We start from the raw sequence: 53392 nt of genomic DNA, 5'->3' as shown, positions 1-53392 counted from the left end.
CCTTCAGCGGGATCAGCGGCTGCGTCGGCCCGCGCTTGGCGGTCGACTTGTAGCCGGGGTAGAGATAGGAGGGATGGCTGGGCCAGTCGCGCGGCGTCAGGGTGGGCAGCGCGCCGTCTTGCGAGGAAGAGCTCATGAACTTGTCTCCGGTTTCGTGGGGGGATGAGGCGACTGTATTCATGCGCATTGCTGATGTAAATTGACGTTCTTGCTATTTTTTATAAGTATTGGTAATTGAATGACCGCCAAGTCCGAAGCCTTCCTGCGCGGTGTGCAGCTCAGGCACCTGCGCTGCCTGGTGGCGGTGGCGCAGGAGCGCCATCTGGCCCGTGCGGCCGAGCGGCTCGCCTTGAGCCAGCCGGCGGTCTCCAAGACCCTGGCCGAGCTCGAGGCGCTGGCCGGCGCCCGGCTGGTGGAGCGCGGCATGGCGGGGCGGCGCGGCATTCAAGGCTTCACCGTCGCCGGCGAGCAGTTGCTGGCGCATGCGCTGCGCGTGCTGGAGGCCCTCGACGCCAGCGCCCTGGCGCTGATGCCCGTCGCCGGCGCGCGCCTGGAGCGCCTGCGCATCGGCGCGCTGCCCAGCGTGGCACCCTCCCTGTTGCCGGCGGCGCTGGCCGCTCTGCGCGAGCGCTTGCCCCAGGTGCAAGTGCAGGTGCAGACCGGTGCCAACGCACTCCTGCTCGATGCGCTGCGTGCCGGCGAGCTGGACCTGGTGGCCGGCCGCATGAGCGACCCGCAGCTGATGGCCGGCCTCACCTTCGAACTGCTCTACACCGAGCCGTTGGCCCTGGTCGCGCGCGCCGGCCATCCGCTGGCGGGTGCTGCGCCTTCGGTGCAGGAGGTGTTGAACTATCCCCTGGTGATCTACAGCGAGAGCACGATCCCGCGCCACCACACCGAGAGCTTTCTGTCGGGCCTCGGCCTGCGCCTGCCGGCGCATGGGACGCAGACGCTGGACCTGTCGGTGGCGCGGGCGCTGCTGCTGCGCTCCGATGCCGTGTGGTTCACACCCATCGGCGCCGCGCTCGACGACCTCGCCAGCGGACAGCTGGTGCGCCTGGCGGTCGACACCGCGGGCACCGAGGAGCCGGTGGGCCTGCTGCTGCGCAGCGATGCCGAACCCTCGGCCGCGCGCCATGCACTGATCGCCCTGCTGCGCGAGAGCGGCGCGGATCAGTCGCGCGTGGCGCGCCGCTGAACGCAGGCCACGTAGGCCTCGCCGTCGGGCGGGCGGCCGGCGCGCTGGCTCTCCCACATCATTTGCCCCAGGCACTCCATGGCCTCGTGGTGCGCCTCCAGCAGCGAGTCGCGGCGTGCGGCCAGCAACTCGACCGCCTGTCGGATGCCGCGCGGCTGGTCGATGGAGCATTGCTCGCTGATCGACAGGTGCATCGACAGATGCAGGAAGGGGTTCTCGCGTCCGTCCTTGCCGTCGTAGACGCGCGCCACTGCCGCGTCGGCATCGGCCAGGTCGGCGTGGTACTCGGGGTGCTCGTCGATCCATCGGCTGGCGATGATCTCCAGCGCTTCCATCGGCAGGCCCTGCCGGCTCTTGGCGTAGACGTCGCAGAAGAAGCGGCGCACTTCTTCCTGGGTGGGATTGAACATGGGCAAGAGGTTAGCACCGGCCCCAAGAGCAAATGCCCCGTGCCGCCGCTACATTGCGAAGCCATGGACCGACTGGAAAACATCGAGACATTCGTCCGGGTGGCGCAGACGCAGAGCTTCGCCGAGGCGGCCCGGCAGATGCGCGTGGCCAAGTCGGTGGTCACGACCCGGGTCAAGCAACTGGAGGAGCACGTGGGCGCGCCGCTCTTCCACCGCAGCACGCGCGTGGTGCGGCTCAGCGACGTCGGACAGGCCTTCCTGCGCGACTGCATCGAGCTCGTGGGCCGGGCCAACGACGTCATGGACCAGATGCGCGGCGCCCGCGCCGGGCCCACGGGCACGCTGCGCATCCATGCGCTGACCGGCTTCGTGCTGGGCCATCTGGCGTCGGTGCTGCGCGCTTTCCAGGCCAGCTATCCCGACATCCACCTGGAGCTGATCGTGAGCGACACGGTGGTCGATCCGGTCAAGGCAGGGGTGGATTGCGCGCTGCAGATCTTTCCGGCCGCCTCCACCGAGCTGGTCTCGCGCCCGCTGTTTCCCGTGCGCCGCGTGTTCTGCGCCACGCCCGAGTACCTGCGCGCGAACGGCACGCCGCAGACGCCGCGCGAGCTGCACAAGCACCGGCTGGGGCTGTACTCCGGCTACCCGAGCCGCGACCGGTGGACCTTTCATCACGAGAGCGAGCAGGTGACGATCTACATGACCGCCGCGCTGCTCACCAACAGCGTCCACCTGCTGCGCGAGTACGCGCTGGAGCATGCCGGCATCGTGTGCCTGCCGACGCTGGTGGCGGGCGACCCCATCCTGCGCGGGCAGCTGAAGGTGGTGCTGCCTGAGCACCAGCTGTCGTCGTTCTCGCTCAACGCGGTCTATGCGGGCACCTCGCGCAATGCCTTCAAGCTCAAGCTCTTCATCGAGCACATCACGGCGGCTTTCACGCGGGTGGCGCCCTGGGATGCCGAGATGATCGAGCGCGGGTTGTTGCCGGCCGAATTGGTGGCCGAGGTCTAGGGTCTACCGGGAAAACCCTGCCGATTGACCGCGTTCTGCGAACAATGCGGCCCGCTTTTGATCCCTACCGAAGGCGCTCCCGGCTTCCTACAGTTCGTTCCATCGCAGCACCCGCTGCAAGGCCGACCCAGGAGACAAGCCCATGACCGCCACCGCTTACCAGACCCGCTTCGGATCGCTCAAGAGTTACGAGAAGGGGCACGTCGAGCCCATCGCCGACGATGTCAAGCACTACGCGATGTCCAACTGCTTCGACATCGCCAGCAAGAGCAAGCCCTATGAAAAGGTCGTGTTCGGCCAGAACCAGATCTACGTGCTCGAGACCCTGCGTGCCGAGGGCAGCTCGCCTTGGTACACCTGCGCGCATGACGAGTTCGCGCTGGTGATGGACGGCGAGGTCGAGGTGCACCTCGTCAAGCTCGATGATTCCCAGACGGTCGGCGACGCAGAGAAAAACGGCGCCGTCTTCGTGAAGGGCGAACCCAAGGGCCGGAAGATGGGCTGGATGAAGCTCACGCGCGGCCACCAGGGCCTGCTGCCGAAGAACACCGCTTACCAGTTCCGCGCGCCCGGCGAGCCCGGCGTGATCGTGCTGCAAACGTGCAAGGGCGAACTCTCCGTCGAGAAGTGGGCCGACATCTGCCAGACCCACTGAGCCCCAACCATACCCAGAGGAGACAAGCCATGAACGCACCCGCAGAACTCGCCAAGGTCATCGCGTCCCGGCCGGACGCCACGCTCGGCTACAAGGACTTCGAGCTCGGCAGCTTCGGCTTCCACCGCGACGAGTACTTCGCCCACATCACCTGGAAGACCCGCGACGGGCGCCCGATGAGCCACACGCTGGACGTCGGCAACTACCTGCGCGCCCTGATGCGCGACGTCGCCTGGGGCTTCTTCTACGGCTGGGTCAACTTCGACGACGTGGTCGGCACCGTCAACCACTACCAGTCGGTCGACCTCTACGCCGGCAGCTACAACGGCACCATGAAGGAAGCGGGCATCGACCTGCTGGAGAACTTTCCCACCGCCCAGATCCGCGCCACCTTCGAGGCCATGCTCGACGACTGGACGAACGAGAGCTTCGACCCCTTCAGCGCGCCGCAGGAAACCGGCTCGCCCTATGGCCGCAAGAAGGGCAACAACACCGCCAAGATCACGCGGGCCCGCGAGCTCGCCAAGCGCTGCGTCGGCCTGAAGGACGACCTCCGGCTGCGCAGCGACGACACCGGCGCCCCGGTCAACCGCGCCTTCGCCGACGTGCCGCAGGGCCAGCCCGAGCTGCATCCCGAGCCCGGCTTCGAGAACGAGGTCCATGCCTTCAACCTCTTCGGCTTCCTGAGCCGCTCGCAGGTGACGTGGAACCCGAGCTTCACCTCGGTCGTCAAGCACAGCTTCATGTGCCCGACCACCGAAGAGCACATCCTGCCGATCATCCACGGCAACGACCGCGTCGAGTGGTTCTTCCAGATGACCGACGAGATCCATTGGGACTGCGGCGACAAGAACACCGGCCGGCCGATGGCCCGCGTGATCATGAAGGCCGGCGACATGGCCGCCATGCCTGCCTACTGCCGCCACCAGGGCTTCAGCCCCAAGCGCTCGATGCTGCTGGTGTGGGAGAACGGCTCGCCGAGCCTGGTCTACGAGATCCAGAAGGGCGAGAGCCCCGAGATCCCGGTGAGCTTCTAAACAGGCGATAACGCGCCGCACTTGCGGCGCGTCCTTCCGAGCTTCGCTTCTTTCCAGAGGAGACAACAAATGGCAGACCGCATCCGGTCCGATGCCGGCGCAGCTTCGCGCCGGCGATTCATGCAGCAAGCCGGCGCCGGCTCGGCAGCCGTCGCGGCGGCAACCCTGGGGCTCGCGACGCAAGAGGCCGACGCGGCACCGGCACCGGCATTCGACGCCACCTACGACATCGTGGTCGCCGGCAGCGGCTGCGGCGGCCTGGCCTCGGCGCTGTTCGCGCGCTGGCAGGGCAACAGCGCCGTCATCCTGGAGAAGGCCGGCAGCATCGGCGGCACCACCGCCAAGGCCGCCTTCTGGTACTGGGTGCCGAACAACGAGGCCATGAAGAAGGCCGGTATCGCCGACCCCAAGCCCGACTTCCTGAAGTACGTCGCGCGGCTGTCGAACCCGCAGGGTTACGACCCCAGCCACCCGCGCTACGGCTTCAGCCAGTGGGAGTACGACATGTGCTCCGCCTTCTACGACAGCGCCTCGCCCGCAGCCGAGCTGCTGGCGGCCAAGGGCGCACTGCCTTACCGCCACGTGGCCGACGTCCCCGACTACTTCGCCGAGCTGCCCGAGGACAAGGCGCCCAAGGGCCGCGTGCTGGTGCCCAAGGAGGCGATCCCCAGCATGTCCGACGGTGGCCTGGTGGCGGTGCGCACCCTGTCCACCAAGGCAAGGCAGGAGGGCATCCCGATACGTACCGGCATGCGCGTCACCAAGCTCCTCCAGGACAAGAGCGGCCGCGTGATCGGCGTCGAGGCCAGGGACGAACTCGACGCCACCGTGCGCCTGCGCGCCCGCAAGGCCGTGATCTTCGCCACCGGCGGCTTCACCCACAACGTGGAGTTGCGCAAGAACTTCCTCAACGGCCCCATCTTCGGCGGCTGCGCGGCCCCGAGCAACGAAGGCGACTTCGTGCCGATCGCCGGCGCGCTGGGTGCGCAGCTGCGCAACATGAACTACGCCTGGACCTGCCCGATCCCGCTGGAAAAGGCGATCGCGAAGGACGGCTCCATCTCCGGCATGTTCTCGGTGGCCGGCGACTCGATGCTCTTCGTCAACAAGTACGGACATCGCAACGTCAACGAGAAGCTGCAGTACAACGAGCTGGCCCAGACCTTCTTCGAGTGGGACGGCGCCAAGGCCGAGTACCCGAACCTCGTGCGCATCGCGATCTGGGACCAGCGCTCGCAGCAGCATTCGGCCAGCGCCGAGTATGGGCGGCTGATCGTGCCGCCCGGCACCGACGACCGCCATGTGATCAAGGGCGCCACGCTGGCCGAGCTGGCGCGCGCCATCGACGAACGCTTCGTCAAGCACGCGAGCGCCATCGGCGGCGCCCGGCTGGCGCCCGAGTTCCTGCCCAATCTGCAGGCCGCCATCGCGCGCTTCAACCAATTCGCCAAGACCGGCAAGGACCTGGACTTCCACCGCGGCGAGCGGGTGGTGGAACAGCTCTTCAACGGCGACGTGAAGGCCGAACCCGGCCGCAGCAATCCCACGATGTGGCCGCTGGCCGAAACCGGCCCCTACTACGCGGCGCTGGTGGTCGCCGGCACGCTCGACACCAAGGGCGGCCCGAAGACCGATCCCAGCGGCCGGGTGCTCGACGCTCGCGACCAGCCCATCCCCGGCCTTTACGGCGTCGGCAACTGCGTGGCGTCTGCCTCGGGGCGCGCCTACTGGGCGGGTGGCGCGACGCTGGGGCCGATCATCGCCTTCGCCTACCGGGCGGCGAATGCGGCCCATGCCGAAGGCAGGAGTGCCGCATGAAATCGGCGCTGCTGCTCCCGATCGCCGCACTCCTCGCGGCCGCCGCGAACCCGGCTCACGCGCAATCGCCGGGCCAGCGCCTGGCCCAGAACGCCTGCACCCAGTGCCACAGCTTCGGCAAGGGCGAGCCGAACGGCGTGGGCCCCAATCTCCACGGCCTGCTCGGCAAGCCCGCCGCGGGCAGCCCCGGCTTCAGCTACTCGAAGCAGTACCTCGACGCGATGAAAGGCAAGACCTGGGACCGCGCGCTGCTCGACAAGTGGCTTGCCGACACCCAGGCCGTCGCGCCCGGCAGCACGATGGCCTATTTCCAGGACGACCCGAAGAAGCGCGCCGCGCTCATCGAGTACATGCAGTCACTCAAGTGAAAGAAGGAGACCCACCATGGCCATCACCCGTCAATCCATGACCGACGAGCAACGCAAGTCGGTGGCCCTCGAATACCTCAAGGCCTACGACAACGGCGGCATCACCTCCACCGGCGGCTCCATCCTCGACCTGTTCGACGGCGATGCGCAGGTCTACTTCCCCAAGTGGGGGCTGGCCAACGGCAAGGACGAGATCGGCAAGCTCTTCGGCGAGGTGGGCAGCCGCGGCAAGTCCATTCGCCACGACTACGCCGGCTTCAACTGGATCTTCACCGGCACCGACCTGTTCGCCTGCGAAGGCACGAGCCACGGCGAGCATGCCGACGGCCCCTGGCGCGCCGGCGTGCCGGAGTGGGGTGCCGGCCGCTGGTGCGATGTGTTCGAGGTGCGCGACTTCCTGATCCAGCGCTGCTTCATCTACCTCGACCCCGACTACGCCGGCAAGGACACGGCACGCTATCCCTGGCTGGCCGGGCGAGGCACCGACAACTGAACCATCATGAACCTCGCAGCCATCCAGCAGGCCGCCGGCCTCAAGACGCCGATCCGCCACCAGCTCTTCATCGACGGCCGCTTCGTCGATGCCGAGTCCGGCGAGACGCTCGCCACGCTCAACCCGCACGACAACTCGACCATTGCCGAGGTGGCGCTGGCGGGCAAGGCCGATGTCGACAAGGCGGTGGCCGCCGCCAGGCGCGCCTTTCCGGCCTGGAGCCGCATGGCCGCGGCGGACCGCGGCCGCATCCTGCTGAAGCTCGCCGACCTGATCGAGGCCAACGCCGAGGAGCTCGCGCGCCTCGAGTCGCTGGACACCGGCCATCCGCTGCGCGACTCGCGCCGCCTCGACGTGCCGCGCACGGCGGCATGCTTTCGCTATTTCGGCGGCATGGCCGACAAGTTCCAGGGCGAGACCATTCCGGTCGAGGCCGGCTTCCTCAACTACACGCTGCGCGAGCCGGTCGGCATCGTGGGCCAGGTGGTGCCGTGGAACTTCCCGCTGATGTTCACCAGCTGGAAGATGGCGCCCGCGCTCGCGGCCGGCAACTGCATCGTGATGAAGCCGGCCGAGATCACGCCGCTCAGCTCGCTCAAGATCGTCGAGCTGATGGCCGAGGCCGGCATGCCCGCGGGCGTGGTCAACATGGTGCCGGGGCTGGGCAGCGTCGCGGGGCAGTACATCGCCGAGCATCCGGAGATCGCCAAGATCGCCTTCACCGGCAGCACCGCGACCGGCAGGCGCATCGTCGCGGCCAGCGCCGGCAACCTCAAGAAGGTGCAGCTGGAGCTTGGCGGCAAGGGCCCCAACATCGTGTTCGAGGACGCCAACCTGCAGGCCGCCATCAACGGCAGCGCCTGGGCGATCTTCCACAACCAGGGGCAGGCCTGCATCGCGGGCTCGCGGCTGATGCTGCACGAGAGGATCGCCGATGCCTTCCTCGATCGGTTCATCCCTCTGGCGCAGTCGATCAGGCTCGGCGATCCCCTCGACGAGGCCACCGAGATGGGCCCGCTCACCAGCGCCCAGCATCGCGAGCGCGTGCTGAGCTACGTCGAGGTCGCGAAGGGGGAGGGCGGGGAGGTGCTCGCGGGCGGCAAGTCGCCCGCAGGCGAGCTGGCGCGGGGCTGCTATGTCGAGCCGACGGTCGTGCGCGCGAGCTCCTTCCGAGACCGCGTGGCGCAGGAGGAAGTCTTCGGCCCCTTCGTCACGGTGCTCACCTTCAGGGACGACGAGGAGGCCCTGCGCATCGCCAACGGCACCGACTACGGCCTCGGCAGCGGCCTGTGGACGACCAACCTCCAACGCGCCCATCGTGTCGCACGCGATCTGCATGCCGGCATGGTCTGGATCAACAGCTACAAGCGCGTGAATCCGGGCTCGCCCTTCGGCGGCGTGGGCCAGAGCGGCTACGGCCGCGAGATGGGCTTCGACGCGATGCGCGAGTACACCCAGGTCAAGAGCGTGTGGGTCAATGTCGACGCGCAGATCCCGCCGCACTTCGTGCGCTGATCGATCCCCATGCGCGACTTCATCTACATCAGCCAGCCGCAGCGCGTGGTCTTCGGCGCCGGCAGCCTGGCCCGCCTGGGCCGCGAGATCGAGGCGCTGGGCGCGCGGCGCGCCCTGGTGCTCTCGACGCCCGAGCAGCGCGGCCAGGCCGAGCGCGTGGCCGCGCTGCTCGGCCCGCAGGCCGCCGGCATCTTCGACCGGGCCGTCATGCATGTGCCCATCGAGACCGCCCGCGCGGCCCGTGAAGCCGCACGCAAGCTCGACGCCGACTGCGCCGTGGCCATCGGCGGCGGCTCCACCACCGGCCTGGGCAAGGCCATCGCGCTGGAGGCGGGCCTGCCCATCGTGGCCATTCCCACCACCTACGCCGGCAGCGAGATGACGCCCATCTACGGCCTGACCGAAGCCGGCCTCAAGAAGACCGGCAAGGACTTCCGGGTGGTGCCGCGCACCGTGATCTACGACCCCGAGCTCTCGCGCAGCCTGCCGGTGGGCCTGAGCGTGACCAGCGGCATCAACGCCATCGCCCATGCGGCCGAGGGCCTGTATGCGCAGGACAGCAATCCGGTGATGGACCTGATGGCCGAGGAAGGCATCGCCGCCATCGCGCGGGCGCTGCCGGCGATCCGGCGCAGCCCCGAGGACATCGAGGCGAGGTCCGATGCCCTCTACGGCGCCTGGCTGTGCGGCAGCGTGCTGGGCAATGTGGGCATGGCGCTGCACCACAAGCTGTGCCACACGCTGGGCGGCAGCTTCAACCTGCCGCATGCGGAGGTGCACACGGTGGTGCTGCCGCATGCGATCGCCTTCAATGCCGAGGCGGCGCCGGGTGCGATGCAGCGCATCGCGAGAGCGCTGGGCACGTCCGACGCCGCGCAAGGCCTGCAGGCGCTGGCGCGCGACAACGGCGCGCCGACCGCGCTGAAGGACATCGGCATGCAGGAGGCCGACCTGGACCGCGCCGCCGATCTGGCGGTGAGCAACCCCTACTGGAATCCGCGGCCTTTCGGCCCGGCGGAGCGCGGCGCCATCCGCGCGCTGCTGCAGCGCGCCTACGAGGGCGCGCCGCCCGCCTGACGCCATCACTGGTTTGTGCAAGAAGAGAACGACGAAGGAGACCACCATGACCCTCAATCGCAGACAGTTCACCCAGGCCGCGGCCGCCCTGGCCGCCGGCGGGGCAGCGCCGCTGGTGTTCGCCGCCGACACGCTCAAGATCGGCTATGTCTCGCCGCAGACCGGCCCGCTGGCGCCCTTCGGCGAGGCCGACAAGTGGGTCATCGACCAGATGAAGACCGCCTTCAAGGACGGGATCGCCGTCGGCGGGAAGAAGTACGCGGTGCAGATCGTGCTCAAGGACAGCCAGTCCAATCCCAACCGCGCGGGCGAGGTCGCCAACGACCTGATCCTCAAGGACAAGGTCGCGCTGGTGCTCACCGCCGGCACGCCCGAGACCGCCAACCCGGTGAGCGACGCCTGCGAGCTGAACGAGGTGCCCTGCGTCTCCAGCGTGGTGCCCTGGCAGCCCTGGTTCTTCGGCCGCAAGGGCGATCCGGCCAAGGGCTTCGCCTGGACCTACCACCTGTTCTGGGGGCTCGAGGACGTCATCGCCAATTTCACCAATGGTTGGAAGACCGTCAGCACCAACAAGAAGGTGGGCGGGCTCTTCCCCAATGACGGCGACGGCAACGCCTGGGGCGACAAGGAGCTCGGCTTTCCGAAGCCGCTGTCGCAGATGGGCTTCACGCTCACCGACCCCGGCCGGTTCCAGAACGGCACGCAGGATTTCAGCGCGCAGATCGCCGCCTTCAAGCGCGACAACGTCGAGATCGTGACCGGCGTGGTGATCCCGCCCGATGCCAAGACTTTTCTCACGCAGGCGCGGCAGCAGGGCTTCAAGCCCAAGGTCGTCACGCTGGGGAAGGCGCTGCTGTTCCCGGGTGCGATCGAGGCGCTGGGCGAGCTGGGCCATGGCTTGTCGACGGAGGTGTGGTGGAGCCCTTCTCATCCCTTCACGTCGAGCCTGACGAAGCAGAGCGCGAAGTCGCTGGCCGAGGCCTACGAGGCCGGCGCGAAGAAGCAGTGGACGCAGCCGATCGGCTTTGCGCATGCCTTGTTCGAGGTCGCCTCGAACGCGCTCTCGCGCGCCAAGTCGACCAAGGCCGGCGACGTGCGCGACGCCGTCGCGGCGACTTCGCTCGATACGGTGGTCGGCCCGGTGAAGTGGGGCGGGCAGGGGCCATTCAAGAACGTGAGCAAGACGCCCCTGGTGCTGGGCCAGTGGAACAAGGGCCAGAAGTACAAGGTCGAGCTGAGCATCGTCAACAACGAGGCCGCAAGGAACATCCCGGCCACGGGCACGCTGCAGCTGCTGTCATGACGCTCCTTGCGCTGCATGGCGTTCGCAAGTCCTACGGCGCGCTCAAGGTCACCGACGACATCACGCTCGCGGTGGCCGAGGGCGAAACCCTGGGCATCCTCGGGCCCAATGGCGCGGGCAAGACCACGTTGTTCAACCTGATCTCGGGCGACGTGCGCGTCGATGCCGGCCGCGTCGAGTACGAGGGGCGCGACGTGACCGCCCTCAAGCCGCACCAGCGCTGCCATGCCGGCATCGGCCGCAGCTACCAGGTGCCGCAGCCCTTCGGCAACATGAGCGTGTTCGAGAACCTGGTCACGGCCGCCTGCTTCGGCGGCGGCCAGCCCGAGCGCGAGGCCTGGAAGACAGCGCACGAGGTCCTGGCCGAGACCGGGCTGATGGCGCACGCCAACAGGCCGGCCGGCGGGCTCACGCTGCTGGACCGCAAGCGGCTGGAGCTGGCACGCGCGCTGGCGACGCGCCCCAGGCTGCTGCTGCTCGACGAGATCGCGGGCGGGCTGACCGAGCCCGAGGCCCGCCTGCTGGTGGAGGAGTTGAAGCGCATCAAGGCGCGCGGGGTGACCATGATCTGGATCGAGCATGTGGTGCATGCGCTGCTGTCGCTGGCCGATCGGCTGTTCGTCATCAACTTCGGGCAGAAGCTGGCGGAGGGGGAGCCGCGTGCAGTGATGGGCGACTCCGAGGTGCGCCGTGTGTACATGGGGATGGAAGCATGATGAGCGCGCTGCTCGAAGCCCATGGCCTCCAGGCCTTCTACGGCGATGCCCAGGCCCTCTTCGGCATCGACCTTTCCCTCGCCCAGGGCGAGCTGGTCGCGATCATCGGCGCCAATGGTGCGGGCAAGTCCACGCTGCTCAAGTGCCTCACGGGCCTGGTGCGCACCCCGCGCGAGGCGGTGCGCTTCAAGGGCGAGGCCATCGGCGGCCTGCCACCCGGCGAGATCGTCAAGCGCGGCCTCGCGATGGTGCCCGAGGGCCGCCGTCTCTTCCCCAGCCTGAGCGTCGAGGAGAACCTGCTGATCGGCGGCCTGGCCGGCCGCAAGGGTCCATGGAACCTGCAGCGCCTCTACGGCCTCTTTCCCATCCTGGCCGAGAAGCGCCACAACCCCGGCACCGAGCTGTCGGGCGGCCAGCAGCAGATGGTGGCGCTGGGCCGCGCGCTGATGAGCAACCCCGAGCTGCTCCTGTGCGACGAGCTCTCGCTCGGCCTGGCGCCGATCGTGATCCGCGAGATCTACGCTGCGATGCCCGCCATCACCGGCGAGGGCATGACGGTGGTGATCGTCGAGCAGGACCTGACCATGGCCCAGCGCGTGTCGCAGCGCATCTGCTGCCTGCAGGAGGGCCGCGTCTCGCTCGCCGGCCGCTCCGACGCGCTCTCGCGCGAGCAGATCTCGCAGGCCTACTTCGGCATCTAGGAACGAAGACGGAGCCCCGCCACACCATGATCGAAATCTTCCTCCAAGGCATCCTCCTCGGCGGCCTCTACACGCTCTTCGCGCTGGGCCAGTCGCTGATGTTCGGCGTCATGCGCCTCACCAACACCGCGCAGGGCGACTTCATCATCCTCGGCGCCTTCGCGGTGGTCGCCGGCACCGCGCTGGCGGGCGGCGCGCCCTTCGCCGTCGCACTGGCCGTGCTGCCCCTGGCCTTCGGCTTCGGCTACGCGCTGCAGCGCTACGTGCTCAACGGCACGCTGGGCAAGGACCCGCTGCCCTCGCTGGTCGTGACCTTCGGGCTTTCGATCGTCATCCAGAACCTGCTGCTGGAGCTGTTCTCGGCCGACCCGCGATCGATCGAGACCGGCGGCCTCAACACGCAGGGCCTCGCGCTCGGCGAATCGATCTCGCTGGGCGTGCTGCCGCTGGTGATTCTCGCCATCGCGGTCGCCGCCACCGCCGGGCTGCAATGGCTGTTCGCACGCACCGCGCTGGGCCGCTCCTTCCGCGCCGTGTCGGACGATCGTGAAATCGCCGAGCTCATGGGACTGGATGCGAAGAAGGTCTACGCCTTCGCCACCGCCATCGCCTTCGTGCTGATCGCCGTGGCCGGCGCGCTGCAGGGCATGCGCACGACGGTCTCGCCCTCGGACGGGCCGCTGCTGCTGCTGTTCGCCTTCGAGGCCGTGATCATCGGCGGCATGGGCTCCTTCTGGGGCACGCTGGCGGGCGCAATGATCCTCGGCATCACGCAGCAGATCGGCTTCCGGCTCGATCCGGGCTGGGGCATCTGGGTCGGCCACATCGTGTTCCTGATTGTGCTGGTGCTCCGGCCGCAGGGGCTGTTCCCCAAGACGCGAGGCTGAGGCGATGAGCCGCCCGCCCGTTCCCAAGTCAAATCCGCAGCCGAAGGCGAAGGTACTCCGATGACCCGCAACCCACCCCTCGCCGCGAGCACCACGCCTGCGGCCTTCGACGTGGTGCGCAGCACCGTTGCCAGCCGGGCCGCGCTCGGCGTGGCCGTCGCGCTGGCCGTGCTCGCCGCCACGCTGCCCTTCTGGGGCGAGTCGAGCTGGATGCGGGAGTTCGTCGAGATCGCCTGCTACCTCATCTTCGCGATCATGTGGAACCTGCTCGCCGGCTACGGCGGCATGGTCAGCATCGGGCAGCAGGCCTTCTTCGGCTTCGGCGGCTACGTGATGCTCATGCTGGGCAACTTCGCGGGCGTGAATCCCTTCATCGCGATTCCGCTGGGCGCGCTGGCGGCCGCAGCGATCGCGGTGCCGGTGTCCTTCGTCGCCTTCCGGCTCTCGGGCGGCTACTTTGCCATCGGCACTTGGGTCATCGCGGAGGTGTTCCGCCTCAGCTTCGCGAACGTCTCCGCGGTGGGCGGCGGCTCCGGCACCACGCTGACCGCGCTGCGCGGCATCGAGCGTGCGACGCGCGAGAGCGTGACCTACTGGATGGCGCTGGCTTGCGTGGTGGCTGCCATCGCGCTGGTCTATTTGTTCCTGCGCAGCAAGCGCGGCCTGGCTTTGCTCGCGATTCGCGACAACGAGGTCGCGGCCGAGTCGCAGGGCATCCCGGTGGTGCGCATGAAGCTCGCCGTGTATGTGGTGGCGGCCTTCGGCGCAGGCCTGGCGGGGGCCCTCTATTTCGTCGGCAACCTGCGCATCAGCCCGGACGCCGCCTTCAGCGTGAACTGGACGGCCTTCGCAATCTTCATGGTGGTGATCGGCGGCATCGGGCGCATCGAGGGGCCGCTGGTGGGGGCACTGATCTTCTGGGCGCTCAACAAGTTCTTGAGCGACTATGGGACCTGGTACCTGCTGGGACTGGGACTGCTGGCGATCGTGGTGACGATCTTCTTCAAGCAGGGCCTGTGGGGGTATGCGCAGCAGCGCTGGGGGTGGTCGCTGTTTCCGACGCAGCGGGTGCTGGCGGATGGCGAGCGCGTGCCACGGCGTTGAGCCAAGCGAATGGCTGCCGGCAGCGATGCCGAGCCGGCCGAGGCCCGATGCATGGTGCGCTGCCCGGCTCTTCCGCGGGCGGCGAGCAGCCCAAGTTCTGCACCATCCGCGACGACGGCCACCCCGTGATCGTCAAGTTTTCGCCTGCCGGCGGCTCCGCGCCCGAACGCCGGTGGGCGGGACCTGGCAGCGCCCGCGCCAGGTGCCGCTACCCGGCCGCCGCGAGCGCGCCCGCGGTGTCGTAGAACTCCATGAAGTCCACGACCTTGCCATCGCGAAGGCGATGCACGTCGGCCTTGGGCGACTTCACGATCTTGCCGGTGCCGCGGTGCTTCCATTCGCAGCTGCCCAGCATCACGACGCGATCGCCCTGGGCGATGAACTCGTCCGCGTCGTAGCTGAGCAGTTCCCAGTCCTTGCCCAGCTCCTGAAAATAGTTTTGCACTTCGTCCTTCGAGCGGCAGGCCCGGGTGAATTCCATGCCGGCAGCGCCTGCGGCCAGCGAGCGCCACTGCACGTCGTCCGAGAGCAGCGCCATCCAGCAGGAGACGCCCTCGCAGTCGGCCTTGGACTGGTTCCACAGCGCATAGCCCTTCTTGAGCAGCGCCACGTTGTTGCTCTCCTCTTCGGTCATGAGTGCCTCCGGTTCTACGGTTCTTCTTTCACGGAAAAGCGGACGCATCGCCCTGCGACCGCCAGCGACTGACGACCCGCGCATCTTGCGCCCCATCCGGCGGAATGCGCAATCGGCCGTTGGACAGATGCCCCCGCGCTGCCTACGAATCACGGCGCGCTCGCGGGCGGTGGATATGTCGCAGGCAGGCCACTGGAGGCCGTGCGCTTTTGCACGTTCTGCGCGCTTGCCTGCATTCCGGGCGCGTGGCGTGACTTTCGCCACTTCCGCCCGCCGCGGTGCGGACGTTCAATGACCCGACCCGCCTTCATCCGAGCCTGCTCATGTTCACGACCCTGTTGAGCTCCTGCATCCGCATCTGGCGCCGGTCCCAGGGACGGCGCCAGCGCCTGTCCGTCTTCGCACAGGCGCACGGCCAGACCATGCTGCTGGACTGCCAGCGGCACCCGCGCGGCTGGTCGGGCGTGGTGAAGATCCGAGAGGCATCGGAAGAGCGCGTCGTCCATGTGTGCACCGAACTGCGCGCGACGCCCGACGACGCGCTGGGCGACGCCGAGCACGATGCGCAGCGGCTGGCGCTGATGTTCGTACAGTGAGGACGGCGCTGGCGGTGCAGGTTTCGGGCATCGACCCGGAGCGATCGAGGATCGCCAAGAGTTCTTCGTTTGCAGGTCGATGGACCTTTGGCAACTCGTGTAATGTCGTGCTCTTGCGGGAACTCAGCTTCAGGCCATGAGCAAGGCATTCACCAAAGAGAGCGACTCGGACGACGACGACGACGGCACCGCCGGCATTCCGCCGCTGCCCGCCGGGAGCAAGAACTACATCACGCCGCAGGGCTATGCGCGCCTTCGCGACGAGCTGCTCGAATTGATGGACGTCGAGCGGCCCAAGGTCGTCGAGGCGGTTCACTGGGCGGCCAAGAATGGCGACCGGTCCGAGAACGGCGACTACCTTTACGGCAAGAAGCGCTTGCGCGAGATCGACCGGCGAATCCGCTTCCTGACCAAACGGCTCGAGGTGGCCGAGGTGACGGACCCTTCGGTCCACCATGGCCGCGACCAGATCTTCTTCGGTGCCACCGTCCGCTACGCAGACGAGACCGGCAACGAGCGTGAGCTGACCATCCTGGGCATCGACGAGGCCGAGAGCGCACAAGGCCAGGTGAGCTGGATCTCCCCGATCGCCCGGGCCCTGCTCAAGGCGCGCGAAGGCGAGGTGGTCAAGCTGGCGACGCCCGGGGGCGTGCACGAGATCGAGGTGTTGTCGGTGAGCTATCCGCCGCCGGCGCCCGCGGCGAGCTGAAGCTCAGGGCGCGGGAACCGTTCGCGCGGCGGCGAGTACCGATGGGGTGCGCCGCGCCGCCCGCAGGACGGCCTCGAGGTGGGTGCGGTCGCGCACCGCGATCACGAAGCGCAGGTCGGTGGAGTCCTGCGGCGTCTCATCGGCCATCTCGACGTGGGTGATGTCGGCTTCGGCATCCGCCAGCGTGGCGGCGACGCGTGCCAGCACGCCCTTGTCGTTGCGCACGGTGATCACGACGCCGGTCTCGAAGGGGCGCACCGGCTCGTCCGCCCATTCGACGGCGAAGAAGCGTTCGCTGTCCTTGTGCCGCAGGCGCTGGCCGACGCCGCAGGCCTCGGTGTGCACCACCAGGCCTTCGCCGTGTCCGAGATAGCCCACGATCGGGTCGTCGGGAATGGGCCGGCAGCACAGCGCGAAGCGAACCGAGGAGTTCTCGCTGCCGTCCAGCGTGACGGCACCTTGCGAGACGGCCTCGTGCGCGGTGAAGCGCTCGCGGCTCAGCATCAGCGCATCGGGCTTCTCGCCGCGTTCCGCCAGCAGCGCCATCAGCCGCTTGGCAACGATGGTCGCGATGCGCTTGCCCAGGCCGATGTCGGTCAGCAGTTCGGAGCGGCTGCGATTGCCGGTGAAGCGCAGCAGCTTTTCCCAGATCTGCTGGTGCTCCTCGTTGTCTTCCGGCAGGTTGCCGAGGCCCTCGGCGCGCAGCGCCTGCGCCAGCAGCTTTTCGCCCAGGCCTTCCGACTCGGCATGCGCGAGGGTCTTGAGATAGTGGCGGATCTTCGAGCGCGCACGGCCGGTGCGCACGAAGCCCAGCCAGGCCGGATTGGGCGTCGACACCGGCGCCGTGATGACCTCCACCACATCGCCGTTCTTGAGTTCGGTGCGCAAGGGGACCTGGTCGCCGTTGATGCGCGCAGCCGAGGTGTGATCGCCGATGTTGCTGTGGATGGCATAGGCGAAATCGACCACCGTCGCGCCGCGCGGCAGTGCCAGGATCTGGCTCTTGGGCGTGAACACGTAGACCGCATCCGGGAAGAGGTCGACCTTGACGTGGTCCCAGAACTCGGCCGCGTCGCGCGTCTCGTCCTGGATGTCGAGCAGGGACTGCAGCCACTTGGTGCCCAGCCGGTCGCCGGTTGCCGCGCTGGGTTCGGCCGCCTTGTAGAGCCAGTGGGCGGCCACGCCGGACTCGGCGACCACGTGCATGGCCTCGGTGCGCAGCTGAAACTCGACGCTCACGCCGGCCGGCCCCACCAGCGTGGTGTGCAGCGACTGGTAGCCGTTGAGCTTGGCGATCGCGATGTGGTCCTTGAACTTGCCCGGCAGGGGCTTGTACATCTGGTGCAGGATGCCCAGGCCGGTGTAGCAGGCGATCACCGTCGGCACGATGAGGCGGAAGCCGTAGATGTCGGTCACCTGGGCGAAGCTCAGGTGCTTTTCTTCCATCTTGCGGTAGATGGAATAGAGCGTTTTCTCGCGGCCCGCGATGCGCACGCTCATGTTGGCCCCGGCGAATGCGGTCTCCAGTTCCTGTTGCACCTTCTGGATCAGGTCGCGGCGCCGGCCGCGGGCCTTGGCAACGGCCTTGGCGAGGATCGCGTAACGCCAGGGCCGCAGGTGGCGGAAGGACAGGTCCTGCAGCTCGCGGTAGGTCTGGTTGAGCCCCAGCCGATGCGCGATCGGTGCGTAGATTTCGAGGGTTTCGCGCGAGATGCGGGCCCACTTCTCGCGCGGCGCATCTTCGAGCGTGCGCATGTTGTGGGTGCGGTCCGCCAGCTTGACCAAGATGACCCGCACGTCGCGCGCCATCGCCAGCAGCATCTTGCGAAAGGACTCGGCCTGGTTCTCCTCGCGCGTGTTGAAGCGCAGCTTGTCCAGCTTGGTGAGGCCGTCGACCAGTTCCGCCACCGGTGCGCCGAAGCGCTCGATCAGCTCCGATTTGGTGACGCCGCAATCCTCGATCGCATCGTGCAGCAGGGCTGCCATGAGCGCCTGCGCGTCGAGCTTCCACTCCGCGCACTGCGCGGCCACGGCGATGGGGTGGGTGATGTAGGGCTCGCCGCTGTTGCGCAGCTGGCCCAGGTGAGCCTCGTCGGCGAAGCGGTAGGCGCGGCGCACCTGCTCCACATCCTCGGCGCTCAGATAGTCGAGGCGGTCCGTCAGCGCGGCAAAGCTGGCGGCTGCTGCGTTCAGCGCCGCCGGACTGGGCCGGGGCGTGCCCTTGGGGGCACCGGACTGGGACTTGACAACCGCGCTCATGCTTGTCACTTTAGCTTGGCGGCCGGCTCGATGTGTTTGTGCAACAAAAAAGCACCGCGTCGCGGTGCTTCTTTGTTGCAGGTGTGCGTCAGCTCAACCGGGGACCTTCTTGAGCATTTCAAGGCCGATCTTGCCTTCCGCGATCTCCCGCAGGGCCGTGACGCCCGGCTTGTTCTTGCTCTCGATCTTCGGCGCGTGGCCCTGGCTCAGCATGCGCGCACGGTAGGTGGCGGCCAGCACGAGCTCGAAGCGGTTCGGGATCTTCTGCAGGCAATCTTCGACGGTGATACGGGCCATGGTGGTCTTTCGGCTTACGGCGGGAGGGGTCGATCAGGGAATGTTCAGTGCGGCGAAGGTGTCGGCACGCGCCCGGCGCTGTGCGGAGTACCGGAGCCGCTGAGCGTGGACGATCGCCTTCAGGTCGAAAAGTGCGCGCTCAAATAACTCGTTGATTATAACGAAGTCGAATTCGTTGGCGCGTGCCATCTCTTGCGCGGCGTTCTGCAGCCGCAGCTCGATGACCTCCGCACTGTCCTCGCCGCGCCGCTCGAGCCGGGATCGCAGCTCTTCCCAGCTCGGCGGCAGGATGAAGATCGTCACCGCGTTGGCGAAGGTCTTGCGGATCTGGGTCGCGCCCTGGAAATCGATCTCCAGGATGACGTCCGCGCCTTTGGCGATGCGGTCCTCGATGGCCTTTTTCGAGGTGCCGTAGCGCTGCCCGTGCACGTGCGCCCACTCGACGAAGGCACCGGCGGCGACCATTGCATCGAATTCCGAATGCGGGACGAAGAAGTATTCGCGGCCGTGCTTCTCCTGGCCGCGCGGTGGGCGCGTGGTATGCGACACGGAGGGCTGGACCGCGGTGTCGAGCTCCATCAAGGCCTTGACCAGGCTCGACTTGCCGGCGCCGCTCGGCGCAGCGACCACGAAGATATTGCCGGGGTATTCCATTCGCGCGTTCCCTGTTTTCCTGTTATTCGATGTTCTGCACTTGCTCGCGCATCTGTTCGATGAGCACCTTCATGTCCACGCCGATGCGGGTGAGCTCGAGCGTCGCCGACTTGGAGCCGAGGGTGTTGGCTTCGCGATGCAGTTCCTGGATCAGGAAGTCGAGCCGCTTGCCGATCTCGCCGCCCTTCTTGACCAGGCGCTCGATCTCGTCCAGGTGCGAACCCAGGCGCGTGAGCTCTTCCGCGACGTCGATGCGGATCGCGAAGGCGGTGGCCTCGGCCAGCGCGCGGTCTTGTGCGGCCTCCGGCGGAGTGCCACCGCTCGCGCCCAGTGCTTCCTGCCAGCGCTCGAGGAAGCGGTTGCGCTGCTGCTCGACCAGCTGGGGGACCAGCGGCAGCGCTTGCGCCACCAGGGCGCGCAGCTGGGCCAGGTGGTCCTGCAGCATCTTGGCCAGGCGTGCGCCTTCGCGTTCGCGCGAGGTCATCAGGCCCTTGAGCGTCTTCGCCGCCAGCTCGGAAAGTTCAGGGCCCCAGTCGCTCCTGGCGCTGGTGTCGCCGGCCGCCAGGCGCAGCACGTCGGCCACGCTGAGCTCGCGGGCGGCGGGCAGCCAGGCGCGGATGCTGTCCTGAAGCCCGTTGAGCCGTTGCAGCAGCTTGGTCGAGGGCTCGCCGATGCCCCCCGCAGCGCCGCTCTCGATCGCAGCGCGCAGCTCGACCTTGCCGCGCTTGAGCTGCCCGGTCAGCATCTCGCGCAGCATGGGCTCGTGCTGACGCAGCTCTTCGGGGAGCTTGAATGTGAGGTCGAGAAAGCGGCTGTTGACCGAGCGGATCTCGACTCCGAGCCGGCCCGCGCCGGCGGTTCGCGGCTCGGCATCCGGGTGACCGCGGCCCGCGGCGCTCTGGCCGCTGGCATAGCCGGTCATGCTGTAAACTGGCATCGCGCCTCGCTCTTGAATTGGTGTGCACGCTCCGAGACAACGGCACCGCCTTCGCTTGCCGCACCTCCGCCTTCGGGCGAAACTCCCGGATTATGTCAAAGGTCAAACCTTCGCCCTTGCTGCCCGACACGGTCATAGGCGGCTATCGCGTCGTGCGTCGCATCTCCGCAGGCGGATTCGGTGTGGTTTATCTTGCCGTCGACCACAGCGGGCAGCAGGTTGCGATCAAGGAATACCTGCCCTCCTCGCTGGCCACGCGCGGCACCGGCGAACTCTGCCCCCAGGTGCCACCCGAGAAGCTGTCGCTCTATCGCCTGGGGCTCAAGAGCTTCTTCGAAGAAGGGCGTTCGCTCGCGCAGATCTCGCATGCATCGGTGGTCAGCGTGCTCAACTTCTTCCGCGAGAACGAAACCGTCTACATGGTCATGAATTACCTGGAGGGCGCCACCCTGCAGGACTTCATCGTGACCGCACGCGATCTCAAGAAACAGAAGGTCTTCCGCGAATCCACCATCCGCTCGTTGTTCGACGAGATCCTGCGCGGCCTGCGCATCGTGCACCAGCACAAGATGCTGCACCTGGACATCAAGCCGGCCAACATCTTCGTGACCGATGACGACCGCGCGGTGATGATCGACTTCGGCGCCGCGCGCGAGGTGCTCTCCAAGGAAGGCAACTTCATCCGCCCGATGTATACGCCCGGCTTCGCGGCTCCGGAGATGTACCGCCGCGACTCGTCGATGGGCCCGTGGACCGACATCTATGCCATCGGCGCCTGCATCTACGCCTGCATGCAGGGCTATCCCCCCAACGACGCACCTCAGCGCATCGAGAAAGACCGGCTCGGCCTGTCGCTGTCGCGCCTGCGCGGCATCTATTCGGACAACCTGATCGAGGTGGTCGAATGGTGCATGTCGCTCGACCCGCTGTCACGCCCGCAATCGGTCTTCGCGCTGCAGAAGGAGCTCAGCCGCGAGGGCGAGCGCCGTTACACCAAGCTCACCGTCAGCGAGAAAGTGCGGCTGTCGATCGACAACATGCGCTCCTTCGAAAAGAAAGGCCTGCCCAAGGCGGCCGCCCCCACTACACGCCCCGCATGAAATTCTCCGTCTTCCAGGTCAGCCGCAAGGGCGGCCGTCTCAAGAACGAAGACCGCATGGGCTACTGCTACACGCGCGAGTCGGGCCTCTTCGTGCTGGCCGACGGCATGGGCGGGCATCCCGAAGGCGAAGTGGCCGCCCAGATGGCGCTGCAGACCATCGCGGCGCTCTACCAGCGCGAGGCGCGGCCGGTGTTGAAGGATGTGAAGGCCTTCCTCACGGCGTCGGTGATGGCCGCGCACCAGCAGATCATGCGCTACGCGGGCAACAAGGGCATGCTCGACACGCCCCGCACGACCGTGGTGGCGGCGGTCCTGCAAGGCACCACCGCGACCTGGATCCACTGCGGAGACTCCCGGCTCTACGTGATTCGCGACGGCGAGATGCTGATGCGCACGCGCGACCATTCGCATGCCGAGCGGCCGCGGCCCGGCGGCGCGATGAGCGGCGACGTCGTCAATCGCAACCTGCTGCTGACCTGCCTCGGCTCGCCCACCACGCCCCTGTTCGACATCTCGCCCCCGCTGCAGCTGCAGCGGGGCGATCGCATCATGCTGTGCTCCGACGGCCTGTGGAGCGTGCTGGACGAAGGCTTGATCGTGCGTACGCTGTCCTCCGGCAAGCCGGTGTCGGACGCCGCGCCGGATCTCGCCGAGATGGCACTGCGCAACGGCGGCACCCACAGCGACAACGTGACGCTGATCGCGCTCGAATGGGAAACGCCGGACGCGCCGGGCCAGACGCGCGGCGTGTCCACCGACAGCATCAGCGACGGCGTCTTCGCCTCCACCATCCAGGCGGGCATGCCGTCCGACAGCGAGCTCGACGACCTCGACGAGGACGCCATCGAGCGCTCCATCGCAGAGATCAACGAAGCCATCAAGCGCTCCTCTGCCGCGCGCAAGTCCTGATTCTTCTTCTTTTTCTTGGGTTGACATGACAGTTTTCGTACGAAGCGGCGACCGTGCCGCCGACCAGCTGCGCCCCGTCCGCATCACGCGCGGCTTCACCATCCATGCCGAGGGCTCGGTGCTGATCGAGTTCGGCCAGACGCGCGTGCTCTGCACCGCCTCGGTCGAGGAAAAGGTGCCGCCGCACAAGCGCGGCAGCGGCGAGGGCTGGGTCACGGCCGAGTACGGCATGCTCCCGCGCGCCACCCACACGCGCAGCGACCGCGAGGCCGCGCGCGGCAAGCAAAGCGGCCGCACGCAGGAGATCCAGCGTCTCATCGGCCGCTCGATGCGCGCCGTCTTCGATCTGGCCGCCCTCGGCGAGCGCACCATCCATCTCGACTGCGACGTGCTCCAGGCCGATGGCGGCACCCGCACCGCGGCCATCACCGGCGCCTTCGTCGCGGCGCAGGATGCGGTCAACAAGCTGCTGGCGGCCGGCACCCTCGCGGCCTCGCCGATCCGGGGCCATGTGGCCGCCGTTTCCGTCGGTATCGTGCAAGGCACGCCGCTGCTCGACCTCGAGTACGTCGAAGACTTCGCCTGCGACACCGACATGAACGTGGTGATGACCGGCGCCGGGCATTTCGTCGAAGTGCAGGGCACGGCCGAAGGGGCCGCCTTCTCGCGCGAAGAGATGAATGCGCTGCTGCTGCTGGCCGAGAAGGGCATCGCCGAGCTGACGGCGATGCAGGCGCAGGCGCTGGCCGGTTGATGGAGCGGGGACGCCGATGAAGCTGGTCCTGGCCTCCAACAACGCCGGCAAGCTCGCCGAGCTGCAGCAGTTGTTTGCGCCGCTCGGCGTTGCGCTGGTGCGCCAGGCGGAGCTCGGCGTCGGCGAGGCAGACGAGCCCTTCTTCACCTTCGTCGAGAACGCGCTGGCCAAGGCGCGGCACGCCGCGGCGGCCACCGGCCTGCCGGCGATCGCCGACGATGCGGGCCTTTGCGTCGAGGCCTTCGGCGGCCTGCCCGGCGTGGCCACCGCCTACTACGCCACGCGCTTCGGCTACGAAAAGGGCGACGCCAACAACGTGCGTGCGCTGCTCGAACAGATGGCCGGAGTCGACGATCGCCGTGCCGCGCTCGTCAGCACGCTGGTGGCGCTGCGCAGCCCCGAGGACCCGGAACCGCTGATCGCCGTCGGCCGTGCCGCGGGCCAGATCACCCGCGAGCCGATCGGCGAGAACGGCTTCGGCTTCGACCCGGTGATGTGGCTGCCGCAGTTCGGCAAGACCTTCGCCCAGCTGCCGCCCGAGCTGAAGAACGCCCACAGCCATCGGGGCCAGGCAGCGCGCGCGATGCTGGCCCTGATGCGGGAGCGCTGGCTGTGAGCCTTGCCATCCCGATCGCCGACGAGCGTGCACAGGCGCGCGGCGACGGCGCGGAGCGGGCGAACGACGTACTGCACTGGATGCGCCCCGGCCCGCTGCAACTGAGCGCCTTGCCGCCGCTCTCGCTCTACGTGCATCTGCCCTGGTGTCTGCGCAAGTGCCCCTATTGCGACTTCAATTCGCACGAATGGCGCGGCGATGGCGGCGAGGCGCCGCTGCCCGAGCAGCGCTACCTGGATGCGCTGATCGCCGACCTCGACGCGGCGCTGCCGCTCGTCTGGGGCCGCAGCGTGCACAGCATCTTCATCGGCGGGGGCACGCCCAGCCTGTTCTCGCCGGCCTCCATCGACCGCCTGCTGGGCGACCTGCGTGCCCGGCTCAAGCTGGCACCCGACTGCGAGATCACGCTGGAGGCCAATCCGGGCACCTTCGAGCGCGACCGCTTTCGCGGCTACCGCGCCGCCGGCGTCACCCGGCTGTCGGTCGGCGTGCAGAGCTTCAACGACGCGCATTTGAAGGCGCTCGGCCGGGTGCACGACCGTGCCCAGGCCATCGCGGCGGTCGAGGAGGCGGCGCAGGCCTTCGACACCTTCAACCTCGACCTGATGTACGCGCTGCCGGGCCAGACGCCCGACGAGCTCGACGCCGACCTGACGCAGGCGCTGGCGCTCGCGCCGCCGCATCTGTCGGTCTACCACCTGACCATCGAGCCCAACACCTACTTCGCCAAGTTCCCGCCGGTGGTGCCGGAGGACGACGTGGCCTACGCCATGCTCGACCGCATCACCGAGCGCACGGCGCAACGCGGCCTGGAGCGCTACGAGGTCTCCGCCTATGCGCGGCCCGGCCACCGCTGCGTCCACAACACCAACTACTGGCAGTTCGGCGACTATCTCGGCATCGGGGCCGGCGCGCACAGCAAGCTGAGCTTTGCGCATCGCATCGTGCGGCAGGTGCGCTTTCGCGAGCCGCGCCTGTACATGGACCAAGCGCTCGCCGCTCGCGCGGTCGCGCAGAGCGACGAGGTCGGCATTGCCGAGCTGCCTTTCGAATTCATGCTCAATGCGCTGCGCCTCAAGGAAGGCTTCACGCTGGCTCAGTTCGGCGAGCGCACCGGCCTGGCCATCACCGCCATCCAGCGCGGGCTCGAGGAAGCCGAGCGCAAGGGCCTGATCGAGCGCGATCTGGCACGCGTCTGGCCCACCGCCCGCGGCTTCGACTTCCTGAGCGACCTGCAGGGCATTTTTCTATCCGACAGCTGAGACAATCAGCGCTGCCATGTCGACCCGAACCTTGCCGGAAGAAGAAGTCACCAAGCGCCGCTCGCGCGGACGGCCCAGTCCCGAACAGGCGGTGGCGCTGCGCGAGGCTTTCCTCGGCGCGGCACTGAAATCCTTCCTCGAGCATGGCTATGCGGCCACCAGCATCGAAGCCATCGCGCGCGATGCGGGCGTGGCCAAGATCACGATCTACCGCCAGTTCGAGAACAAGGAAGCCCTGTTCCGCGAGGTCGTGCATCGCGCCGTCAGCAGTGCCCGGGAGACGATGCAGGCCACGCTGGTGCGCTCAGGCGCCGACGAGAGGCAGGTGCTGCTGGACCTGGTCGAGCGCATGTACCTGAGCGCCACCGAAGCGCAGACCCTGGCGCTGCTGCGCCTGGTGATCGCCGAGGCCGTGCGCTTTCCGGAGCTCGCGAAGTCGCTCTACGCCGAGAACAGCTATGTGCTCGCGCCGGTGGTCGAATACCTCGGCGAGGCGCACCGCAGCGGCACGCTGCACGTGCCCGATCCCGAACTGGCGGCGGTCCAACTCTCGACCCTGGCCTTCGGCGGGGTGCGCTTCTTTATCTCGAAGCCGCTGGCCGGCCCCGAGGAGCGCCGCGCCTGGGCCGAGGGCGTGGTCGATCTGGTGCTGCGGGGCTGGATGCCGGCGCCCGCGGACACGGCAGGCGACGGCCAGGCACCGGACGCCAGCGACTAAAATCCCTCGGCGCTCGTGCAATGCGAGCGCCTTCCGGAGAGTTGGGTGAGTGGTTTAAACCAGCAGTCTTGAAAACTGCCGACGGGCAACCGTCCGTGAGTTCGAATCTCACACTCTCCGCCAGTTGGGCATCCAGGATCGGAAAAGGCGGGAGCGGCTTCAGTGAGGTGAGCATGGCATTCCTGGATTCGCGTTGGTTCCGAGCATTTTTCGCTGCGGCATTCGGCATCGCCGTGTTCGCGGTGGTCGTCACGGCTTGGTGGGCCTCCACCTACATGATTCCGGTTGGACAGGTGAGAGACGCGGTGCAAGAGAAGCTGGGAGGCGGGGAGCCGGCGACCTTCGAACAGGTGATCTTCAACAAGGCGACGCGTGTCGGGTGCGGCTATGCCCTCGTGAAGAATCGCGCGGGCGGGGGCACGGAGAGAACGAGAACGCACTTCATCCTGTTTCCCAATGGAGAACTTGCGCTCGCCCCGTCGGACACGACGGAAGGCAATGCGGCGCAGCAGATTGCCGCGCTTGAAAAGCAGGCTCGCTACGCGGCCCTGATCGTGTCGAACTGCACGAGTTGAGCCGAACCCTCATCGGCGTCCCATGCATTCGGGAGCGCCAAGCCGGCCGCTGACCGGCTCCCCTCAAAGGAACTACCGCACCAGGGCCTATTGACTGGCGCGGCCGCAGCAGCGGACTCATAATGCCTTCCCGCGGCCGTGCCGGGGCTGCCTTTTCCAGCGATGAAGTGCTGCGTCGCACCGACGCACAGCCAAGGGTCTTCGTTTCCCGGCGCTCTCAAGAGGACGACCAAAAATGAGTTCATTGCAGAAGTTGCTGCCGGCCTGCGAGCCGGCGCGGAGCGAAGCCCTGGCACTCCTGGCCAAGGCCCATCACGTCCCGCGGCACCTGGTCAAAGGCATTGCGAAGCGCGGCCTGGCCGCGGTCGGCATGCCGCAGCAGCAACAACAGCAGGAGCCCGCGCAGGGACGACCTCAATCCCCGGAAGCTCCGCTCCAGCCCAGCTGATCTCATCCCTCGTTCGACTTCGCCCGCGCAGCGCGTCCTGGTCTCAGATCAGCGGCACGCTGGCTTCCTTGAGCACGCGCAGCACGAAGTGCGATTGGCTGTGGCGAATGCCGGGAATCTTGTAGAGCTTCTCGCGCAGGAGCCGCTCGTAGTCGCGCGTGTCGCGCACCGCGATGCGGATGTAGTAGTCGTAATCGCCTGAAACCAGATACGCCTCCTGGATCTCCGGGATGCTGGCCAGCGCGCGACCGAACTCGTACAGCGTCTCGTCGCTGTGGCTCTCCAGCGTGAGCTGCACGATCACCGAATCGTGGTAGCCCAGCCGCGCCGCGTCCACGTCCACCGTGTAACGCTTGATGACGCCGCTGGCCTCCAGCTTCTTGATGCGGCTCCAGCAGGTGGTGGCCGCCAGGCCGACCTCGGCACCGATCTCCTGCAGCGTCTTGCGCGAGTCGTGCAGCAGCACGCGCAGGATCGCCATGTCGATCTTGTCAAAAAATTCTTCGGTTCCTGATTGGTTTTTGCGATGGGTCTTCAAGGAAGGTGCCTGATTCGTCCAAAAAACGAAGCACATTCTGCATCAACGCCGGAAGAATCGACGTATGCAAACTCTCGCCCCCACGCCCGCGCTGCTCGGCTTGCGCAACGGTGCCCAGGCTCTGCTCCAGACGCTCGTCGAATGCGGCATCGACACGATCTTCGGCTACCCGGGCGGCGCCGCGCTGCCGCTCTACGACGCGCTGTTCGGCGAGCCGCGCCTGCGCCATGTGCTGGTGCGGCACGAGCAGGCGGCCGTCCATGCGGCCGAGGGCTATGCGCGCAGCACGGGCCGGGTCGGCGTGGTGCTGGTGACCTCGGGGCCCGGCGTGGGCAACACGATCACGGGGCTGCTCGATGCGATCAGCGATTCGGTTCCGCTGCTGTGCATCAGCGGCCAGGTCGCGACTGCGGTGATCGGCACCGATGCCTTCCAGGAGAGCGATGCGTTGGGCATGTCGCGGCCCGTGACCAAGTGGAACCACCAGCTGCGCACGGCCGAGGAGATCCCGTCCCGGGTCCGCCAGGCGCTGGAGATCGCCGCCGGCGGCCGGCCCGGGCCGGTGCTGCTCGACGTGCCCAAGGATGTGCAGCAGGCGCTGCCCGGGAACCACGCTGCCGGGGCCGCGACGGCGCGCCGCCACCGCAGCGGCGCCGATGCCCGGCTGCCGCAGGCCAGCCTGGAGCGCGCGGCCGACCTGCTGTCCACCGCGCGCCGGCCGGTGCTCTACGGCGGCGGCGGCCTGATCAACGCCGGGCCGGTCGCCTGCGAAGCTTTCGCGCGGCTGGCGCGTCTGCTGGACGCACCGTGCACCCTGACGCTGATGGGCCTGGGCGCCTTCCCGGCCTCCGACCCCCGCTTTCTCGGCATGCTGGGGATGCACGGCACGCTGCAGGCCAACCTGGCCATGCACGAGGCCGACCTGGTGCTCTGCGTCGGCGCCCGCTTCGACGACCGCGTGACCGGCAAGCTGGCCGAGTTCTGCCCGCAGGCGCGCAAGATCCACATCGACATCGACCCGGCGAACATCGACAAGGTGGTGAAGGTCGACGTGCCGATGGTCGGCGATTGCGGCGCGGTACTGGAGGCGCTGCTGCGCATGCCGGCGCTCGACGGCCTGGCGCGGGAGCGCCTGGCGCCTTGGTGGAAGCGCATCGAGGGCTGGCGCGCGCGGCGCTGCCTGGACTTCGCCCCGCACGCCGATGCGATCCTGCCGCAACAGCTGATGGCCTCGCTGCAGGAGGCCCTGGCGGGTCGCGACGCGATCGTCTCCACCGACGTGGGCCAGCACCAGATGTGGGCTGCGCAGTACCTGCGCTTCGAGCGCCCGCGCCGCTGGCTGACGTCGGGCGGCGCCGGCACCATGGGCTATGGCCTGCCGGCCGCGATCGGGGCGCAGATCGCGCACCCCGGGGCGCTCACCGTGTGCGTGAGCGGCGATGCCTCGGTGCTGATGAACATCCAGGAGCTCTCCACCGCCATGCAGCACCGCGCGCCGGTGAAGCTGGTGCTCTGCAACAACGGCTACATGGGCATGGTGCGCCAATGGCAGGAGCTCAACCACGGCAACCGGCTGAGCCACAGCTGGAACGAGGCGCTGCCCGACTTCGTCTCGCTGGCGAGGGCCTTCGGCTGGGGCGCGCGACGCGTTGCCGATCCGGCGGAGCTGCCCGATGCGCTGGCCGAATGCCTGGCCGGCAGCGGCCCCTTCTTCCTCGACGTGCAGGTGGCGGCGCAGGAAAACTGCTTTCCCATGATCCCCGCGGGCCAGGGCCACCACCGCGTGATGCTGGCCAAGGACTGCTGGTACGAGGAGGTCTGAGACAGGCTCAGAGCGTTTGCGTGATCGCGAGAAGTCGCCCTCGGCGCCGCTGCGCGCCCCGGCGAGCCGGACGAGGCGCCCGGGCTGAGAATCGCGTCGGCCGTGCGCCGAGCCTTCTTGGCTGCATCGATGCCGACGATCACGCCCGGGCTAGTAGCCGCTCTGCTGGAAGTCCGTGCTTCGCAGGCAGATTTCCGCCCGCGGGTTCTCGCGGTAGCGCGCAGTGGCCAGGGCGTCGATGGAATCGGCGTTACGGTCGTAGGTGCGCACCAGCTCCGATTCGCCGTCGGGCGCGTGGAACCGGGCGTGCAGCGCCTCTTCGTCGATCCTGGCAACGATGCGAGCCCCGTCGTACCCGTCGGGATAGATGGCGAACTGGACGCTGCCGGCTGCGGGAAGAAAGATTGCTTCGGAGGCCATAGGAACTTTGGTATTCGTTATGGCAGTATCGGATTTCTGGGTGCAGCAAAAAATAGGCCTGAAGGCGTATATGCCTTACAGAGCGTGACGTATTTCACATTCGCAGGGCTTGGAGGACGAGCGGGGGCAAAGCCCCTTCGACGCGCCGCCCGAACCAGCGAACTCTCGAGAAGCCGAGGCGCTCGCCCGGTCTCAGTGCTCCGCCAGCATGCCGCGCTCCTCGATGAAGGAGACGACATCGGCCAGTCCATCCTTCGTCTTGAGGTTGGTCATCACGAAGGGCCGCTGCTTGCGCATGCGCTTCGTGTCGGCCTCCATCACGCCCAGGTCGGCACCCACGTAGGGCGCGAGGTCGGTCTTGTTGATCACGAACAGGTCGCTTTTGGTGATGCCGGGGCCGCCCTTGCGCGGGATCTTCTCGCCGGCCGCGACGTCGATCACGTAGATCGTGAGGTCGCTGAGCTCGGGGCTGAAAGTCGCGGCCAGATTGTCTCCGCCGCTCTCGACGAAGACCACGTCCGCATCGGGAAACTCGGCCAGCATGCGGTCGATGGCCTCGAGGTTGATCGAGGCGTCCTCGCGGATCGCGGTGTGCGGGCAGCCGCCGGTCTCCACGCCCATGATGCGCTCGGCCGGCAGCGCGCCGGCCACCGTCAGCAGGCGCTGGTCTTCCTTGGTGTAGATGTCGTTGGTGATGGCGATCAGGTCGTACCTGTCGCGCATGGCCTTGCAGAGCATCTCCAGCAGCGTGGTCTTGCCGGAGCCGACCGGGCCGCCGATGCCCACCCGCAGGGGCGGCAGTCTCTTGGTGCGGTGGGGGATGTGGTGCAGGGCGGAACTCATGATGGTCGTGCCTCGCGACGAGCCGCCTCTGGCGAGGCAAGCGCCCCCTCGGGGCGCAGCGAATGCACGGAGTGATGAGCGTGGAGGTTCATGGGTCTCAGCTTCGGAAAAGGCGCGAGTACTGGGTTTCGTGGCGCGCCGACAGGACGGCGAGCATGGGTGAAAAAGCCTGGCGCTCATCATCCGCCAGCGCGAGGGCCCGGTCCACTGCCGGGGGAATTTCGGCGGCGAGGCGGCCGAGGATGCGCTGCCCGGCGCTCTGGCCGAGCGGCACGGCCTTGACCGCGGCGGCCGCCATGTTCTCCGCCCAGCCGAAGGCGAAGGCCAGGCAGGCGTCGCGCGCGGGCGCCTCGGTGCGGCTGGCGGCGAAGGCGAAGGCGACCGGGTAGCTTGCGGGCAGGGTGTCGAAGATGGCTGCTGCATCGGCGTGCCGCAGCTTGAGCCACTCGACGAAGGAGCGGCCCATCTGCTCGGTCTGCAGTCGGAATTCGGACGATTCGCGGGTCTGGAACACCCAGTCGTTGAGCTCGCGGAGGCGCGCCAGCTCGCCATTGCGCCAGGCGGGGACGGCTTGCGCGACGATGGCCAGGTCGCTGCGTGCGAGGCTCAGGTGCAGTTGGCCGGCCAGCCAGTCGGAGGCGCCTTCCTCGTTGCCGACGCCGGCCCATTCGATGGCCGCCTCCAGGCCTTCCGAGTAGGAGAAGCCGCCCACCGGCAAGGCCGGCGAGGCCAGCCAGATCAGCTGCAGCAGGCTGGCCGCGGGCAGGGCACCCGGCGTGTCAGCCATCAGTGCGAGTGGCCGTGGCCATGCGCATGGTCGTGCGAGTGGCCGTCGTGGCCGTCGCCGTGCGAGTGCGGTGCGGCATAGGCATCCGGATGCAGCACCGGGCCGACCGGCGCGGCGCCGTGCGAATGGCCGCCCTGCATGCCGTAGGCGCCGCCTTCGGGTTCGAAGGCTTCCTCGGCCTCGCGAACGATCAGGTGCATCGAGCGCAGCATGCCGGCCAGCACATGGTCGGGTTCGATCTTCAGGTGGTCGGGCTTGAGTTCGATCGGCACATGCCGGTTGCCCAGGTGGTAGGCCGCACGCATCAGGTCGAAGGGCGTGCCGTGCTCGCTGCAATGCGTGATGACCAGCACCGGCTGCTTCGCCGCGATCACCTTGACGAGCGAGCCGTCTTCCGCCACCAGCACGTCGCCGCCGCGCACCAGCGTGCCGCGCGGCAGGAAGACGCCGAGCTGGCGGCCTTGGGAATCGGTGGCATCGAAGCGGCTTTTCTGGCGCACGTCCCAGTCGAGTTCGACGCTGGCGGCGCGCTTGAGCAGCACCGGCGCGAGGCCGCCGCCCTGGGGCATGAGTTTGTTGGCTGTGAGCATGTCGACTGGTGAAGAATGCGTGCTGAGGCCACCGAGACAATGGTGCTCATCACGAGGGATAAGACGCTGGCTATTTTGCAGTCGACTCAGATCGAGGGCGACGCCGTGGGTTTGACACCTCCTGCAGCGCTGCTTGCGCAGCACAACTGGGCGGTGCTGCGCGCGCTGGCGAAGAGCGACATCAGCGAGTCGCCTAGAACAGAAAGTACCGCTGCGCCATCGGCAACACGACCGCCGGATCGCAAGTGAGCAACTGCCCATCCGCCCGCACCGCATAGGTCTGCGCATCGATCTCCATCTTCGGCGTGCAGGCGTTGTGGACCATGTCCTGCTTGCGTATGCCCCGGATGTTCTTCACCGCGCTCAAGGTCTTGGCCAGTCCGTAGCGCTGTCCGATGTCCGCGGCCAGCCCTGCCTGCGAGACGAAGGTCAGCGAGCTCTTCGCCAGCGAACCGCCGAAGGCCCCGAACATCGGCCGGTAGTGCACCGGCTGCGGCGTCGGGATCGATGCGTTGGGGTCACCCATCGCGGCCATGGCAATCGTGCCCCCCTTGAGGATGGTGAAGGGCTTGACGCCGAAGAAGGCCGGCTTCCACACCACCAGGTCGGCCCACTTGCCGACCTCGATGCTGCCCACCTCGTGCGAGATGCCGTGCGCGATGGCGGGGTTGATCGTGTACTTGGCCACGTAGCGCTTCGCACGCGCGTTGTCGTTGCGGCTGCCGTCCTCGGGAAGCTTGCCGCGCTGGGCCTTCATCTTGTGCGCCGTCTGCCAGCAGCGCAGGATCACCTCGCCCACCCGGCCCATCGCCTGGCTGTCGGAGCTGAACATGCTGATCGCGCCCAGGTCGTGCAGGATGTCCTCGGCCGCGATGGTCTCCTTGCGGATGCGGCTCTCGGCAAAGGCCAGGTCCTCGGGGATGCCGGCGTCCAGGTGGTGGCACACCATCAGCATGTCGACGTGCTCGTCGAGCGTGTTGACGGTGTAGGGCATGGTCGGGTTGGTGGAGGAGGGCAGGAAGTTCGCCTCGCCCACCACGCGCAGGATGTCCGGCGCATGGCCGCCGCCGGCGCCCTCGGTGTGGAAAGCGCAGATGGCGCGGCCCTTCACCGCCGCGATGGTGTTCTCGACGAAGCCCGACTCGTTCAGCGTGTCGCTGTGGATCGCCACCTGCGTGTCGGTCGCGTCCGCCACGTCCAGGCAGTTGCTGATCGCGGCCGGCGTGGTGCCCCAGTCCTCGTGCAGCTTGAGGCCGATCGCGCCGGCCTCGATCTGCTCGCTCAGCGCGGCCGGCAGGCTCGCATTGCCCTTGCCGAGGAAGCCGAGATTCATCGGAAAGGCGTCGGCCGCCTGCAGCATGCGCTCGATGTGCCAGGGGCCCGGCGTCGCGGTGGTTGCGAAAGTGCCGGTGGCCGGGCCGGTGCCGCCGCCCAGCATGGTGGTGACGCCGGAGGCCAGCGCCTCCTCGATCTGCTGCGGGCAGATGAAGTGGATGTGGCTGTCGATGCCGCCCGCGGTGACGATGTTGCCCTCGCAGCTGATGACCTCGGTGCCGGGGCCGATGACGATGTCCAGGCCCGGCTGCACGTCCGGGTTGCCGGCCTTGCCGATCGCCACGATGCGCCCGCCCTTCAGGCCGATGTCGGCCTTGACGATGCCCCAGTGGTCGAGGATCAGCGCGTTGGTCATGACCGTGTCGACCACGCCCTCGGCGCGCGTGCGCTGCGATTGCGCCATGCCGTCGCGGATGGTCTTGCCGCCGCCGAACTTCACCTCCTCGCCGTAGCCGCCGGCGCGCAGGGTGTAGTCCTCCTCGACCTCGATCACCAGGTCGGTGTCGGCCAGCCGCACGCGGTCGCCGACGGTGGGGCCGAAGATTTCGGCGTAGGCACGCCGGCCAATGGTTGCCATGTCCTAGAGCTTTCCTTGAACCAGTCCGCGAAAGCCGTAGACCACCCGGTCGCCGGCGAAATCCACCAGCTCGACCGTGCGCTGCTGCCCCGGCTCGAAGCGCACCGCGGTGCCCGAGGCGATGTTCAGGCGCATGCCGCGTGCCGCCTCGCGGTCGAAGTCCAGCGCGCCGTTGGTCTCGGCGAAGTGGTAGTGGGAGCCGACCTGGATCGGCCGGTCGGCCGCGTTGCGCACGACCAGCGTCAGCGTGCGGCGGCCGGGGTTGAGGGCGTGGTCGCCCTCGTCGGTGATGAGTTCGCCGGGAATGATCATGCGAGGCCGCCGAGCAGGGCGATGCCGAAGATCGCGACGGCCGCGCCGGCGACGCGAGGCATCCAGCGATGTCCATTGCGCAGCGCCCAGCCGATCGCGATGCCCCCTGCATGCAGCAGCACCGTCGCGGCCAGCATGCCGCCCAGCGTCAGCGCGGCGCCCGATTCGCCGGCCAGTTCCTGTCCGTGCGCGACGCCATGGAAGACTGCGAACACGCCGACCAGCGCCGCCGCGGCCACGGCCGGCAGCCGCCGCCGCGTGAAGACCAGCAGCCCCAGCACCAGCAGCGAGGCCGCGATCATGGGCTCCACCGCCGGCAACTGCACGCCCGCCAGGCCCAGCAGGCTGCCGGCCAGCAGCATCAGCGCAAAGCCCAGCGGCGCCCACAGCAGATCGGGCCAGGCGCGGCGCGCGGTGAGCGCGCTCCACAGGCCCACCGCGACCATCGCGGCGAGGTGATCCGGTCCGCTCAGCGGATGCAAGAAGCCGGCGCCCAGGCCGTGGTGCAGGCCGGCATCGGCGCCGGTGTGGGCGGCCGCAGCCAGCGGCAGCGCGGCGATCAGGAGCAGGGGGGCTTGGCGAAGAAGGCGCATGGTCATGGTGTCCTCTTGTTGTTCAAACGATGGGCTGGTGGACCGTGACGAGCTTGGTGCCGTCCGGAAAAGTCGCCTCGACCTGGATGTCCGGAATCATCTCGGCCACACCCTCCATCACGTCGGCGCGCGAGAGGATGCTGCGGCCCTCGCTCATCAGCGCGGCCACGGTCTTGCCGTCGCGCGCGCCTTCCATCACGGCGGCCGAGATCAGCGCCACGGCCTCCGGGTAGTTGAGCTTGAGCCCGCGCGCGCGGCGCCGCTCTGCCAGCAGGGCGGCGGTGAAGATCAGGAGCTTGTCTTTTTCGCGCGGTGTCAGTTCCATGGGCGGTCGGAAGGCTTGATTGGGCGGCCATTATGGGCAGCCCCGATGCATTGCAACAGTCGTGCCGATGGCACGGAACCTGCACCTGGGCGATGTGGACCCGACCGCCGTTCCTCCGCTCGCCAGCGACGAAGCGCCGCAGCGCATCGTCAAGGTCCGGCGCGACTACAACAGCTGGGTGGCGCGCGAGACGCTGGAGGACTACGCGCTGCGCTTCACCCCCCAGCGCTTTCGCCGCATGTCGGAATGGCGCGTGGCCAGCACGGCCTTCGGCGGCGCGGCCTCCTTCCTGATCCTCGAGGCGGTGGGCGCGACGCTGCTGGTGCAGTACGGCTTCGTCAACGCGGCCTGGGCGATCCTGGCCACCGGGCTGATCATCTTCCTGGCCGGCCTGCCCATCAGCGTCTATGCCGCGCGCTACGGCGTGGACATGGACCTGCTCACCCGCGGCGCCGGCTTCGGCTACATCGGCTCCACGCTCACCTCGCTGATCTACGCCTCCTTCACCTTCATCTTCTTCGCGCTCGAGGCCGCGGTGATGGCCTATGCGCTGGAACTGGCGCTCGGCATCCCGCCGGCCTGGGGCTACCTGGTCTGCGCGCTGGTCGTCATTCCGCTGGTCACGCACGGCATCTCGGCCATCAGCCGGCTGCAGGTCTGGACCCAGCCCATCTGGCTGTTGATGCTGGTGGTGCCCTTTGCCTACGTGCTGGTGCGCGATCCTGGTGCGTTCGCAGGCATCGTGCACTACAACGGCCTCAAGCCGGGCCAAATCGGGTTCGACCTGCACCTCTTCGGTGCTGCGCTCACCGTCGGCATCGCGTTGATCACCCAGATGGGTGAGCAGGCCGACTACCTGCGCTTCATGCCGGTCCGCACGGCAGCCAACCGCGGCCGCTGGTGGGCCGGCGTGCTGGCGGGCGGGCCGGGCTGGGTGGTGCTGGGCGTGCTCAAGATGCTGGGCGGGGCGCTGCTCGCCTACCTCGCCATCGGCCACATGGTGCCGCCCGAGCGCGCGGTGGACCCGAACCAGATGTACCTGGCCGCCTACGAGTACGTGTTCCCGCAGTACGGCTGGGCGGTGGCGGCCACGGCGCTGTTCGTGGTGATCTCGCAGCTCAAGATCAACGTCACCAACGCCTATGCCGGCTCGCTGGCCTGGAGCAACTTCTTCTCGCGCGTCACCCACAGCCATCCGGGGCGGGTGGTGTGGGTCGTGTTCAACGCGCTGATCGCCTTCATGCTGATGGAGATGAACGTCTTCGAGGCCCTGGGGGACGTGCTGGGCTTGTACGCCAACATCGCCATCGCCTGGATGATGGCGGTGGTCGCCGACCTCGTGATCAACAAGCCGCTGGGGCTGTCGCCGCCGGGCATCGAGTTCAAGCGCGCGCACCTGTGGGACATCAACCCGGTGGGCGTGGGTGCGATGGCGCTGGCCTCGGTGCTGTCGATCAGCGCGCACCTGGGCGCCTTCGGCCGGACGGCGCAGGCCTTCTCGGCGCTGATCGCGCTCGGCACGGCCTTCGTCGCCGCGCCGCTGATCGCCTGGGCCACGCGGGGCAAGTACTACATCGCGCGGGTCTCCGACCCCGCTCGCCCCGCGCTCGTCGAAGGAGTGGCGCGGGGCTTCGACCTCGGTCCGAACGGTTCAAAGGACCACAGGCGCCAAGTGCGCTGGGCGCGGGTCGAATCGGAAGCCGGCAGCTATCGGCGCCTGAGCACCCAGCGCTGCGTGATCTGCGAGCGCGACTACGAAGGCCCCGACATGGCGCACTGCCCCGCCTACCAGGGCGCGATCTGCTCGCTGTGCTGCACGCTGGACGCGCGCTGCGGCGACTTGTGCAAGCCCGAGGCGAGCCTGTCGGCGCAATGGTCGGGGACCTTGCGCTGGCTGCTGCCGCGCCGCGTCTGGCCTTATCTGGATACCGGGCTCGGCCATTTCCTGCTGATGATGCTGATCGTGGTGCCCCTGCTGGCCGCGGTCTTCGGCGTGCTCTACCAGCAGGAGCTGCGCGGCATCGGCGAGAGCGCGCTGGCCGACATGGCGCAGGCCACCGCCTCGCTGCGCTCCGCCTTCCTCAAGGCCTACATGTCCTTGCTGCTGATCGCCGGCATCGTCGCCTGGTGGCTGGTGCTGGCGCACCAGAGCCGCAAGGTGGCGCAGGAGGAATCGAACCGGCAGACGCGTTTGCTGATGCGCGAGATCGAGCTGCACCGCCAGACCGACCGCGCCCTGCAGGCGGCCAAGCAGACGGCCGATCAGGCCCGCGAGCAGGCGGACCAGGCCAACCAGGCCAAGAGCCGCTACATCAGCGCCATCAGCCACGAGCTGCGCACGCCGCTCAACAGCATCCTCGGCTATGCCCAGCTGATGGGCGAGGACGCGGCCGTGCCGCCGCACCGGCGGCAGGCGGTGGCGGTGATCAAGCGCGGCGGCGAGCACCTGCTGTCGCTGATCGAGGGCACGCTGGACATTGCCCACATCGAGGCCGGCAAGCTCACGCTGCATGCCCGGCCCATGCAGTTCGCCGAGCTCATGACCGAGCTGGCAGACATGTTCGAGCTGCAGGCCGCCGAGAAGGGGCTGGCCTTCCGCTTCGAGCCCGAAGGCGACCTGCCCGAGCTGGTGCGGGCCGACGAGAAGCGCGTGCGGCAGATCCTCATCAACCTGCTGGGCAACGCGATCAAGTTCACCGCCAGCGGGCGCGTCACGCTGCGCCTGCGCTATGCGCGCGAGTTCGCGGCCATCGAGGTCGAGGACACGGGCCCGGGCATGTCGTCCGACGAGCTCGGGCGCATCTTCGAACCCTTCGCGCGCGGCGCGAGCGCGGGCCCGTCGGCGCCGGGCGCGGGCCTGGGCCTGACCATCGCGAAGATGCTGATCGACCTGATGGGCGGCGAGATGAAGGTGCAGAGCGCGCCGGGTGCCGGCTCGCTGTTCCGCGTGCGCCTGTTCCTGCCGCGCGTGCACCAGACTCCCGGCGCGGGCATCCGGCGCGTCGCCGCCGCGCCCACGCCGCGCCTGCGTCGCGGCTACGAGGGCCCGCGCCGGCGCCTGCTGGTGGTCGACAACGAGGAGGCCGACCGCGAGCTGCTCGTCCAGCTGCTGGCACCCCTGGGCTTCGAGCTGCGCACCGCCGCCAGCGGCCACGATGCGCTCGACCTGGTCGCGGCCGGCTGGCATCCGCATGCGATGTTCGTCGACCTCGCGATGCCCGGCATCGACGGCTGGGAGACCATCCGCCGGGCCCGCGCGCTCGGCCTCGCCGAGGCGCAGGTCGCGATCGTCTCGGCCAACGCCTTCGACAAGCGGCTGGACAACGACGTCGGCATCGCGCCCGAGGACTTCTTCGTCAAGCCCGTGCGCCACAGCGAATTGCTCGACTGGCTGGAGCGCCGACTGGCCCTGCGCTGGTCCGACGGCGCCGCCGTCGCGCAGCCGGCCCCGGCCGGGCCCGCCGGCGCGGTGCCCGAGGCCGCGCGCCTGCGCACGCTCGTCGACGCGGTGGGCCTGGGATACTTCCGCGGCATCATGAACGAGCTCGATGCCATCGACGCCGCCCAGCCCGAGTGCGCGGCCTGGACTGCCGCGCAGCGGACGCTGGCGCGCCAGTTCCAGTTCGAGGCCATGAGCCGCGCGTTGGCCGCAGCGGAAAGCGGAGCGCCCGAATGAGCCGGGCGACCCCGCCGCCCCTGGTCCAGAGCCTGCGCGAGCACGCCGGCACCGGCGACCTGGTGCTGATCGTCGACGACGTGCCCGACAACCTCGCCGTGCTGCACGATGCGCTGGACGAATCCGGCTACGCCGTGCTGGTCGCCACCAGCGGCGAGCAGGCGCTGCAGCGCGTGACCCAGGCCCGGCCCGACATCGTGCTGCTCGACGCGATGATGCCGGGCATCGACGGCTTCGAAGTGGCGCGCCGGCTCAAGGCCGATGCCGCGACGGCGCACATCCCGATCGTCTTCATGACCGGGCTCACCGAGACCGAGCACCTGGTGGCGGCACTGGACGCGGGCGGCGTCGACTACGTCACCAAGCCGATCAAGCCCAAAGAAGTGCTGGCGCGCATGAACGTGCACCTGCAGGGCGCGCGCCGCGCGCGGCAGGCGGCGCAGCAGGCCGGCCAGGCGCGCAGTGCGCTCGATGCCTTCGGCTACGCGAGCTTCACCGTGCGCATGCCCGAGGGCCGGCTGATCTGGCAGACCGCGCTGGCGCGCGAGCTGCTGCAGCGCTACTGCGCCAGCAGCGCGCCGGCCACGCCGCCGGCGGTGCTGGAGTGGCTGCATCGGCACCTGCCCGATGCACGGCAGCGCCAGATCGAGCCGCCCGTGCTCGCCATCGCGCACGGCGCCGCGACGCTCAACCTGCGCCTGCACCAGCAGACCGGCCAGGACGAGGGGGGCGACGACTGGCTGATCGTCATGCGCGAAGTCTCCGACTCGGCGGTGATCGAGGCGATGAGCCTGAGCCTGAAGCTCACCGCCCGCGAAGCCGAGGTGCTCTACTGGGTGGTCAAGGGCAAGACCAACCGGGACATCGGCGAGATCCTCGGCAGCAGCCCGGCCACGGCCAAGAAGCACCTGGAGCGTGTGTACGTGAAGCTGGGCGTCGAGACCCGGACCGCAGCCGCCGGCGTGGCGATCAAGCGCATCCGCGAGCTGCAGCCGCAGTTCGAGCTGTGAGGGTCTGTGCGCGGATGAACTGACACGGCCCGCTCCTAGAATCCGCGGCCATGATCCGACGCGCACTGGCAGTCCTGTTGTGGCTGGCCGCGGTTTCCGCCCAGGCGGGCGGCCATTTCGATGTGGACGACGCGGGCACGCTCGATCCGGGCCGGTGCCAGTACGAGCTCTGGGCCACCCGCGTGCGCAGCGAGGACGCCACCTTGTGGCACCTCGGGCCCGCCTGTCGCGTCGGGCCGGTCGAGCTGGGGCTGAACATCGATCGCATCTCGGTGCCCGGCGACACGGTGCACGTGCTCGGGCCGCAGCTCAAGTGGACATTCTTCGGCCAGGAGCCCGAGGCGCGCTGGAGCGCGGCCGTCTCGACGGGCTTCGCTTCCCAGCTGCCACGGCGCGGCGGGCGCACCGGCGGGCAGTTCGTCGTTCCGGTGACCTGGCGCGCGACCGGCAGCCTGAGGGTCCATGCCAACCTGGGCGCCGACTGGGCCATCGGCAGCGGCACGCGCACCGGGCGCGGCGGCCTGGCCGGGGAGTGGGCGCTGAACGACACGGTTTCGCTGATCGCGGAACGCAACCGCGCCTTCGGTTCCTGGACCTCGCGCTTCGGCGCGCGCGTCAGCATCACGCCGCTGATCAGCATCGACCTCAGCGCCGCGCGCACCGGATCGGGCGGCGTGCGCAGCTTCTCGGTCGGGTTGAATCACGAGTTCGGGCGGTGAAGCTGCCGCGACCGCAACCCTGGGGGTTCGATGGCAAGGCGGCAGGCCCCGACCATCTGTCCAGGCTGGCCAGCGCATGCATTTCGTTGGGCTGTCTCACAGTCACAGCACAGCATTTCAAAGTGATCAACAGGCTCGCGGAGCACGGCTTCTTCAACGCCGGCGGCGTGCTGATCGGCACCCACGCCTTCATCGCGATGGGGAACATGCTGGGGGTGCGGGCATCTTTTCGCAGATTCCTCGATCTACGCAGGACCGCACGAAGACGCCGCCAAGTGCTCGCCGCGCCCGCGTCAGCCGCCGACCAGCGCGCGGTAGTCCCGCCGCGTGGCCGGCGCCACCGAATCCACCAGTTGCGCATAGGGGGTCTTGTGCCGTGCCAGCATGCGCGCCGAGGCAACCGCCCTGGAGCGGCAGTACCAATGGCAGGTGTGCTGCATGAGGAAGAGCTCGGCCGACATGATGTAGGCCTTGCGCTTGGGTGCCTGCTGCAGGCTGTTGGCTGCGGCATCGGCGATGCCGCGGGCGTGGATGGCGAGGGCGCGGCGCATGTCGAAGCTGCGCGCCGGGAACAGACGGTCGGCGAAGGGCAGGGCCAGCGGCAGCGTGCTCACGCGTGCCTCGGCGTCCCCGACCCGCGCGAAGTCGGCGACGAAACGCTGGAACTGGCCCACCAGCGTCTGCTCGGTGGTGTCGAGCAGCTTCCAGATCTGCTCGCGCCGTGCCGGGTCGTCCTCGCCGAGGCAGCGCAGGTAGCCCTCGGTCAGGTTCTCCATCAGCGTCTCGATCTGGTAGCGGCCCAGGTGGCCGGCCAGCAGCGCGATGCGCTTCTTCTGTTCGCGGGTCTTCTGCAGGTAGGCGGCGAGCAGGAGCAGGGCCGCCAGGGTGAGGATTTCCATGAAATGTTTCCGGGCCGCGATGCAGCAGCAGGGGAGTGTAGTGAGCGGGTGCAGCCCCTTCACCGCCACAGGTCGTCGAAGCCGCCGGGCGGCTCCAGCCGCTTGCCGCGCAGCACCAGGCGCAGCGGGCCCGGCATCACGCGGACGCGCTCGGGGTGCAGCGCATCGCCGGGGTAGGCGGTGGCGCGTTGGCCATCGATCTCGAAGGTCAGCGGCCGCACGACGCAGGGCGCGCGGCCTTCCGCCTCGGCCATCATCGCGTCGACGCTGGCGTGGCGCGCCAGGTGCGCGAGGCTCATGATCTGCGGTGCCGCCAGCGCGATCTCGCCCTGCCAGTAGCGCTCCAGTGCCGCGCGCGGACGCATCCAGGCGCTCAGCACGGCCTCGTGGTCGTCGTGCCGCGGCTCCTGGCCCTGCGGCGCGCGGGCGATGAAGAAGCGCGTGTCGAAGCGCTTGCCCGGCGAGTGCAGGGCGTTCAGCGGGGTGATCCAGCGCGACCAGGGCCGCATGGCACGGGTGGCCAGGCGCAGGCCGAGGCGGCCCAGCATGTCGTTGAAGGCCAGGTCCTGCGCGCCCAGGGCAGCGGCCTGCAGTGGGCCGGGGCCGTCGGGGCTCTCGGCGAGCAGCAGTCCGCACTCCTCGAAGACCTCGCGCACCGCGGCGACGTGGATCGCGGCTGCGGTGGCGGCGTCGATGTCCGCGTCGCCGAGCAGCGCGTGCAGACGCTCGGGCGACTCATCCAGGTGGGCCTGCGCATCGAGCTGCGCATCCGCCGCATCCACCTTGCCGCCGGGAAACACATAGGAGCCGCCATGCACGTCCGACAACGCATGGCGCTGGATCATCAGCACCTCGGGCCCGGCGGCGCTGTCGCGGCAGATGAGCACGGTGGCGGCGGGGCGGATGGGGATGGGCGGGACATCCGCCGGAACTTGCTGCATGGGAGGGATTTTCTCCCCGAAGGCCTGGGGATGAAACGCAACGCGCCGCACGGGCGGCGCGTTGCGACAACCGGGTGCGCCTCAGGCCCGCTTGAGGTCCGGATAGCGCACGTGCTCCACCAACTCCTGCGTCTCCTTCTTCGGCTCGCCGGTGAGCAGGCTGACGATGATGATCACCGCGACGCCGATCGGCACGCCGAACAGGCCCGCCGAGATCGGCTGGATGCCCCACCACAGCTCGATCGGGCTGGTCACGCCGAAGACGCTGCGCATCCACGGCTGGGTCGTCGCCATGTAGTAGAAGGTCACGCCCAGGCCGGCCATCATCCCCAGCGAGGCCCCCCAGCGATTGGCGCGCTTCCAGAAGATGCCGAGCACCAGTGCCGGGAAGAAGGCGGACGCCGCAAAGGAGAAGGCCGCCGACACCAGGAACAGGATGTCCGCCGGCTTCTGCGCCGCCACCCCCGCCGCACAGAGGGCCACCACCAGCAGCAGCGCCTTGGACAGCGCGACGCGGCGCGAGGTGGGCGCGTTCGGATCGATCATCTTGTAATAGAGGTCGTGCGACAACGCGTTGGCGATCGTGAGCAGCAGGCCGTCCGCGGTGGAAAGCGCCGCTGCCAGGCCGCCGGCGGCCACCATGCCGGAGATCACGTACGGCAGCCCGCCGATCTCGGGCGTGGCCAGCACGATGATGTCGCCGCCGATCTTCATCTCGCTGAGCTGGAAGATGCCGTCCTTGTTGATGTCCGACACGGACAGCAGCCCCGGATCGACCCTCGACCAGTTGGCAATCCAGGCCGGCAGCTCGTTGAAAGGCGTGCCCACGAGCACGTTGAAGACCTCGAACTTCACCAGCACCGCCAGCGCGGGCGCCGTGAAATAGAGCATGAAGATGAAGAACAGCGACCAGGCGACCGACTCCCGCGCTTCACGCACCGAGGGGGTGGTGTAGTAGCGCATCAGGATGTGCGGGAGGGCGGCCGTCCCGACCATCAGGCAGAAGATGAGGGCGAGGAAATTGCGCCTGGAGACATCGAAGGCCTGCCGGGCTGCGGGATCGCCGTTCGGGTCCCCCGCAAAGATCTGGGCGTGGTTCGGCATGCCGCCCAGCGGCCTGGCCCGCGTCTCGTTGGTCGTCTTCGCCGTGGTCCAGGCTTTTCGGGCCGCGGCCTCGTCCTTCGGCACCTCCGCCAGCGCCTTCGCGGCGGCATCGATCTCGTTCGCCGGCGCGTTGGCAGCGCGGAGATCGGCCAGCTTCTTTTCCGCCGCCGCCCGCTCGGTGGCGAGCGAGCCGGGCAGGCCTTTGAGCTTGGCGTCGAACTCTGCGGCCCTGGCCCTGAAGATGGCCGCGACCTCGAGCTCCTTGGGGTCGGCGCGCAGCTCGTCGCCACGCTTGGAAACCTTCTCGAGCTGATAGCCGTACACCGCCTGCGGGATCGGCACGCCCGTCTGCTTCACCGACAGCCAGATCACCGGGATGAGGTAGGCGATGATGAGGATGATGTACTGCGCGACCTGGGTCCAGGTGACCGCCCGCATGCCGCCGAGGAAGGAGCACAACAGGATGCCGGCCAGCCCCACGAAGATCCCGACCTCGAAGGCGAGCCCCGACAGTTGGGTGGTGATCAGGCCGACGCCGTAGATCTGGGCCACCACATAGGTGAAGGAGCACAGAATCGCGGCCACGATGCCGATGAAGCGCGGGAGGTTGCCTTCGTAGCGTGCGCCCAGGAAGTCGGGAATGGTGAACTGCCCGAACTTTCGCAGGTACGGCGCCAGCAGCAGCGCCACCAGGCAGTAGCCACCGGTCCATCCCATGATGAAGGCCAGGCCGCTGTAGCCGGTGAGGTAGAGCGTGCCGGCCATGCCGATGAAGGACGCCGCGCTCATCCAGTCGGCGCCGGTGGCCATGCCGTTGTAGATCGCCGGCACGCGCCGCCCCGCCACGTAGTACTCGGCCGCATCGGTGGTGCGGCTCATGATGCCGATGCCGGCATACAGCGCCACGGTGGCGAACAGGAAGATGAAGCCGATCCAGTTTCTGGGCAGGCCCGCCTGCTCCAGGATCGCCAGCAGGATGATGAAGCCGATGAAGCCGCCGGTGTACCAGCCGTACACCTTGTTCAGCTGCTTCTTGAACGCACGCTTGTCGGCGCGGCTTCCGGAGGCGCCGTGATCGAAGCTGACGTCGGCCATGTCAATCCTCCTCGGCCACGCCGTGTTCCTGGTCCAGGCGGTTCATGTAGCGCGCGTAGAACCAGATGATCAGCACGTAGACGATCAGCGCACCCTGGGCTCCGACCCAGAAGCTGAAGGGCCAGCCGAAGAAGCTGAAGCTCAGGTCGCGCGCGAAGTACCCGATCACGAAGGTCACGAAGAACCAGATCCCCAGCAGGATGGCGGTGATCCGGAGGTTCTTCTGCCAATAGTGGCGCTGTGTTTCCGTCAGTTGCATCGCAGGTTCTCCTTGTTGGCGCTCCGTTCTCGTTTGCTCCGCCGGGTTTTGTGACTCGGCGGTCCCAGCGGCGCTGCCTCGTGGGCAGAAGCCGCATTCACGACGCGAGACCGGTCTCGCGTTCCAGTTGCGCCGCGATCTTGGGCTCGAAGCCCTGGAGATGGCGGATGATCTTGCGGGCCTCTTCGGGCTGTCGGCGGTCCATGTGCACGCGGGCCAGCTGGTACCAGCCGTAGGGGCTCATGGGTTGCAGTTCGGTGTTGCGGCGCAGCGCCTCGGCCGCCTCTTCGTGGCGGCCCTGGCGAATCAGCGCGAGGCCCAGGCCGTACCAGGCCCGGTCGAGCTTGGGGTCCAGCGCCAAGGCTTGGCGGAACGCGGTCTCCGCCTCCTGGACCCGATCGGCCTCCGCGAGCAGGAACGCCAGGTTGAACCATGCGGCGGCGCCGTGTTCCGGATGAGCGTCCACCAGGCGCCGCGCGTCCTCGATGGCCGCATCGCGCCGGCCGGACTGCGCGCGCAGGAAGCTGCGGCTCGAGAGGGCGTAGGCATCGTCGGGCCAGCGCGCCAGCATCGCGTCGAAGACCGCCTCCGCCGATGCGGATCGTCCCAGCAACAGCAGGCCCATGGCATGCAGCTTGAGGCGCCAGTAGCTCATCGGCATGCCTGCACTCCCAGCTGCAGACACAGGTTGATCTTGGCGATGGTGGCCACCAGCCAGACCGACAGCATCGCCAGGAAAGCGGCGAGCGGGATATGCCGATCGAGCACGAAGCGAGGGGTGATGATGCGCACCGCCTTGACGACGGGGCTCGTCAGGATCTGCAGGAGGCGATACAGGAAATTGCCTTCGCGCTTGCTTCCGGCCAGCAGACCGAGCAGCCACTGGCCCACCATCGCCAGCAGGGCGATCTCGGCGATCAGCTTGATGGAAGTCGCGAGCAGCAGCACTTCACCTCCAGGGTTCGGCGCAATGTGCTTGATTCTTCCATGAAAGCTTACGAACTTCTTACAAATTCAGCGCATTGCTGACCCAGCCGCTCGGTGCTTACCCTCGGTTGCGCCGCAGCAGCGCGGGCGGAAGATGGTTCCAACGGGGCCTCAGCGAAGGGGGTGGTTCGATGAATGCCGCACGGACGATCCGTCGCCTGGGCTTTCGCAAGTGGTACGAGCGGGAGCTGCTTCAGAGCCACATGCATCTGGTCTTGCTGCTGCTGAGCACCCTCGGCCTGCTGGGCAGCGCGGAGGCCTACAGCCTGGGCCTGTCCATCGGGTCGCAGCTCGGCGTGCTGACCTGTGCCGTGGCGAGTGCGGCGATCGGCGTCTGGGCGCTGCGGCGCTACCTGTACCTGCTCGCCCATGCCGAATTCGTTGCCGACCAGGCCGTGTGCCGTGGCTGCGATACCTACGCGAAATGGGAGGTCGAGGAAAGCGCGGAGGACCCGGGCGGAGCGCGGCTGCGCGTGCGCTGCCGGCGCTGCGGGCACCGCTGGCTGATCGAGCCCTGAACGCCGCCCGCCCAGCGCAACTCAGAACTCGGCGCCCTCGACCAGGAAGCGCACGCGCCGCACCCCTTGCCATTCGTCCGCATCGAGCCGGAAGGCGATGACCACGCGCGGCGGCAGCGGCTCGGTGTGGCCGAACCAGATGCCGTCCACCGGCTGGCCCTTGTGCCGCAGCTTGAGCGCGAGATGCTTCTCGCCCACCAGCCGCTGCGAAATCACCTCCACTTCCTCGCTGAAGGTGGGCGGCGCGAAGCCCTGGCCCCAGACCTCGCGGTGCAGGGTATCGACCAGGTCGACGCGCAGGTATTCGGGCGCCAACGGGCCGTCGGTGTCCAGGCGGCGCATCAGCGACGCTGCATCGAGCCGCTCGGCCGCGACCTGCGCGAGCGCGCGCTCGAAGGTGTCGAAGTGCTCTTCGGCCACGGTGCAGCCGGCCGCCATGGCATGGCCGCCGAAGCGCAGCAGCACGCCCGGATGGCGCTTGGCCACCAGGTCCAGCGCGTCGCGCAAATGGAAGCCCGGGATCGAGCGGCCCGAGCCCTTGAGCTCGTGCTCCCTGCCCGGCGCGCCACTGGCGGCGAAGACGAAGGTGGGCCGGTGGTAGCGGTCCTTGATGCGCGAGGCCACGATTCCGACCACGCCTTCGTGGAAGTCGGCATCGAAGACGCTGATCGCGGCCGGCGGCGTTTCGCTGCCCTCATCGTCGAACAGCGACTCGGCCAGGAGCAGCGCCTGCTCGCGCATGCCGCCCTCGATGTCGCGCCGTTCGCGGTTGATGCCGTCGAGCATCCGCGCCAGCTCTTCGGCGCGGGCGCCGTCGTCGGTCGTCAGGCATTCGATGCCCAGCGTCATGTCGGCCAGGCGACCCGCGGCGTTGATGCGCGGCCCCAGCGCGAAGCCGAAGTCGAAGGTGGTTGCCACGGCCGCGTTGCGGCCCGCGGCCTTGAAGAGCGCGGCCACGCCGGCCGGCATGGCGCCGGCGCGGATGCGGCGCAGGCCCTGCGCGACCAGCCGGCGGTTGTTGGCATCCAGCCGCACCACGTCGGCCACGGTGCCGAGGGCGACGAGCGGCAGCAGGGTGTCGAGCTTCGGTTGCGTCGCCGGGTCGAACACGCCGCGCCTGCGCAGCTCCGAGCGCAGCGCCAGCAGCACATAGAACATAACGCCGACGCCGGCGATGCTCTTGCTGTCGAAGCCGCAGGCGGGCTGGTTGGGATTGACCAGCACGTCGGCCGCGGGCAGCGACGGGCCGGGCAGGTGGTGGTCGGTCACCAGCACCGCGAGTCCGCGCGCCTTGGCAGCGGCCACGCCCTCGACGCTGGCGATGCCGTTGTCCACGGTGATCAGCACGTCGGCGCCGGTGTCGGCCACCCGCTCGGCGATGGGCGGCGTGAGGCCATAGCCGTCCACCACGCGGTCGGGCACCAGGTAGCTCACATGCTTCGCGCCCAGCAGGCGCAGGCCGCGCAGCGCCACGGCGCAGGCGGTGGCGCCGTCGCAGTCGTAGTCGGCGACGATGCACAGGCGCTTGTCGTCGCGGATCGCATCGGCCAGCAGCAGCGCGGCCTCGCGCGCGCCGTGCAGGCCATCGGGCGCGAGCAGGCGGGCCAGGCCGTCGTCGAGCTCTTCCCGGGTTTGCACGCCGCGCGCGGCATAGAGGCGGGCCAGCAAGGGATGCACCCCGGCCTGCTCCAGCATCCAGGCACTGCGCGGGGGGATGGTGCGGGCGACGATCTTCATCACAGTGTCTCCAGCACGGCCGGCGCGCTCGCGCGCTGGAACAGCGAGCGGGCCCAGCCCGCGAGGCCGCGCTGCTGCACGCCGAAGCGCCGCGCTGCCCGGTCGCCGCACAGCGTGAGCGTCACGTCGGCGCCTGCGTTGTACGCGGCCAGCAGTTCGGCGACGGGCCCCTCGTCCAGCGCCGCCCAGGCCTGCGCCCAGGCCGCGCCGTCGTCGCGCAGGGCGGCCTCGCGCAGGTCATCGGCCACGCGCGGGCCGGCGTCCATCGTTGCGGGATCGGCGGGCAACTGCCCCGTGCCGCTGATCCAGAAGGAATTGATGGGCGGCACGCCGCGCGCGATGCGCTCGTCGTTGACGCGTTCGGTGTAAAGCAGCATCTGCATCTCGTTCTGCAGCCGGCGCAAGGGGCGGGCGCCCTCGGACAGCGGGGACCATTGGGCGATGGGATGGCCGACCGCGCGGTCGATCGATGCGGTGGCCAGCCCGTCGAACATGCGGCCCCGTGCCAGCCAGCGGCCCGGCGTGGCGCAGGCGTGCAGCGCGATGCCGTCCTCCTCGAAGTAAGGCCTGGCGACGGCCAGCAGGGCTTGGGACTCGGCCGCGTCGATGCGGATCGCGCCGGGGTCGCCCAGCACCACGTCGTCGATGCCCACCTGCCAATGGCACAGGGTGGCAACGCCCCAGCTCCCGGCCTCGCCGGCGCCGCCGTCGAGGCCGGCCCGGCGTGCTTCCAGCGCCGCCCAGGGAATCTGCCCATCGGGCGCCGCGATGCCGAGCGCCTCGGCCAGGGCGCGTTCGTGCGGGGGGGAGAGGGTGCTGTCGTCCTGCAGGTCTTCATGCACCGCCGACAGGCGGGAGAGCAGGGCTTCGAGCTTCGGCAGACGCAAGTCGTGCAGCGCCTTGCGGCATTCCGGCGTGCCGCGGCCGGCGAAGGGGATCAGGAGATGGGGGGACTCGGGGGCGGCAGGCATGGGGCCCTATTGTCTGCGCGTCCGGGCTGCGGGATTTCTGCCACCAGCGGCAGCACTCAGTGCCCAAGTGCGATCAACTCGATGAAACCATCTCGCTGCTGCTGCTGGCAGGAAGTGGCCCCGGGGTCAGAATTCATCAGATTTCATCTGCCCCCTTTCTCGCAGAATCGCGCCCGGCCATGTGGTCGAAGCCAGATTCAAGGGATGGAATGCACAAAAGAATTGCAGGGGTTGAGGAGGGGTGCAGCCGCGTTCCGCGCATTGGCGCACCGCCAGGACGTCCAGAGCGCTGACATGAGGGTCGATCCATCAGGGCGGCCTCCAGCCCCCGACCTTTCCTGGCCGACATCGCCGGTCATCGCTGGTGCGCTCCTTGCCAGCTCCGCTGTTCACCTGCTGCTGTTGATCCCGGCGCTCGTCACCCTGCAGATCTACGACCGGGTACTGACCAGCCGAAGCAGCGAAACCCTGCTCATGCTCCTGGCTGCCGCAGTGCTGTCCGTGGCGGCCTGGTGGATCGCCGACACGTCGCGCGTGCGCTGGCATGCGGCACGCGCGGCGAGGATGGATGCGCAGCTCACGCGCGCGCTGGTGCCGCTGATGCTCCACGTTCCCGCTTCGCAGGCAGACGCGACGGCCAGGCAGCTGTGGAGGGACATGGCATCGCTGCAGAAATTCGTCGGCGGCCCGGCGCTGCTGGCGGTCATCGATCTGCCCTGGTGCGTGGTTTACCTGCTCGTCATCGCGGCTTTTCATCCGCTGCTGGGCACCGTGGCGCTTGCCGGCGTGCTCCTGCTCATCGGCCTGGCCTCGCTCACCGAATGGCGATTGCGCGGCGCCGTGGCCTCGGCCGAGCAGGCCCACGTGCAGGCGCTGCGCAGAACCGGCGAAATCGCTGCCTTCGCCGAGGTCCTGCAGGCCCATGGCCAGCAAGACCAGGTGGGCGCCTCGCTGGCCGCCATCAAGGGCGAAGCATCGGGCGCGCAACTGGCCGCCGATCTTCCGGGTCACAGTCTCAAGGCCTCGAGCAAGCTGCTGCGCCAGGTATTGCAACTGGCCATGCTTGCCACCGGTGCGTGGCTGGTCCTCCAGGGCCAGGCCACGGGCGGCGTGATGATCGCGGGCAGCATTCTGCTGGGCAAGGCCCTGATGCCGCTGGAAGTGCTGATCAACGGCTGGAAGCAGCAGCTGGAAGCCCGAAACGCGCTGTTTCGGCTGCGCCATGCGCTGGCGTCCCGGGCTCATGCCGCCGGTCTCGTTCCGGAAACCGTACTGCCGCCCCGCAAGGGCGAGCTGCGTGTGACGCACCTGGGCATCAGGCCCTCGCCGGCCCACGCCGGCATCTTGCGCGACGTGACATTCGCATTGCCTGCAGGCGCGCTGCTTGCGGTACTTGGAGACAGCGGCAGCGGCAAGAGCACCCTGGCGCGCGTGCTCGCCGGCGTGCAGGCACCGAGCCACGGCGAGGTGGCGCTCGATGGCGCCGCCCTGCATCAATACGGTCCGCAGGCACGAGGCCGGGCCACCGGCTACCTGCCGCAGGATGTGCTGCTGCACAGCGGCAGCGTGGCCCACAACATCGCGCGCGTGTGGCAGCCGACCGCGGCGCTGACCGGCGAACAAAGCGATGCGGTGGTCGAGGCCGCGCAACGCGCCGGCGCCCATGAGCTGATCACCGCGCTTCCCAGAGGCTACGACACGCCTCTTGGCAGCGAGCCCGGCGCGCAGATGCTCTCGGGCGGCCAGCGCCAACGCATTGCGCTGGCGCGCGCGATCTATGCCACCCCGGGCGCCGGTGCGCCCAGCCTCGTGATCCTGGACGAACCCAACAGCCAGCTCGACGCCGAAGGCGAAGAGGCCCTGGAGCGCTGCCTGCACGGCTTGCGCCGGCAGGGGGCGACGGTTGTGGTGATCACGCACCGCCCGCACCTGATCGCCATGGCCAGCCATGTGCTGATGCTGGCCGGGGGCACGGTCGAGCAGTTCGGCCTGCGCGAGCACGTGCGGCAATGGATGATCAAGCGCAACCAGGCGATGCTGGCCAAGCAACGGGGCCGGGCATGAAAGCCGACCACGCCCCTTCGCCACCCTGGCAGCAGGAGATGCGCCGCGCTTGGCGTTACGGCCTGTGCGGCACCCTGCTCGGCGTGTTGGCGCTGAGCGCCTGGGCGGCCCTGGCGCCGCTGGCCGCTGCGGTGATCGCCGAGGGCACGGTCAAGTCAGCGGGCAATCGCAAGACGGTGCAGCACGCCGAGGGTGGCATCGTCGCCGCCATCCACGTGAAGGATGGTGATCGGGTCGTGCAGGGCCAGCCGCTCGTCACCCTGGCCGACGAGCGCGTGGCCGCTGGCGCGCAGGCGCTGCGCGAGCAGTGGATGGCGAGCATGCTCAAGCGGCAGCGGCTCGAAGCCGAGATCGCCGGCATTCCGTTCGCGCCGGACCTCGCGCTTCCTGACCCACGCCTCCCCGCCGGTGGCGAGACGAGCGACCTGTCGCAGTGGCGGGCGCTGGCCCAGCGCGAGCGGGGGCTGTTTGCCGCCCGCGCCCACCAGCAGGCCGAACAGACGCGCTGGCTGCGCGAGCAGTGGTCGCAGATCCAGCGCGAGACCGCGACCCAGGACCAACTGATCGCCACGACCGAGTCGGCCTTGAAGCTGGCCCAGCGCGACCTGGCCGCCAACCAACAGCTCAGGCTGGACGGGTTCATCAGCGAAGCCCGGTTGAGCGAGCTGCAGCGCATCGTGGCGGACTACCGCGCTCGGATGCAGACCGGCCAGAGCCAGTTGGCGCAGGCGCGTCAAAGGGAAGCGGAGACCCGTCTCAAGCTTGCGGCCCAGAAGACCGAATTTGCGCGTGCGGCGGCGGACGAACTGAAGGAGGCCTCCGCCCAACTGGCGCAGATCGAGCAGGCGCTGCGTCCAGCGCTCGATGCCCAGAGTCGGCAGCGGCTGGTGGCGCCGGTGGCCGGAGAGGTGGTGGACCTGAAGGCCCACACGGTGGGTGCCGCCATCGGGCCGCGCGAGCCGGTGATGGACATCGTGCCGGCCGGCTCGGCGCTGGTGATCGAGGCGCGCATCGCGCCGACCGACATCCGGGACGTGCAGCGCGTGCAAGCCGGCGCAGGCGTGGCGCACGTGATGCTCACCGCCTACCGCGCCCGCGCCACGCCGCAGGTCGAGGGACGGCTGACTTACGTGGGCGCCGATCGGCTGACCGATCCCCATTCGGCCAACCCGGCTGCGCCGTATTACGTGGCGCATGTGAGCGTGAGTGCCGAAGCGCTGCGGTCAGCCAGCAAGCTGGCCGGCCAGCCGCTGGTGCTGTCGCCCGGCATGCAGGCCGAGGTGTTCATTCCAACTGCGCAGCGCAGTGCGTGGCGCTATTTGTTCGATCCGGTGCTCGATGGGATTCGGCGCAGCATGCGGGAGCGGTGAGATGGACCTGCAGGAGCAGTCACTTCTTGATCAATGACAACCCAAAGGAGAAATGGAATGAAACGATGGCATGTCTGAAGCCGATTCACGAAATGCAGCGAAGAACACACGCGACAGAGGCTGCGGCTCTGCCGAGCAGCGAGTCTTCGGCGACTGCATGCAGGACGCTCCCCAGCAAGGAAGCCGCCGCGCCGCTTGCGAACCTATCGCCTGATGTTTCGGGTTGGCTCCCCATATGTCGACCAGGGAAGCATGAGGTGAGTTGGGCCGGGTGGTTCCGGATTTTGCGTGCGCTGATTGCTGGAGGGGCAGGTGCATTCGCATGCAATGTGTGGGCTCAATCGGTCACGGCGCCCGATTCCGGAACGGCGGCGGTGGAGCCCGCGACCTTCGAGGGCAGGCGCATCGCGACCGAACTTCCTGTCGAGCTCCAGCAATTGATCGATGCTGCGAGGCATCTGCATGAGAAGCCTGGGCTGATCCTGGACAGGGAATCGATCGAGAAGACATTGGGTGCGAGGCTGATCGTGTCGAGCCCGACGTTAAATAGCGAAGGCAATCGAATTCTGATCGAGCCGTTTGTCAAGGAGGGGCCACTGACGGGTACCTTCTGGAAAGGGCGCTTGGCCTATTTCGAATACAAGGCGTCCGATACCTGGAGCCTGACGGTCGAGTTGGGCTACGCGCACAGCCGCAGTGATCCCGGAATCATGTGTTATCCGTCCCGCCTGTTGGAGGCGTACTGGGGCAAGCCGTTTGTTTATCGGCCCATTGATGTGCATGAGCAACTGCGGGAGTGGACATTGCCACCGGGCTTACGGCCCACCGGACCACATGACGGGCGTCCTTATAGAGCGGAGTTTGGTGCCCCGCATCAGAACAGCGCAAACGTCACTTTTCATATCGGACGAGGTGGTTGCCTGTCGAGTATTCGAATGAGCAGGCTTTTCTATTTCAGGGAGTACAGCGATGACCACATCTACCACGAGTGATTCAATTTTCGACCCATAAGGCTTGCTGATGGAGCCAATCAAACTTCGCTACAGAATTTCGTGGAAGCCGCGACCAGCACGACTACGATCAGGACGGCAGCCAGGGCTGGCATGCCGTGGTGTCGCATTTCGATGCCTGGGG

56 protein-coding genes, 1 tRNA gene and 1 pseudogene (1 of these 58 cut by a window edge) are annotated in these 53392 nt (G+C 68.4%); 34 read left to right on the top strand and 24 right to left on the bottom strand.

What is annotated here, in order from left to right; genetic code table 11:
* On the bottom strand, positions 1-136 hold the 5' portion of the coding sequence (pcaH, locus tag AC3A6Y_RS27740; protein WP_487871460.1) for a protocatechuate 3,4-dioxygenase subunit beta. The gene continues 593 nt to the left of window position 1, outside the view; the window shows 136 of its 729 coding nt (coding positions 1-136); it begins with the start codon at positions 134-136; its stop codon lies beyond the left edge, outside the window.
* A gap of 102 nt (positions 137-238) precedes the next feature.
* Between pcaH and AC3A6Y_RS27735 the strand changes: the two genes are divergently transcribed.
* On the top strand, positions 239-1198 hold the full coding sequence (locus AC3A6Y_RS27735; protein ID WP_487871459.1) for a LysR substrate-binding domain-containing protein: 960 nt from the start codon (positions 239-241) through the stop codon (positions 1196-1198).
* On the opposite strand, the gene AC3A6Y_RS27730 is transcribed toward AC3A6Y_RS27735, so the two are convergent.
* A complete protein-coding gene (locus tag AC3A6Y_RS27730; RefSeq protein ID WP_487871458.1) occupies positions 1174-1608 on the bottom strand; it encodes a DUF1841 family protein in 435 nt (144 codons plus the stop codon). The two genes, AC3A6Y_RS27735 and AC3A6Y_RS27730, sit on opposite strands and share 25 nt — an antisense overlap.
* A gap of 63 nt (positions 1609-1671) precedes the next feature.
* Here AC3A6Y_RS27730 and AC3A6Y_RS27725 point away from each other — a divergent pair, with 63 nt between their 5' ends.
* The 13 genes from AC3A6Y_RS27725 (at position 1672) to AC3A6Y_RS27665 (ending at position 14296) form a co-directional block, all read left to right on the top strand.
* Positions 1672-2622, top strand: a complete 951-nt coding sequence (locus AC3A6Y_RS27725) for a LysR family transcriptional regulator (RefSeq protein ID WP_487871457.1) — start codon at positions 1672-1674, stop codon at positions 2620-2622.
* Positions 2623-2764: 142 nt separating this feature from the next.
* On the top strand, positions 2765-3277 hold the full coding sequence (locus AC3A6Y_RS27720) for a cupin domain-containing protein (protein WP_487871456.1): 513 nt from the start codon (positions 2765-2767) through the stop codon (positions 3275-3277).
* Between the two features lie 29 nt (positions 3278-3306).
* Entirely contained in the window at positions 3307-4314 is a 1008-nt protein-coding gene (locus tag AC3A6Y_RS27715) for a hydroxyquinol 1,2-dioxygenase (protein ID WP_487871455.1), read from the top strand.
* Positions 4315-4383: 69 nt separating this feature from the next.
* A complete protein-coding gene (locus AC3A6Y_RS27710; RefSeq protein ID WP_487871454.1) occupies positions 4384-6132 on the top strand; it encodes an FAD-dependent oxidoreductase in 1749 nt (582 codons plus the stop codon).
* Complete coding sequence (locus AC3A6Y_RS27705; RefSeq protein ID WP_487871453.1) at positions 6129-6500, top strand: c-type cytochrome; 372 nt, start codon at positions 6129-6131, stop codon at positions 6498-6500. Before AC3A6Y_RS27710 ends, AC3A6Y_RS27705 begins: the two co-directional genes overlap by 4 nt.
* Before the next feature lie 16 nt (positions 6501-6516).
* Positions 6517-6993 (top strand): nuclear transport factor 2 family protein, encoded by a 477-nt coding sequence (locus AC3A6Y_RS27700; protein WP_487871452.1) that lies wholly within the window; start codon positions 6517-6519, stop codon positions 6991-6993.
* 51 nt (positions 6994-7044) lie between these two features.
* Complete coding sequence (locus AC3A6Y_RS27695) at positions 7045-8508, top strand: aldehyde dehydrogenase family protein (protein ID WP_487871590.1); 1464 nt, start codon at positions 7045-7047, stop codon at positions 8506-8508.
* Between the two features lie 9 nt (positions 8509-8517).
* The gene (locus AC3A6Y_RS27690; protein ID WP_487871451.1) at positions 8518-9585 is read left to right on the top strand and encodes a maleylacetate reductase; all 1068 of its coding nucleotides are present in this window, start codon (positions 8518-8520) and stop codon (positions 9583-9585) included.
* Between the two features lie 46 nt (positions 9586-9631).
* Complete coding sequence (locus tag AC3A6Y_RS27685; RefSeq protein ID WP_487871450.1) at positions 9632-10888, top strand: ABC transporter substrate-binding protein; 1257 nt, start codon at positions 9632-9634, stop codon at positions 10886-10888.
* Positions 10885-11604, top strand: coding sequence for an ABC transporter ATP-binding protein (locus AC3A6Y_RS27680; protein WP_487871449.1), 720 nt, complete (start codon positions 10885-10887; stop codon positions 11602-11604). The genes AC3A6Y_RS27685 and AC3A6Y_RS27680 overlap by 4 nt, the downstream gene beginning before the upstream one ends.
* Positions 11604-12305, top strand: a complete 702-nt coding sequence (locus tag AC3A6Y_RS27675) for an ABC transporter ATP-binding protein (protein WP_487871448.1) — start codon at positions 11604-11606, stop codon at positions 12303-12305. The genes AC3A6Y_RS27680 and AC3A6Y_RS27675 overlap by 1 nt, the downstream gene beginning before the upstream one ends.
* Before the next feature lie 26 nt (positions 12306-12331).
* Positions 12332-13192, top strand: coding sequence for a branched-chain amino acid ABC transporter permease (locus AC3A6Y_RS27670; protein ID WP_487871447.1), 861 nt, complete (start codon positions 12332-12334; stop codon positions 13190-13192).
* Positions 13193-13252: 60 nt separating this feature from the next.
* A complete protein-coding gene (locus AC3A6Y_RS27665) occupies positions 13253-14296 on the top strand; it encodes a branched-chain amino acid ABC transporter permease (protein ID WP_487871446.1) in 1044 nt (347 codons plus the stop codon).
* Positions 14297-14504: 208 nt separating this feature from the next.
* Here AC3A6Y_RS27665 and AC3A6Y_RS27660 read toward each other — a convergent pair whose 3' ends face one another.
* Positions 14505-14930 carry a nuclear transport factor 2 family protein gene (locus AC3A6Y_RS27660; RefSeq protein ID WP_487871445.1) on the bottom strand — a complete coding sequence of 142 codons (426 nt, stop codon included), beginning with the start codon at positions 14928-14930 and terminating at the stop codon, positions 14505-14507.
* Between the two features lie 323 nt (positions 14931-15253).
* Between AC3A6Y_RS27660 and AC3A6Y_RS27655 the strand changes: the two genes are divergently transcribed.
* Together AC3A6Y_RS27655 and greB are read left to right on the top strand one after the other, a co-directional pair.
* Positions 15254-15526 carry a hypothetical protein gene (locus tag AC3A6Y_RS27655; RefSeq protein WP_487871444.1) on the top strand — a complete coding sequence of 91 codons (273 nt, stop codon included), beginning with the start codon at positions 15254-15256 and terminating at the stop codon, positions 15524-15526.
* A gap of 136 nt (positions 15527-15662) precedes the next feature.
* The gene (gene greB / locus AC3A6Y_RS27650; protein WP_487871443.1) at positions 15663-16235 is read left to right on the top strand and encodes a transcription elongation factor GreB; all 573 of its coding nucleotides are present in this window, start codon (positions 15663-15665) and stop codon (positions 16233-16235) included.
* Positions 16236-16238: 3 nt separating this feature from the next.
* Here the strand turns inward: greB and AC3A6Y_RS27645 are convergent, their stop codons facing one another.
* The 4 genes from AC3A6Y_RS27645 to AC3A6Y_RS27630 all read right to left on the bottom strand — a co-directional run bounded on the left by AC3A6Y_RS27645 (position 16239) and on the right by AC3A6Y_RS27630 (position 20382).
* Complete coding sequence (locus AC3A6Y_RS27645; RefSeq protein WP_487844485.1) at positions 16239-18494, bottom strand: RelA/SpoT family protein; 2256 nt, start codon at positions 18492-18494, stop codon at positions 16239-16241.
* A 93-nt stretch (positions 18495-18587) separates the two neighbouring features.
* Positions 18588-18791, bottom strand: a complete 204-nt coding sequence (gene rpoZ / locus AC3A6Y_RS27640) for a DNA-directed RNA polymerase subunit omega (RefSeq protein WP_106555888.1) — start codon at positions 18789-18791, stop codon at positions 18588-18590.
* 33 nt (positions 18792-18824) lie between these two features.
* Positions 18825-19445, bottom strand: coding sequence for a guanylate kinase (gene gmk / locus AC3A6Y_RS27635; RefSeq protein ID WP_487871442.1), 621 nt, complete (start codon positions 19443-19445; stop codon positions 18825-18827).
* A 22-nt stretch (positions 19446-19467) separates the two neighbouring features.
* The gene (locus AC3A6Y_RS27630; protein ID WP_487871441.1) at positions 19468-20382 is read right to left on the bottom strand and encodes a YicC/YloC family endoribonuclease; all 915 of its coding nucleotides are present in this window, start codon (positions 20380-20382) and stop codon (positions 19468-19470) included.
* A gap of 92 nt (positions 20383-20474) precedes the next feature.
* Between AC3A6Y_RS27630 and AC3A6Y_RS27625 the strand changes: the two genes are divergently transcribed.
* From AC3A6Y_RS27625 to AC3A6Y_RS27585, 9 genes are all read left to right on the top strand, one after another.
* Positions 20475-21482, top strand: a complete 1008-nt coding sequence (locus AC3A6Y_RS27625) for a serine/threonine protein kinase (RefSeq protein ID WP_106555885.1) — start codon at positions 20475-20477, stop codon at positions 21480-21482.
* Positions 21479-22393, top strand: coding sequence for a PP2C family protein-serine/threonine phosphatase (locus AC3A6Y_RS27620; protein WP_487871440.1), 915 nt, complete (start codon positions 21479-21481; stop codon positions 22391-22393). The genes AC3A6Y_RS27625 and AC3A6Y_RS27620 overlap by 4 nt, the downstream gene beginning before the upstream one ends.
* A 25-nt stretch (positions 22394-22418) precedes the next feature.
* Positions 22419-23147 carry a ribonuclease PH gene (gene rph / locus AC3A6Y_RS27615; RefSeq protein WP_487871439.1) on the top strand — a complete coding sequence of 243 codons (729 nt, stop codon included), beginning with the start codon at positions 22419-22421 and terminating at the stop codon, positions 23145-23147.
* Between the two features lie 16 nt (positions 23148-23163).
* Positions 23164-23763 carry an RdgB/HAM1 family non-canonical purine NTP pyrophosphatase gene (rdgB, locus tag AC3A6Y_RS27610; RefSeq protein ID WP_487871438.1) on the top strand — a complete coding sequence of 200 codons (600 nt, stop codon included), beginning with the start codon at positions 23164-23166 and terminating at the stop codon, positions 23761-23763.
* 80 nt (positions 23764-23843) lie between these two features.
* Positions 23844-25025 (top strand): radical SAM family heme chaperone HemW, encoded by a 1182-nt coding sequence (gene hemW, locus AC3A6Y_RS27605; RefSeq protein ID WP_487871589.1) that lies wholly within the window; start codon positions 23844-23846, stop codon positions 25023-25025.
* Positions 25026-25041: 16 nt separating this feature from the next.
* A complete protein-coding gene (locus AC3A6Y_RS27600; protein WP_487871437.1) occupies positions 25042-25743 on the top strand; it encodes a TetR/AcrR family transcriptional regulator in 702 nt (233 codons plus the stop codon).
* 35 nt (positions 25744-25778) lie between these two features.
* A tRNA-Ser gene (locus AC3A6Y_RS27595) sits at positions 25779-25866 on the top strand.
* Between the two features lie 50 nt (positions 25867-25916).
* The gene (locus AC3A6Y_RS27590; protein WP_487871436.1) at positions 25917-26318 is read left to right on the top strand and encodes a hypothetical protein; all 402 of its coding nucleotides are present in this window, start codon (positions 25917-25919) and stop codon (positions 26316-26318) included.
* A 235-nt stretch (positions 26319-26553) separates the two neighbouring features.
* Positions 26554-26766, top strand: a complete 213-nt coding sequence (locus AC3A6Y_RS27585; RefSeq protein ID WP_487871435.1) for a hypothetical protein — start codon at positions 26554-26556, stop codon at positions 26764-26766.
* 43 nt (positions 26767-26809) lie between these two features.
* Here the strand turns inward: AC3A6Y_RS27585 and AC3A6Y_RS27580 are convergent, their stop codons facing one another.
* Positions 26810-27247 carry an Lrp/AsnC family transcriptional regulator gene (locus AC3A6Y_RS27580; protein WP_487871434.1) on the bottom strand — a complete coding sequence of 146 codons (438 nt, stop codon included), beginning with the start codon at positions 27245-27247 and terminating at the stop codon, positions 26810-26812.
* Positions 27248-27368: 121 nt separating this feature from the next.
* On the opposite strand from AC3A6Y_RS27580, the gene ilvB reads away from it, so the two are divergent.
* Complete coding sequence (ilvB, locus tag AC3A6Y_RS27575; protein WP_487871433.1) at positions 27369-29126, top strand: biosynthetic-type acetolactate synthase large subunit; 1758 nt, start codon at positions 27369-27371, stop codon at positions 29124-29126.
* Positions 29127-29276: 150 nt separating this feature from the next.
* On the opposite strand, the gene AC3A6Y_RS27570 is transcribed toward ilvB, so the two are convergent.
* The 8 genes from AC3A6Y_RS27570 to AC3A6Y_RS27535 form a co-directional block, all read right to left on the bottom strand.
* The gene (locus AC3A6Y_RS27570; protein WP_487871432.1) at positions 29277-29546 is read right to left on the bottom strand and encodes a hypothetical protein; all 270 of its coding nucleotides are present in this window, start codon (positions 29544-29546) and stop codon (positions 29277-29279) included.
* Between the two features lie 192 nt (positions 29547-29738).
* The gene (gene ureG, locus AC3A6Y_RS27565) at positions 29739-30389 is read right to left on the bottom strand and encodes an urease accessory protein UreG (RefSeq protein ID WP_487871431.1); all 651 of its coding nucleotides are present in this window, start codon (positions 30387-30389) and stop codon (positions 29739-29741) included.
* Positions 30390-30486: 97 nt separating this feature from the next.
* Complete coding sequence (locus AC3A6Y_RS27560) at positions 30487-31176, bottom strand: urease accessory protein UreF (RefSeq protein WP_487871430.1); 690 nt, start codon at positions 31174-31176, stop codon at positions 30487-30489.
* Positions 31176-31766, bottom strand: coding sequence for an urease accessory protein UreE (gene ureE / locus AC3A6Y_RS27555; protein WP_487871429.1), 591 nt, complete (start codon positions 31764-31766; stop codon positions 31176-31178). Before ureE ends, AC3A6Y_RS27560 begins: the two co-directional genes overlap by 1 nt.
* Before the next feature lie 193 nt (positions 31767-31959).
* Positions 31960-33678, bottom strand: coding sequence for an urease subunit alpha (gene ureC, locus AC3A6Y_RS27550; RefSeq protein WP_487871428.1), 1719 nt, complete (start codon positions 33676-33678; stop codon positions 31960-31962).
* Positions 33679-33681: 3 nt separating this feature from the next.
* Positions 33682-33987: an urease subunit beta gene (locus AC3A6Y_RS27545; protein ID WP_077003384.1), complete on the bottom strand. Its 306-nt coding sequence runs from the start codon at positions 33985-33987 to the stop codon at positions 33682-33684.
* The gene (locus AC3A6Y_RS27540; protein WP_487871588.1) at positions 33987-34583 is read right to left on the bottom strand and encodes a HupE/UreJ family protein; all 597 of its coding nucleotides are present in this window, start codon (positions 34581-34583) and stop codon (positions 33987-33989) included. Before AC3A6Y_RS27540 ends, AC3A6Y_RS27545 begins: the two co-directional genes overlap by 1 nt.
* A 22-nt stretch (positions 34584-34605) precedes the next feature.
* A complete protein-coding gene (locus AC3A6Y_RS27535; RefSeq protein ID WP_068681614.1) occupies positions 34606-34908 on the bottom strand; it encodes an urease subunit gamma in 303 nt (100 codons plus the stop codon).
* 67 nt (positions 34909-34975) lie between these two features.
* Here AC3A6Y_RS27535 and AC3A6Y_RS27530 point away from each other — a divergent pair, with 67 nt between their 5' ends.
* The 4 genes and pseudogenes from AC3A6Y_RS27530 to AC3A6Y_RS27515 form a co-directional block, all read left to right on the top strand.
* Positions 34976-38584, top strand: a complete 3609-nt coding sequence (locus AC3A6Y_RS27530; RefSeq protein WP_487871427.1) for a hybrid sensor histidine kinase/response regulator — start codon at positions 34976-34978, stop codon at positions 38582-38584.
* Positions 38581-39594, top strand: coding sequence for a response regulator (locus AC3A6Y_RS27525; protein WP_487871426.1), 1014 nt, complete (start codon positions 38581-38583; stop codon positions 39592-39594). The genes AC3A6Y_RS27530 and AC3A6Y_RS27525 overlap by 4 nt, the downstream gene beginning before the upstream one ends.
* Positions 39595-39644: 50 nt before the next feature.
* A complete protein-coding gene (locus AC3A6Y_RS27520; protein ID WP_487871425.1) occupies positions 39645-40313 on the top strand; it encodes a hypothetical protein in 669 nt (222 codons plus the stop codon).
* Positions 40310-40525 (top strand): annotated as a pseudogene (locus tag AC3A6Y_RS27515) (hypothetical protein); the annotation flags it as partial. The gene AC3A6Y_RS27520 and the pseudogene AC3A6Y_RS27515, both read left to right, overlap by 4 nt.
* Positions 40526-40606: 81 nt before the next feature.
* Here the strand turns inward: AC3A6Y_RS27515 and AC3A6Y_RS27510 are convergent.
* From AC3A6Y_RS27510 to AC3A6Y_RS27485, 6 genes are all read right to left on the bottom strand, one after another.
* A complete protein-coding gene (locus tag AC3A6Y_RS27510) occupies positions 40607-41212 on the bottom strand; it encodes a hypothetical protein (RefSeq protein ID WP_487871424.1) in 606 nt (201 codons plus the stop codon).
* A gap of 59 nt (positions 41213-41271) precedes the next feature.
* Positions 41272-42153 (bottom strand): NUDIX hydrolase, encoded by an 882-nt coding sequence (locus tag AC3A6Y_RS27505; RefSeq protein WP_487871423.1) that lies wholly within the window; start codon positions 42151-42153, stop codon positions 41272-41274.
* Between the two features lie 81 nt (positions 42154-42234).
* Positions 42235-44352 (bottom strand): VC_2705 family sodium/solute symporter, encoded by a 2118-nt coding sequence (locus AC3A6Y_RS27500; RefSeq protein ID WP_487871422.1) that lies wholly within the window; start codon positions 44350-44352, stop codon positions 42235-42237.
* Between the two features lies 1 nt (position 44353).
* Positions 44354-44611 (bottom strand): DUF4212 domain-containing protein, encoded by a 258-nt coding sequence (locus tag AC3A6Y_RS27495; protein WP_487871421.1) that lies wholly within the window; start codon positions 44609-44611, stop codon positions 44354-44356.
* A 97-nt stretch (positions 44612-44708) separates the two neighbouring features.
* Positions 44709-45266: a tetratricopeptide repeat protein gene (locus AC3A6Y_RS27490; protein WP_487871420.1), complete on the bottom strand. Its 558-nt coding sequence runs from the start codon at positions 45264-45266 to the stop codon at positions 44709-44711.
* A complete protein-coding gene (locus tag AC3A6Y_RS27485) occupies positions 45263-45559 on the bottom strand; it encodes a hypothetical protein (RefSeq protein WP_487871419.1) in 297 nt (98 codons plus the stop codon). Before AC3A6Y_RS27485 ends, AC3A6Y_RS27490 begins: the two co-directional genes overlap by 4 nt.
* 170 nt (positions 45560-45729) lie before the next feature.
* On the opposite strand from AC3A6Y_RS27485, the gene AC3A6Y_RS27480 reads away from it, so the two are divergent.
* Complete coding sequence (locus AC3A6Y_RS27480) at positions 45730-46116, top strand: hypothetical protein (RefSeq protein ID WP_487871418.1); 387 nt, start codon at positions 45730-45732, stop codon at positions 46114-46116.
* A 21-nt stretch (positions 46117-46137) separates the two neighbouring features.
* Here the strand turns inward: AC3A6Y_RS27480 and recJ are convergent, their stop codons facing one another.
* Entirely contained in the window at positions 46138-47853 is a 1716-nt protein-coding gene (recJ, locus tag AC3A6Y_RS27475) for a single-stranded-DNA-specific exonuclease RecJ (protein ID WP_487871417.1), read from the bottom strand.
* Positions 47853-48824, bottom strand: a complete 972-nt coding sequence (locus AC3A6Y_RS27470; protein WP_487871416.1) for a hypothetical protein — start codon at positions 48822-48824, stop codon at positions 47853-47855. Before AC3A6Y_RS27470 ends, recJ begins: the two co-directional genes overlap by 1 nt.
* Positions 48825-49226: 402 nt before the next feature.
* Here AC3A6Y_RS27470 and AC3A6Y_RS27465 point away from each other — a divergent pair, with 402 nt between their 5' ends.
* Genes AC3A6Y_RS27465 through AC3A6Y_RS27455 form a run of 3 tightly spaced genes read left to right on the top strand, consistent with a single transcriptional unit; the run spans position 49227 to position 53250 of the window.
* The gene (locus AC3A6Y_RS27465) at positions 49227-50888 is read left to right on the top strand and encodes a type I secretion system permease/ATPase (protein WP_487871415.1); all 1662 of its coding nucleotides are present in this window, start codon (positions 49227-49229) and stop codon (positions 50886-50888) included.
* A complete protein-coding gene (locus AC3A6Y_RS27460; RefSeq protein WP_487871414.1) occupies positions 50885-52258 on the top strand; it encodes an HlyD family type I secretion periplasmic adaptor subunit in 1374 nt (457 codons plus the stop codon). Before AC3A6Y_RS27465 ends, AC3A6Y_RS27460 begins: the two co-directional genes overlap by 4 nt.
* Before the next feature lie 26 nt (positions 52259-52284).
* Positions 52285-53250, top strand: coding sequence for a hypothetical protein (locus tag AC3A6Y_RS27455; protein WP_487871413.1), 966 nt, complete (start codon positions 52285-52287; stop codon positions 53248-53250).
* The last annotated feature ends 142 nt before the right edge of the window (positions 53251-53392 follow it).

This window comes from Variovorax sp. Soil_C_17 (assembly GCF_057657265.1).
Note: the sequence above shows the minus strand (reverse complement) of the source record. Positions and strands in the feature narration are given on the sequence as shown.

Coding starts and splice junctions, on each gene's coding strand:
- ureE (WP_487871429.1), bottom strand. CDS start 31,766: ATGCTCACAGCCAACAAACTCATGCCCCAGGGCGGCGGCCTCGCGCCG.
- AC3A6Y_RS27660 (WP_487871445.1), bottom strand. CDS start 14,930: ATGACCGAAGAGGAGAGCAACAACGTGGCGCTGCTCAAGAAGGGCTAT.
- rpoZ (WP_106555888.1), bottom strand. CDS start 18,791: ATGGCCCGTATCACCGTCGAAGATTGCCTGCAGAAGATCCCGAACCGC.
- AC3A6Y_RS27530 (WP_487871427.1), top strand. CDS start 34,976: ATGGCACGGAACCTGCACCTGGGCGATGTGGACCCGACCGCCGTTCCT.
- AC3A6Y_RS27685 (WP_487871450.1), top strand. CDS start 9,632: ATGACCCTCAATCGCAGACAGTTCACCCAGGCCGCGGCCGCCCTGGCC.
- AC3A6Y_RS27630 (WP_487871441.1), bottom strand. CDS start 20,382: ATGCCAGTTTACAGCATGACCGGCTATGCCAGCGGCCAGAGCGCCGCG.
- hemW (WP_487871589.1), top strand. CDS start 23,844: ATGCGCCCCGGCCCGCTGCAACTGAGCGCCTTGCCGCCGCTCTCGCTC.
- AC3A6Y_RS27680 (WP_487871449.1), top strand. CDS start 10,885: ATGACGCTCCTTGCGCTGCATGGCGTTCGCAAGTCCTACGGCGCGCTC.
- AC3A6Y_RS27700 (WP_487871452.1), top strand. CDS start 6,517: ATGGCCATCACCCGTCAATCCATGACCGACGAGCAACGCAAGTCGGTG.
- AC3A6Y_RS27600 (WP_487871437.1), top strand. CDS start 25,042: ATGTCGACCCGAACCTTGCCGGAAGAAGAAGTCACCAAGCGCCGCTCG.
- ilvB (WP_487871433.1), top strand. CDS start 27,369: ATGCAAACTCTCGCCCCCACGCCCGCGCTGCTCGGCTTGCGCAACGGT.
- AC3A6Y_RS27560 (WP_487871430.1), bottom strand. CDS start 31,176: ATGGCTGACACGCCGGGTGCCCTGCCCGCGGCCAGCCTGCTGCAGCTG.
- AC3A6Y_RS27715 (WP_487871455.1), top strand. CDS start 3,307: ATGAACGCACCCGCAGAACTCGCCAAGGTCATCGCGTCCCGGCCGGAC.
- AC3A6Y_RS27645 (WP_487844485.1), bottom strand. CDS start 18,494: ATGAGCGCGGTTGTCAAGTCCCAGTCCGGTGCCCCCAAGGGCACGCCC.
- AC3A6Y_RS27705 (WP_487871453.1), top strand. CDS start 6,129: ATGAAATCGGCGCTGCTGCTCCCGATCGCCGCACTCCTCGCGGCCGCC.
- AC3A6Y_RS27495 (WP_487871421.1), bottom strand. CDS start 44,611: ATGCAACTGACGGAAACACAGCGCCACTATTGGCAGAAGAACCTCCGG.
- AC3A6Y_RS27510 (WP_487871424.1), bottom strand. CDS start 41,212: ATGGAAATCCTCACCCTGGCGGCCCTGCTCCTGCTCGCCGCCTACCTG.
- AC3A6Y_RS27675 (WP_487871448.1), top strand. CDS start 11,604: ATGAGCGCGCTGCTCGAAGCCCATGGCCTCCAGGCCTTCTACGGCGAT.
- AC3A6Y_RS27535 (WP_068681614.1), bottom strand. CDS start 34,908: ATGGAACTGACACCGCGCGAAAAAGACAAGCTCCTGATCTTCACCGCC.
- AC3A6Y_RS27655 (WP_487871444.1), top strand. CDS start 15,254: ATGTTCACGACCCTGTTGAGCTCCTGCATCCGCATCTGGCGCCGGTCC.
- AC3A6Y_RS27665 (WP_487871446.1), top strand. CDS start 13,253: ATGACCCGCAACCCACCCCTCGCCGCGAGCACCACGCCTGCGGCCTTC.
- AC3A6Y_RS27735 (WP_487871459.1), top strand. CDS start 239: ATGACCGCCAAGTCCGAAGCCTTCCTGCGCGGTGTGCAGCTCAGGCAC.
- gmk (WP_487871442.1), bottom strand. CDS start 19,445: ATGGAATACCCCGGCAATATCTTCGTGGTCGCTGCGCCGAGCGGCGCC.
- AC3A6Y_RS27500 (WP_487871422.1), bottom strand. CDS start 44,352: ATGGCCGACGTCAGCTTCGATCACGGCGCCTCCGGAAGCCGCGCCGAC.
- AC3A6Y_RS27525 (WP_487871426.1), top strand. CDS start 38,581: ATGAGCCGGGCGACCCCGCCGCCCCTGGTCCAGAGCCTGCGCGAGCAC.
- AC3A6Y_RS27620 (WP_487871440.1), top strand. CDS start 21,479: ATGAAATTCTCCGTCTTCCAGGTCAGCCGCAAGGGCGGCCGTCTCAAG.
- AC3A6Y_RS27710 (WP_487871454.1), top strand. CDS start 4,384: ATGGCAGACCGCATCCGGTCCGATGCCGGCGCAGCTTCGCGCCGGCGA.
- AC3A6Y_RS27460 (WP_487871414.1), top strand. CDS start 50,885: ATGAAAGCCGACCACGCCCCTTCGCCACCCTGGCAGCAGGAGATGCGC.
- AC3A6Y_RS27470 (WP_487871416.1), bottom strand. CDS start 48,824: ATGCCTGCCGCCCCCGAGTCCCCCCATCTCCTGATCCCCTTCGCCGGC.
- AC3A6Y_RS27480 (WP_487871418.1), top strand. CDS start 45,730: ATGAATGCCGCACGGACGATCCGTCGCCTGGGCTTTCGCAAGTGGTAC.
- AC3A6Y_RS27590 (WP_487871436.1), top strand. CDS start 25,917: ATGGCATTCCTGGATTCGCGTTGGTTCCGAGCATTTTTCGCTGCGGCA.
- AC3A6Y_RS27585 (WP_487871435.1), top strand. CDS start 26,554: ATGAGTTCATTGCAGAAGTTGCTGCCGGCCTGCGAGCCGGCGCGGAGC.
- AC3A6Y_RS27625 (WP_106555885.1), top strand. CDS start 20,475: ATGTCAAAGGTCAAACCTTCGCCCTTGCTGCCCGACACGGTCATAGGC.
- AC3A6Y_RS27725 (WP_487871457.1), top strand. CDS start 1,672: ATGGACCGACTGGAAAACATCGAGACATTCGTCCGGGTGGCGCAGACG.
- AC3A6Y_RS27720 (WP_487871456.1), top strand. CDS start 2,765: ATGACCGCCACCGCTTACCAGACCCGCTTCGGATCGCTCAAGAGTTAC.
- ureG (WP_487871431.1), bottom strand. CDS start 30,389: ATGAGTTCCGCCCTGCACCACATCCCCCACCGCACCAAGAGACTGCCG.
- AC3A6Y_RS27520 (WP_487871425.1), top strand. CDS start 39,645: ATGATCCGACGCGCACTGGCAGTCCTGTTGTGGCTGGCCGCGGTTTCC.
- AC3A6Y_RS27670 (WP_487871447.1), top strand. CDS start 12,332: ATGATCGAAATCTTCCTCCAAGGCATCCTCCTCGGCGGCCTCTACACG.
- AC3A6Y_RS27490 (WP_487871420.1), bottom strand. CDS start 45,266: ATGAGCTACTGGCGCCTCAAGCTGCATGCCATGGGCCTGCTGTTGCTG.
- AC3A6Y_RS27570 (WP_487871432.1), bottom strand. CDS start 29,546: ATGGCCTCCGAAGCAATCTTTCTTCCCGCAGCCGGCAGCGTCCAGTTC.
- AC3A6Y_RS27540 (WP_487871588.1), bottom strand. CDS start 34,583: ATGCGCCTTCTTCGCCAAGCCCCCCTGCTCCTGATCGCCGCGCTGCCG.
- rdgB (WP_487871438.1), top strand. CDS start 23,164: ATGAAGCTGGTCCTGGCCTCCAACAACGCCGGCAAGCTCGCCGAGCTG.
- greB (WP_487871443.1), top strand. CDS start 15,663: ATGAGCAAGGCATTCACCAAAGAGAGCGACTCGGACGACGACGACGAC.
- recJ (WP_487871417.1), bottom strand. CDS start 47,853: ATGAAGATCGTCGCCCGCACCATCCCCCCGCGCAGTGCCTGGATGCTG.
- AC3A6Y_RS27690 (WP_487871451.1), top strand. CDS start 8,518: ATGCGCGACTTCATCTACATCAGCCAGCCGCAGCGCGTGGTCTTCGGC.
- AC3A6Y_RS27505 (WP_487871423.1), bottom strand. CDS start 42,153: ATGCAGCAAGTTCCGGCGGATGTCCCGCCCATCCCCATCCGCCCCGCC.
- AC3A6Y_RS27730 (WP_487871458.1), bottom strand. CDS start 1,608: ATGTTCAATCCCACCCAGGAAGAAGTGCGCCGCTTCTTCTGCGACGTC.
- AC3A6Y_RS27580 (WP_487871434.1), bottom strand. CDS start 27,247: ATGGCGATCCTGCGCGTGCTGCTGCACGACTCGCGCAAGACGCTGCAG.
- rph (WP_487871439.1), top strand. CDS start 22,419: ATGACAGTTTTCGTACGAAGCGGCGACCGTGCCGCCGACCAGCTGCGC.
- ureC (WP_487871428.1), bottom strand. CDS start 33,678: ATGGCAACCATTGGCCGGCGTGCCTACGCCGAAATCTTCGGCCCCACC.